The organism is Streptomyces fractus, from assembly GCF_049844455.1.
Taxonomy (GTDB): domain Bacteria; phylum Actinomycetota; class Actinomycetes; order Streptomycetales; family Streptomycetaceae; genus Streptomyces; species Streptomyces fractus.
Genome location: NZ_JBMYHI010000002.1, coordinates 1078807 through 1135069, shown reverse-complemented (window position 1 = coordinate 1135069; position 56263 = coordinate 1078807). Strand labels below are relative to the sequence as shown.

50 protein-coding genes, 1 tRNA gene and 2 pseudogenes (2 of these 53 running past the window's edge) are annotated in these 56263 nt (G+C 71.4%); 35 read left to right on the top strand and 18 right to left on the bottom strand.

Features of this window, described 5'->3' with window-relative positions; translation table 11 throughout:
• The 3 genes from ACP4E5_RS07280 to ACP4E5_RS07270 form a co-directional block, all read right to left on the bottom strand.
• Positions 1-4666, bottom strand: the 5' portion of a protein-coding gene (locus ACP4E5_RS07280; RefSeq protein WP_425826072.1) for a DUF7927 domain-containing protein. Its footprint begins 1028 nt before the window's first position; only the first 4666 of its 5694 coding nucleotides appear in the window; it begins with the start codon at positions 4664-4666; the stop codon falls past the left edge of the window.
• Positions 4667-4838: 172 nt separating this feature from the next.
• Positions 4839-5645, bottom strand: a complete 807-nt coding sequence (locus ACP4E5_RS07275) for a hypothetical protein (RefSeq protein ID WP_425826071.1) — start codon at positions 5643-5645, stop codon at positions 4839-4841.
• A 157-nt stretch (positions 5646-5802) separates the two neighbouring features.
• Positions 5803-6390 carry a TetR/AcrR family transcriptional regulator gene (locus ACP4E5_RS07270; RefSeq protein ID WP_425826069.1) on the bottom strand — a complete coding sequence of 196 codons (588 nt, stop codon included), beginning with the start codon at positions 6388-6390 and terminating at the stop codon, positions 5803-5805.
• 126 nt (positions 6391-6516) lie between these two features.
• Here ACP4E5_RS07270 and ACP4E5_RS07265 point away from each other — a divergent pair, with 126 nt between their 5' ends.
• Positions 6517-7452: an NmrA/HSCARG family protein gene (locus tag ACP4E5_RS07265; RefSeq protein ID WP_425826067.1), complete on the top strand. Its 936-nt coding sequence runs from the start codon at positions 6517-6519 to the stop codon at positions 7450-7452.
• A gap of 187 nt (positions 7453-7639) precedes the next feature.
• Here the strand turns inward: ACP4E5_RS07265 and ACP4E5_RS07260 are convergent.
• Positions 7640-8605: pseudogene (locus ACP4E5_RS07260) on the bottom strand (isopenicillin N synthase family dioxygenase).
• Between the two features lie 198 nt (positions 8606-8803).
• On the opposite strand from ACP4E5_RS07260, the gene ACP4E5_RS07255 reads away from it, so the two are divergent.
• Positions 8804-10048: a PucR family transcriptional regulator gene (locus ACP4E5_RS07255; RefSeq protein WP_425826065.1), complete on the top strand. Its 1245-nt coding sequence runs from the start codon at positions 8804-8806 to the stop codon at positions 10046-10048.
• Between the two features lie 38 nt (positions 10049-10086).
• On the opposite strand, the gene ACP4E5_RS07250 is transcribed toward ACP4E5_RS07255, so the two are convergent.
• On the bottom strand, positions 10087-11469 hold the full coding sequence (locus ACP4E5_RS07250) for a purine-cytosine permease family protein (protein ID WP_425826063.1): 1383 nt from the start codon (positions 11467-11469) through the stop codon (positions 10087-10089).
• Between the two features lie 170 nt (positions 11470-11639).
• Between ACP4E5_RS07250 and ACP4E5_RS07245 the strand changes: the two genes are divergently transcribed.
• Positions 11640-11713 (top strand) — tRNA-Met (locus ACP4E5_RS07245).
• Positions 11714-11818: 105 nt separating this feature from the next.
• On the opposite strand, the gene ACP4E5_RS07240 is transcribed toward ACP4E5_RS07245, so the two are convergent.
• On the bottom strand, positions 11819-12862 hold the full coding sequence (locus ACP4E5_RS07240) for an NAD(P)-dependent alcohol dehydrogenase (protein ID WP_425826061.1): 1044 nt from the start codon (positions 12860-12862) through the stop codon (positions 11819-11821).
• A 94-nt stretch (positions 12863-12956) separates the two neighbouring features.
• Between ACP4E5_RS07240 and ACP4E5_RS07235 the strand changes: the two genes are divergently transcribed.
• The 3 genes from ACP4E5_RS07235 to ACP4E5_RS07225 all read left to right on the top strand — a co-directional run bounded on the left by ACP4E5_RS07235 (position 12957) and on the right by ACP4E5_RS07225 (position 15116).
• Positions 12957-13553 carry a TetR/AcrR family transcriptional regulator gene (locus tag ACP4E5_RS07235; RefSeq protein WP_425826059.1) on the top strand — a complete coding sequence of 199 codons (597 nt, stop codon included), beginning with the start codon at positions 12957-12959 and terminating at the stop codon, positions 13551-13553.
• A gap of 24 nt (positions 13554-13577) precedes the next feature.
• On the top strand, positions 13578-14009 hold the full coding sequence (locus tag ACP4E5_RS07230; protein ID WP_425826057.1) for a winged helix-turn-helix transcriptional regulator: 432 nt from the start codon (positions 13578-13580) through the stop codon (positions 14007-14009).
• 138 nt (positions 14010-14147) lie between these two features.
• Complete coding sequence (locus ACP4E5_RS07225) at positions 14148-15116, top strand: quinone oxidoreductase family protein (RefSeq protein WP_425826055.1); 969 nt, start codon at positions 14148-14150, stop codon at positions 15114-15116.
• 73 nt (positions 15117-15189) lie between these two features.
• Here ACP4E5_RS07225 and ACP4E5_RS07220 read toward each other — a convergent pair whose 3' ends face one another.
• The 4 genes and pseudogenes from ACP4E5_RS07220 to ACP4E5_RS07205 form a co-directional block, all read right to left on the bottom strand.
• Positions 15190-16089, bottom strand: coding sequence for an MFS transporter (locus tag ACP4E5_RS07220; RefSeq protein WP_425826053.1), 900 nt, complete (start codon positions 16087-16089; stop codon positions 15190-15192).
• A 49-nt stretch (positions 16090-16138) separates the two neighbouring features.
• Positions 16139-16483 (bottom strand): annotated as a pseudogene (locus ACP4E5_RS07215) (MFS transporter); the annotation flags it as partial.
• A gap of 94 nt (positions 16484-16577) precedes the next feature.
• Positions 16578-17819: a flavin reductase gene (locus tag ACP4E5_RS07210; RefSeq protein WP_425826051.1), complete on the bottom strand. Its 1242-nt coding sequence runs from the start codon at positions 17817-17819 to the stop codon at positions 16578-16580.
• Positions 17820-17894: 75 nt separating this feature from the next.
• A complete protein-coding gene (locus tag ACP4E5_RS07205) occupies positions 17895-18848 on the bottom strand; it encodes a PDR/VanB family oxidoreductase (protein ID WP_425826049.1) in 954 nt (317 codons plus the stop codon).
• 239 nt (positions 18849-19087) lie between these two features.
• Here ACP4E5_RS07205 and ACP4E5_RS07200 point away from each other — a divergent pair, with 239 nt between their 5' ends.
• Positions 19088-20308: an IS110 family RNA-guided transposase gene (locus ACP4E5_RS07200; RefSeq protein WP_425826047.1), complete on the top strand. Its 1221-nt coding sequence runs from the start codon at positions 19088-19090 to the stop codon at positions 20306-20308.
• A 17-nt stretch (positions 20309-20325) separates the two neighbouring features.
• Here ACP4E5_RS07200 and ACP4E5_RS07195 read toward each other — a convergent pair whose 3' ends face one another.
• The 3 genes from ACP4E5_RS07195 to ACP4E5_RS07185 are packed head-to-tail and all read right to left on the bottom strand — an operon-like array spanning position 20326 to position 23343.
• A complete protein-coding gene (locus ACP4E5_RS07195) occupies positions 20326-20850 on the bottom strand; it encodes an aromatic-ring-hydroxylating dioxygenase subunit beta (RefSeq protein ID WP_425826046.1) in 525 nt (174 codons plus the stop codon).
• Positions 20843-22141, bottom strand: a complete 1299-nt coding sequence (locus ACP4E5_RS07190) for an aromatic ring-hydroxylating oxygenase subunit alpha (protein ID WP_425826044.1) — start codon at positions 22139-22141, stop codon at positions 20843-20845. Before ACP4E5_RS07190 ends, ACP4E5_RS07195 begins: the two co-directional genes overlap by 8 nt.
• The gene (locus tag ACP4E5_RS07185) at positions 22138-23343 is read right to left on the bottom strand and encodes an acyl-CoA dehydrogenase family protein (protein WP_425826042.1); all 1206 of its coding nucleotides are present in this window, start codon (positions 23341-23343) and stop codon (positions 22138-22140) included. Before ACP4E5_RS07185 ends, ACP4E5_RS07190 begins: the two co-directional genes overlap by 4 nt.
• A gap of 194 nt (positions 23344-23537) precedes the next feature.
• Here ACP4E5_RS07185 and ACP4E5_RS07180 point away from each other — a divergent pair, with 194 nt between their 5' ends.
• Together ACP4E5_RS07180 and ACP4E5_RS07175 are read left to right on the top strand one after the other, a co-directional pair.
• Entirely contained in the window at positions 23538-23894 is a 357-nt protein-coding gene (locus ACP4E5_RS07180; protein ID WP_425826040.1) for a hypothetical protein, read from the top strand.
• Complete coding sequence (locus tag ACP4E5_RS07175; RefSeq protein ID WP_425826038.1) at positions 23891-25150, top strand: amidase; 1260 nt, start codon at positions 23891-23893, stop codon at positions 25148-25150. The genes ACP4E5_RS07180 and ACP4E5_RS07175 overlap by 4 nt, the downstream gene beginning before the upstream one ends.
• A gap of 5 nt (positions 25151-25155) precedes the next feature.
• On the opposite strand, the gene ACP4E5_RS07170 is transcribed toward ACP4E5_RS07175, so the two are convergent.
• On the bottom strand, positions 25156-25752 hold the full coding sequence (locus ACP4E5_RS07170; protein WP_425826036.1) for a nuclear transport factor 2 family protein: 597 nt from the start codon (positions 25750-25752) through the stop codon (positions 25156-25158).
• A gap of 174 nt (positions 25753-25926) precedes the next feature.
• Here ACP4E5_RS07170 and ACP4E5_RS07165 point away from each other — a divergent pair, with 174 nt between their 5' ends.
• The 6 genes from ACP4E5_RS07165 to ACP4E5_RS07140 all read left to right on the top strand — a co-directional run bounded on the left by ACP4E5_RS07165 (position 25927) and on the right by ACP4E5_RS07140 (position 31200).
• Positions 25927-26793, top strand: coding sequence for an IclR family transcriptional regulator (locus ACP4E5_RS07165; protein ID WP_425826034.1), 867 nt, complete (start codon positions 25927-25929; stop codon positions 26791-26793).
• A gap of 81 nt (positions 26794-26874) precedes the next feature.
• A complete protein-coding gene (locus ACP4E5_RS07160) occupies positions 26875-27930 on the top strand; it encodes a maleylacetate reductase (RefSeq protein WP_425826032.1) in 1056 nt (351 codons plus the stop codon).
• A complete protein-coding gene (locus ACP4E5_RS07155; protein ID WP_425826030.1) occupies positions 27927-28829 on the top strand; it encodes a dioxygenase family protein in 903 nt (300 codons plus the stop codon). Before ACP4E5_RS07160 ends, ACP4E5_RS07155 begins: the two co-directional genes overlap by 4 nt.
• A 113-nt stretch (positions 28830-28942) precedes the next feature.
• Positions 28943-29539, top strand: coding sequence for a TetR/AcrR family transcriptional regulator (locus tag ACP4E5_RS07150; protein ID WP_425826028.1), 597 nt, complete (start codon positions 28943-28945; stop codon positions 29537-29539).
• Between the two features lie 165 nt (positions 29540-29704).
• On the top strand, positions 29705-30439 hold the full coding sequence (locus ACP4E5_RS07145; RefSeq protein ID WP_425826026.1) for an NADPH-dependent F420 reductase: 735 nt from the start codon (positions 29705-29707) through the stop codon (positions 30437-30439).
• Between the two features lie 62 nt (positions 30440-30501).
• The gene (locus tag ACP4E5_RS07140) at positions 30502-31200 is read left to right on the top strand and encodes a nitroreductase (protein WP_425826024.1); all 699 of its coding nucleotides are present in this window, start codon (positions 30502-30504) and stop codon (positions 31198-31200) included.
• Positions 31201-31554: 354 nt separating this feature from the next.
• On the opposite strand, the gene ACP4E5_RS07135 is transcribed toward ACP4E5_RS07140, so the two are convergent.
• A complete protein-coding gene (locus tag ACP4E5_RS07135) occupies positions 31555-33096 on the bottom strand; it encodes a sigma factor (protein WP_425826022.1) in 1542 nt (513 codons plus the stop codon).
• A gap of 210 nt (positions 33097-33306) precedes the next feature.
• Here ACP4E5_RS07135 and ACP4E5_RS07130 point away from each other — a divergent pair, with 210 nt between their 5' ends.
• The 6 genes from ACP4E5_RS07130 (at position 33307) to ACP4E5_RS07105 (ending at position 40336) form a co-directional block, all read left to right on the top strand.
• The gene (locus tag ACP4E5_RS07130; RefSeq protein ID WP_425826020.1) at positions 33307-33747 is read left to right on the top strand and encodes an SsgA family sporulation/cell division regulator; all 441 of its coding nucleotides are present in this window, start codon (positions 33307-33309) and stop codon (positions 33745-33747) included.
• Positions 33748-33872: 125 nt separating this feature from the next.
• On the top strand, positions 33873-35885 hold the full coding sequence (locus ACP4E5_RS07125) for a serine/threonine-protein kinase (RefSeq protein ID WP_425826018.1): 2013 nt from the start codon (positions 33873-33875) through the stop codon (positions 35883-35885).
• 125 nt (positions 35886-36010) lie between these two features.
• Positions 36011-36748, top strand: coding sequence for a GntR family transcriptional regulator (locus ACP4E5_RS07120; protein WP_425826016.1), 738 nt, complete (start codon positions 36011-36013; stop codon positions 36746-36748).
• A 200-nt stretch (positions 36749-36948) separates the two neighbouring features.
• Complete coding sequence (locus ACP4E5_RS07115; RefSeq protein ID WP_425826014.1) at positions 36949-38250, top strand: MFS transporter; 1302 nt, start codon at positions 36949-36951, stop codon at positions 38248-38250.
• Positions 38247-39191 carry a dihydrodipicolinate synthase family protein gene (locus tag ACP4E5_RS07110; protein ID WP_425826012.1) on the top strand — a complete coding sequence of 315 codons (945 nt, stop codon included), beginning with the start codon at positions 38247-38249 and terminating at the stop codon, positions 39189-39191. Before ACP4E5_RS07115 ends, ACP4E5_RS07110 begins: the two co-directional genes overlap by 4 nt.
• Entirely contained in the window at positions 39188-40336 is a 1149-nt protein-coding gene (locus ACP4E5_RS07105; protein WP_425826010.1) for a mandelate racemase/muconate lactonizing enzyme family protein, read from the top strand. The genes ACP4E5_RS07110 and ACP4E5_RS07105 overlap by 4 nt, the downstream gene beginning before the upstream one ends.
• Positions 40337-40396: 60 nt before the next feature.
• Here the strand turns inward: ACP4E5_RS07105 and ACP4E5_RS07100 are convergent, their stop codons facing one another.
• Positions 40397-40858 carry a MarR family winged helix-turn-helix transcriptional regulator gene (locus ACP4E5_RS07100; RefSeq protein WP_425826008.1) on the bottom strand — a complete coding sequence of 154 codons (462 nt, stop codon included), beginning with the start codon at positions 40856-40858 and terminating at the stop codon, positions 40397-40399.
• 262 nt (positions 40859-41120) lie between these two features.
• Between ACP4E5_RS07100 and ACP4E5_RS07095 the strand changes: the two genes are divergently transcribed.
• Positions 41121-42380 carry a cytochrome P450 gene (locus ACP4E5_RS07095; protein WP_425826006.1) on the top strand — a complete coding sequence of 420 codons (1260 nt, stop codon included), beginning with the start codon at positions 41121-41123 and terminating at the stop codon, positions 42378-42380.
• 43 nt (positions 42381-42423) lie between these two features.
• On the top strand, positions 42424-42627 hold the full coding sequence (locus tag ACP4E5_RS07090; RefSeq protein WP_425826004.1) for a ferredoxin: 204 nt from the start codon (positions 42424-42426) through the stop codon (positions 42625-42627).
• 271 nt (positions 42628-42898) lie between these two features.
• Here the strand turns inward: ACP4E5_RS07090 and ACP4E5_RS07085 are convergent, their stop codons facing one another.
• Positions 42899-43420 (bottom strand): carboxymuconolactone decarboxylase family protein, encoded by a 522-nt coding sequence (locus ACP4E5_RS07085; protein WP_425826003.1) that lies wholly within the window; start codon positions 43418-43420, stop codon positions 42899-42901.
• Between the two features lie 111 nt (positions 43421-43531).
• Between ACP4E5_RS07085 and ACP4E5_RS07080 the strand changes: the two genes are divergently transcribed.
• From ACP4E5_RS07080 to ACP4E5_RS07035, 10 genes are all read left to right on the top strand, one after another.
• Positions 43532-44521: a pirin family protein gene (locus ACP4E5_RS07080; protein WP_425826001.1), complete on the top strand. Its 990-nt coding sequence runs from the start codon at positions 43532-43534 to the stop codon at positions 44519-44521.
• A 40-nt stretch (positions 44522-44561) separates the two neighbouring features.
• Positions 44562-44900 carry a GNAT family N-acetyltransferase gene (locus tag ACP4E5_RS07075; RefSeq protein WP_425825999.1) on the top strand — a complete coding sequence of 113 codons (339 nt, stop codon included), beginning with the start codon at positions 44562-44564 and terminating at the stop codon, positions 44898-44900.
• A 47-nt stretch (positions 44901-44947) separates the two neighbouring features.
• Positions 44948-45979, top strand: a complete 1032-nt coding sequence (locus ACP4E5_RS07070; RefSeq protein WP_425825997.1) for an NADPH:quinone reductase — start codon at positions 44948-44950, stop codon at positions 45977-45979.
• A gap of 313 nt (positions 45980-46292) precedes the next feature.
• The gene (locus ACP4E5_RS07065; RefSeq protein ID WP_425825995.1) at positions 46293-47750 is read left to right on the top strand and encodes an ATP-binding protein; all 1458 of its coding nucleotides are present in this window, start codon (positions 46293-46295) and stop codon (positions 47748-47750) included.
• Positions 47743-48174 carry a roadblock/LC7 domain-containing protein gene (locus tag ACP4E5_RS07060; RefSeq protein ID WP_425825993.1) on the top strand — a complete coding sequence of 144 codons (432 nt, stop codon included), beginning with the start codon at positions 47743-47745 and terminating at the stop codon, positions 48172-48174. Before ACP4E5_RS07065 ends, ACP4E5_RS07060 begins: the two co-directional genes overlap by 8 nt.
• Positions 48171-48530: a DUF742 domain-containing protein gene (locus ACP4E5_RS07055; RefSeq protein WP_425825991.1), complete on the top strand. Its 360-nt coding sequence runs from the start codon at positions 48171-48173 to the stop codon at positions 48528-48530. Before ACP4E5_RS07060 ends, ACP4E5_RS07055 begins: the two co-directional genes overlap by 4 nt.
• Positions 48505-49152, top strand: coding sequence for a GTP-binding protein (locus ACP4E5_RS07050; protein ID WP_425825989.1), 648 nt, complete (start codon positions 48505-48507; stop codon positions 49150-49152). The genes ACP4E5_RS07055 and ACP4E5_RS07050 overlap by 26 nt, the downstream gene beginning before the upstream one ends.
• Entirely contained in the window at positions 49149-50393 is a 1245-nt protein-coding gene (locus ACP4E5_RS07045) for a cytochrome P450 family protein (protein ID WP_425825987.1), read from the top strand. The genes ACP4E5_RS07050 and ACP4E5_RS07045 overlap by 4 nt, the downstream gene beginning before the upstream one ends.
• Positions 50390-51628, top strand: coding sequence for a cytochrome P450 family protein (locus ACP4E5_RS07040; RefSeq protein WP_425825985.1), 1239 nt, complete (start codon positions 50390-50392; stop codon positions 51626-51628). The genes ACP4E5_RS07045 and ACP4E5_RS07040 overlap by 4 nt, the downstream gene beginning before the upstream one ends.
• Positions 51629-51676: 48 nt before the next feature.
• A complete protein-coding gene (locus tag ACP4E5_RS07035) occupies positions 51677-52000 on the top strand; it encodes an NIPSNAP family protein (protein WP_425825983.1) in 324 nt (107 codons plus the stop codon).
• A 67-nt stretch (positions 52001-52067) separates the two neighbouring features.
• On the opposite strand, the gene ACP4E5_RS07030 is transcribed toward ACP4E5_RS07035, so the two are convergent.
• Positions 52068-54578 (bottom strand): ATP-dependent Clp protease ATP-binding subunit, encoded by a 2511-nt coding sequence (locus tag ACP4E5_RS07030; RefSeq protein ID WP_425825981.1) that lies wholly within the window; start codon positions 54576-54578, stop codon positions 52068-52070.
• Positions 54579-54686: 108 nt separating this feature from the next.
• Here ACP4E5_RS07030 and ACP4E5_RS07025 point away from each other — a divergent pair, with 108 nt between their 5' ends.
• Positions 54687-55322 (top strand): DUF1345 domain-containing protein, encoded by a 636-nt coding sequence (locus tag ACP4E5_RS07025; RefSeq protein WP_425825979.1) that lies wholly within the window; start codon positions 54687-54689, stop codon positions 55320-55322.
• 120 nt (positions 55323-55442) lie between these two features.
• Positions 55443-56263: the 5' portion of a prephenate dehydratase gene (locus ACP4E5_RS07020; protein ID WP_425825978.1), read on the top strand. The gene runs 25 nt beyond the window's last position; the window shows 821 of its 846 coding nt (coding positions 1-821); its start codon is at positions 55443-55445; its stop codon lies off the right edge, out of view.

Sequence of the window (56263 nt, the reverse complement as noted above, 5' to 3'; positions counted from 1 at the left end):
CGAGGCGCAGGCCGGGGGTGATGAGGGCGTGCGGGCCGTCGTTGCTCTTCCTGGTGTGGTAGCTGTCGGGCGCGTCGCCGTAGTCCATCTCCGGCTCGGGCAGCGTGACGTTGCAGTCGGGGTCGTCCGAACCCTCCTCGCAGTTGGAGCCGGGCGCGACCACGGTGTTGTCGAGCTTGCCGTCGCCGCTGACCGGTGAGTTGACCTTCACCGAGTACGTGTAGCTGACGGTCTGCCCGGCCGCGATGTCGCCGGTCCAGCTGAGCGTCGGCTCGTCGTAGGAGACGGTCCCGCTGCTCGCGTTCGCGTCACCGTTGTACGTGGCGTCGTCGATGACCTCGGACAGGTCGTCGGTGATCGTGGCGCCCTCGTAGTCGCCCTTGCCGGTGTTCTTCGCGGTGACGGTGTACGTGATCGTCCCGCCAGGTGTGACCTTGCCCTGCGCGTCGGACGTCTTCTTCACCTCCAGGGAGGCGACCGGCGTGGACGTGGAGCAGGTGTCGTCCGGGTCGTCGCCGCAGTTGGATCCGGGCGGCCCGGTGACCGTGTTGGTGAGCTGCTTGTCCCCGGTGACCGGCTTCTTCACCGTGACCGAGTACGTGACGGTCGCGGTGGCCCCCTTGGCGAGATCGCCCTTCCAGGTCAACTTGCCGTCGGCGTAGGCCACTTCACCGCTGCTGGCCTTCGCGTCGTCGTTGAACTCGGCGTCGTCGAGGACCTTGCTCAGGTTGTCGGTGAACGTGGCGCCCTTGTAGGTGCCTTCGCCGGTGTTGGTGACGGTGACGGTGTAGTCGACCTTGTCACCGGACGTCACGGGCTCGGTCGCGTCGACGGCCTTCTTGATGTCGAGCGACGCGACCGGCGTCGAGGTCGAGCAGTCAGGGTCCTTCGAGCCCTCGACGCAGTCGGAGCCGGGCGGGCCGACCACCGTGTTCTCGAGCTTCTTGTCGCCGGCCGCCGGGGTGTTCACCTTCACCGAGTACGTGTACGTGACGGACTCGCCGGCGGGGATGTCACCGGTCCAGGTCAGCCTGCGCTTGCCGTACGCGACCGTTCCGGCGGAGGCCTTCGCGTCCTTGTTGTACGTGGCGTCGTCCAGGACGCCCCGCAGGTCGTCGACGACCTCCGCGCCGTTGTAGTCGCCCTTGCCGGTGTTGGTCATCGTGACCTTGTAGGTCACGGTGTCGCCGGAGGTGACGGACGACGCGGCGTCGGTGGTCTTCTTGATGTCAAGGTCCGGCATGTCCTGCCGCGTCGTGCAGTCCGGGTCCTTCGAGCCCTCGGCGCAGTTGCTCCCGGGGATGTCGGAGGACACCACGTTGGCGAGCTGCTTGTCGCCGGTGGCCGGGTTCTTGAGTGTCACCGAGTACGTGAGGGTGACCGTCTCGCCGACCGGCACGTCGCCGGTCCATGTCAGCTTCGGTGACGTGTAGTCGAAGGAACCGCTCGACCCGTTGTCGGAGGCGTCGTCGTTGAAGTCGGCGTCGTCGAGCACCTTGGTCAGATCGTCGGTGACCTCGCCGCCCTCGACCGCGGCCTGCCCGGTGTTCTTGACCTTGACCGTGTAGGTGACCTTGTCGCCGGGGGCGGCGTCCGTCTTGTCGGCCGTCTTCTTGATCTCGACTGCCTTGACGGGGGTCTCCGTGGAGCACAGCGGATCGGCGGAGCCCGGCGCGCAGTTGGAGGACGGCGGGCCGGTCACGGCGTTCTTCAGCTTGTCGTCGCCGGACCCGGCCGCCTTGACCTTCACCTTGTACGTGATGGTCGCCGAGGCGCCGGGGGCGAGGTCGCCGGTCCAGGTGTACTTGGTGCCGTCCATGGCGACGGTGCCGGTGCTCGCGGTCGGCTTCCCGTCGAGCTCGGCGTCGTCCAGGACGCCCGCGAGGTCGTCGGTGACCTTCACGTCCTTCTCGGTGCCGCTGCCGGTGTTCGTCACCTTGACCGTGTACGAGACCGTCTCGCCGGGCGAAGTCTCCTTCGGCGCAGCGGACTTGGCGATGGCGATCCCGGAGTCGTGGATCGTGAGCTTGTGGTCCTCGACCTCGCCCGCGGTCTCGACGAAACCGGTCGGCTTCGGGTCGGCGACCTCCCCGTCGTAGAGCCGGAAGCGGGCGAAGGTGGCGCCGGCCTCGGCGCCGCTGATCCCGCTCCACTTGAGCTTTGCGCTGGTGGCGCCCGCGGGGACGGAAGCGGTGGCCCGCTCTCCCTCGTCGAACTTCCCGTTGCCGTTGACGTCGATCCACCCGGCGAGCGTGGCGGCGCGGCCGGTGGCGCTGTGCACGGGCACCGTCAGCTCGTAGCCGCTCGACGACGTGGTCAGGGCAGGCAGTCTCTTGAAGGCGTCGTCCTCGTCCCCGGTGCCGTCGAGCGGATCGACGGCGTTCTGCTCGGAGGTGACCGAGCGGCCCAGCGTGAGGTCCTTGTCGGCGATGAACTCCGCGCCGGAGGACTCCTTCTTCGTGCCGTACGAGTCGGGCGCGTCGCCGAAGTCGTAGGGCCGCAGGCAGCCGGCCGCGTCGGCGTTGATGGCCGGGGTGGTGGTGCTCATCCGTTCGCCGTCGCCGATCTTGTCGGCGGTGATCGGCGAATCGGCGGTGGAGGAGCCCAGATCGAGGCGGTAGATGCCACCCGCGCCGTTCTGGTAGAGGTACATCGTGCCCATGCTGTCGATGAACGTCTGGTACGTGACGTCGGAGGGCACGTGAGCCCCCAGGTCCGTCCACTTCCCGGTCTTGGGGTCGAGGCGCCACAGGGTGCCGTCCGACGCGACCGTGTAGAGGAACCCGTCCGGGTGGAAGGCGAAGTCACCGGAACCGTGCACCCCGTCCACCGATACGGTCTCGACCACCGAGGAGTAGGTCGGGCTCTCGGTGTCGATGTCCACCACGTAGATCTTGCTCACGGTGTGGTCGTAGACGTACAGCTTCGACCCGTCCAGCGATGTGGCCGCCATCGCCGCGCCCGCGGTGGGCAGGTCCTTGATGGGCGTGTGCGTGAACTCCCCGGTCTTCGGGTCGATCCGCATCAGGTTCCCACCCGTTGACTGGAAGGCGTAGAGATAGCCGTCCAACTCGCTGTAGCCGATGCTGGGGTTGTACGTGCGGGTCCTGCCGAGGGCGCCGATCCGGGTCTTGGCGCCGGTGACCAGGTCGAGGGAGTAGAGGCTGTACTGGTCGCCGTCCCACTGCTGCAGGTACCCGACATCCGAGCAGTAGCCGCCCCGCTTCGCGGTGACCTTGATCTTGTAGTCCTCGACCTCGCCGGCTCCGTCGTGGTAGCCGGTGGGCTTCGGGTCGGCGACCTCGCCGTCGTAGAGGCGCAGCCGCAGGTACGAGTCGCCGGCCACCCCGGCCGGCAGTCCGGACCACTTCAGTTGGACGGACGTGGCTCCTGCCGGGACGGGCACCGTGGCGCGCTCGCCCTGGTCGAAGGTGCCGTTGCCGTTGACGTCGATCCAGCCGGCCAGCGTCGCGGTGGCGCCGGTGCTGTTCTTCACGGGGACGGTGACCGTGTGTTCACGTGAGTCGGAGGCGATGGGCTCGACGGTCCCGAGGGCGTCGTCGTCGGTGTCGCCCGTGCCGTCCAGGGGCTCGCGAGCGTCGCGCTCCGAGGAGACGGCCGAGCCGAGCTTCAGGTCGTTGTCGGCGATGGCGCGGGCACCGTTCGAGTCGCGCAGTGTGCCGTACGAGTCCGGGGCGTCGCCGAGGTCGTAGGGGCGCAGGCACCCGGCGGCGTCGTTGCCGCCGGTGGGATTGGTCTGGCCGACCTTTCGCGCCGATGGCACGGCCGATCCGGCGACGGGCGCCGCGGGGGAGGATTCGGACAGGTCGATCGCGTAGATCGCGCCGGTGGGGTTGTTGACGGGATAGAAGGTGCCCAGGTCGTCGAAGTAGACGCCGCCGTAGGCCGCTGCAGGAAGCTTCTTCCCCAGGTTGGTGATGCTCCCGGTTGTCGGGTTCAGGCGGCGCAGGCTGCCGTCGTCGCCCAGCACGCCGTACAGATACCCGTCGGCGGGGTTGACCGCCCAGTCGGCGACGTTGCCGTAGTTGCCGCCGCCCCCGTTCGCGTCCGTGGTGCGGGTGGTGGCCACGATCGTGCCGTAGGTGGGGCTGCTGGTGTCGATGTCGATGGTGTAGAGCTTGCCGCTCGTGTAGTCGCGCGCGTAAAGCTTGGAACCGTCCACCGAGTTCGCCGCGCTGTTCAGGCCGCCCCCGGCCCCGGGCCAGTTGCTGACCTGCGTCGTGGTCGTCTCGCCGGTCTGGGGGTCCCACCGGCTGAGCGCGCCGCTCGGGCTGATGCCGTAGACGGCCCCGTCGAGACGGCTGTAGCCGATGGACGGGCCCATCGAGTCGGTCGCGACCTTGTTCTGCGTCCCTTCCGCCAGATCCAGGTCGTACAGATCCGGGTTTCCGTTGACGGACTGGTACAGGTAGGCGACGTCCGAGCAGATCCCGGGGATCGCCGCGCGCTTCCCCCTCGACGCACCGGCGCGCTCGGCCCCGGCCTGCGCGGGCTTCGCGCTCGTCTGGGTGGAAGCGGTCGCCGCGAAGGCGGCGCCGGCGGGGAGCGGGGCGGTGGCGAGTGCGGCGGTGACGAGGGCGGCGGTGCCGTACAGCATGCGGGACTGGCGGAGGGTGCGGCGCCTTTCGGGCCTGGAGAGCGACATGATGTGTGTATAAGTCCGACGGAGACACGGAACACGGACTGACACTCTGCGTAATCGAATATCACCTGTAGGCCCCACGCTTCATCGCGTCTCCGCAGTTCACGCTGCCCCCATTCGGCACAGTGTGTCACTGTGTGTGGCTGGCGGCCGTGTCGCGGGCGTCCCGGGGACGTCAGCACTCGACCTCGAACTCCAGCTCGTCGTAGCGGCGCTCCGCGAGCTGCTCGGGGTGCCCCGCGATGAGGGTGAGGTAGTCGTTCCCGTCGCAGACGGCGCCTTCCGGTATGCGGATGAACAGCACGTGCCCGCGGTCCTCCACCGGGTTCTGCCAGGCGCGGGAGTGGCCGCCGAGTTGGATGTCGTGGGTCCATCGGGCGTCGAGAAACCTGTCGATCTCCCCGATCAGCCTGTCCACGAGCCGCGTCCGCTCGGCGTCCCCTTCGGCGTACTGCGCGGCTTCCGAGACGTGGGACCAGCGGGAGAGGTCGGGCATGGTGGTGCCAGGTACCGCGTAGAGCGCGAACGGCTCGTAGAAATCCGGGCGGACGGTCTCGCTCCTCTCGACGGCCTGCAACTCGCCTACCCGCAAGGGGTGTTCGGCGGATTCGGCCTCGGGCGGCAGATGGATGACGGCGCCTTCCCCCGGGTAGTCGCTGATCTCGGCGAAGATCACCAGCTGTCCGGCTGCGGGAAATTCGATGTCGAGAACGCCGGCGGGTATGGCGGCGCAGTCGATGGTCAGCACGTGCGGCAGGTCCTCGGGAGCTTCCACGTCGTGGGGGAGGCGGGCGGGTCCGGAGGCCCGGCCGACCGCGCGGGCGCCCTGCTTCTGCTCCTCCGGCAGATTGTCGAAGGAGCAGAGGTGGACGCAGGGGCGCAGGAGGCGGATGAACGCCTGCGTCACCGGCTCGGGCACCCCGAGGTCCCGGCCGGCGTCGAGGGCGGCCTGACGTACGGGCTCACGTACGGTCGAGTTCATGGGCGTCACAGTGCCATGCGCCACTGACACCGCACGCGGCGCGTCACGACGACTCCCGCGTTCCACGACCGCGCGGGCCCGACGCGCTTCGGGGTGGTCCGCGTCGACTACCCGACCGGCACGGTCCAGGTCTGCCAGGCGGCGGTCCCGCCCGGGGTCAGGGCCGTTCCGGGCTGATACCGGCCACCGCCAGTCCGAGCAGGGTGGAGGCGCGGGCGGCGGGGTCGGGGTGGTGCTCCGTTGCGAGGGCGAAGCCGACTGCCAGGGTGATCAGGTCCTCGACCGTGACCTTCGGTGCCACCGCGCCCTCCCGCGCGGCGCTCCGCAGTAGCGGCTCTCCGGCATCGATCAGCGCCGCCGCGCAGGAGTTGCCGCCCACCGGGTCGTGCCCCTCGTCGTACGAGAGGGCCGCCGCCAGCCCGCGCGCGGTGACGCAGTAGGCGACCACCTCGCCCAGCCATTCCAGCAGCGCTTCCCGGCCTTCGCCGTCGCGGCGGCCGTCGTCCTTCCCGCCGTAGAGCTCTCGTGCCCGCGCGCACAGCGCCTCGATCCGTTGCTGGGAGACCGCCTCCAACAGCGCCCGCCGGGTCGGGAAGTGTCTGCGTACCGTCGCCGAGCCGACACCGGCGACCCGCGCGATCTGCTCCAGCGAGGCGTCCGAGCCCCGGGCGGCGACCTCCTCCTCGGCCACGGCGAGGATCCGCTCGTAGTTGCGCCGGGCGTCGGCGCGTTGCCGCTCGACCATGTGATCAGCTCCAGGATTGCTAAGTGGCGGGCCCCGCCATATCGTATCTCGGCAGAAGTGGCGGGCCCCGCCACTTCTCGCGGTCGACGCCTGCCGGCGGACGGCCGTACGCGAAGGAGCCCTTTCATGTCCACTCCACCCACCAACCCGTCACCGGCCCACGCCCCCGTACTCGTCACCGGCGCCACCGGCCGCCAGGGCGGAGCCACCACCCGCGCGCTGCTCTCCGCGGGTGTCCCCGTACGCGCCTTGGTCAGGGACCCCGCAACCGAACGGGCCCGCGCGGTCGCCGCGCTCGGCGCCCGGCTCGTCACCGGAGATCTCCTGGACCGCGCCTCCGTCACGCACGCCGCCGAAGGCGCCCGCGCCGTCTTCTCCGTTCAGATGCCCGCGTTCACCGACGAGGGCGCCGACTTCGACAACGAACTGGCGCAGGCCACCAACCTCGTCGAAGGCGCCCGGGCCGCCGGGGTGGAGCAGTTCGTGCACACCTCCGTCGCCGGCGCGGGGCAGCACACCGAGGCCCCCGGCTGGGCCGAAGGCCGCTGGGACTTCATGGCCCCCGCCCTCGACACCAAGGCCGCCATCCAGGACCTGGTCCGCGAGGCCGGCTTCCCGCGCTGGACCCTCCTCAAGCCGGGTTTCTTCATGGAGAACCTGCTTCCCTCCATGGCCTACCTCTTCCCTCGCGGCATCGAGGGCGGCCTGATCACTCTCATCAAGCCCGACACCCGGCTCTCCCTCACCGCGGTCAGCGACATCGGCACCGCGGCCGCCGCCGCCCTCACGGACCCGGACCGTTTCCACGAGGTGGAGCTCGAACTGGCCAGTGAGTACTCGTCGATGGCGGAGATCGCCGGGACGCTCAGCCGCGTGCTGGGCCGGCGGATCACCGCGCCGGACCTGACCCTGGAGCAGGCCCTCGCCGCCGGAATGCCGCCCATGGGTGCCTCCGGCGCCTGGATGAACGCCATGAGCCAGCCGGGACGCCCGGAGTTCGCCCGGGCGCTGGGCCTGCCGCTGACGCGCTTCGAGGACTGGGTGAAGGAGAACCTGCGTTAGCCGGAACCGGTCGCGGCCACATGTACGGCTGGCGCGACACTCCTCGAAGGCCGGCTCGGGGTGGGCGTGGATGTGGTGGGACAGGGTCCCGGGTGCTTCTACCCGGCGACCGTGCTCACCGGAGTCGACGACCCCGACCACGTTCCGGTACGGCTCCGCCCGTGTGCACGCCGGATGGGCCGCTCGTTCAGTCCGCGGTGATCGCGTGCAGCTTCTCCCGCAGATACGCGTGCGATTCGACCGGCGGATAGGTCGTGCGGCCGACCGGCGCCGGGACGGACTCGACGACGCTGCCGGGCGTGCACTCGCCGAAGTACACCAGTGACATCAGCTACTCGGCGGGCGCGTCGGCAGGCGGCGGAAGGACACGGTGGCGGCCCGAGCGCCAGCGGTCGCCGGTCCAACGGGCCATCAGGTCACCGATGTTGACGGTGAAGGCGTCGGGGTCGAACGGCGCGTCCTCCCAGCCCCCGGCGTCCGTCCACACCTGCAGGCCGCCCTTGCCGGCCTGTCGGTCGAGGACGGTGACCGTGCCGAAGTCGGTGTGCGGGCCGATGCGGTACTGGCCTTCCTGCGGGGTGCCGACGATGTCCGTCCCCGGGTACCAGTTGATGTTGAACCCCCAGGTGGGGTGCGCCATATGGCGGGTGAAGAAGTCCGCCTCCAGGCCGAGCGCGACACCGAGCAGGTCGAGGAGTGTGTCGGTGAGACGGGCCATCTCCGCGAGATAGGTGTCGACGAGCGGCTTCAACTCCGGTACCTCGGACGGCAGGACGTTCGGTGCGAACCACTCGGCGTCCACGGCCGGGTCGCCGGTCGGGGTGTCGGCGGCCAGCGAGAGCGACTCCTTCAGGTCGGGCGGGGTCTCGGTGCCCTCCGCGTACCCGTTCGCCTCGGCGCCGGGGCCGAGCCAGCCGCGACCGCCGACCTTGACCTCGTACGCCTGCTTCGCCGACGCCGGCAGCGCGAAGATCGTCCGCGCGGCCGTGCGGATCCCGCTGCGCAGCGCCGGGTCCACGCCGTGCCCGGTGACCAGCAGGAACCCGGCGGTCCGCAGGGCGTCGTCGACGCTGCGCGCGACGGCGGCACGCGTGTCCGGGTCCCCGGAGCGCCAGGGCGACACGTCGATGGTGGGGATGCGCGGGTTGGTCACCGATGTCCTCGATCCACAGAGCCGGAAGGTACGTGCTGTCGTCGTTACGGTCCAGGGCCCCGCCCTCCCGCGGGTCCGCGCCGCGCCGGGCAGCGCCCTGATCCGTCCCCTTAACTCTCCGTTCGCGGAAACACCGGGGCAATGTGCGGAACGTACGCTCCGGGCAGTCGCCAGTCGGACGAACTGTCGGGAGGCACCGTGTCCGTCCTCACGCTCCGCGAGATCCTCCACCACTTCGATGCCGCCGCCCCCGAAGTCCTCGCGGGCGGCGAGTCGTTGGACCACCCGGTCCGCTGGACACACTCCAGCGAGGTGTACGAGGGCGCCAGCTTCCTCGACGGCGGCGAGCTGCTGCTCACCAACGGCTTCGGGCTGCTCGGCGCGAGCGCCGCGGACCGCCGCCGCTACGTCCGCGAGGTCGCCGCGCGCGGTGCGGCCGGTCTTGCCGTCGAGGTGGGGCGGGCGCTCGCCGTCATGCCCGACGAGGTGGTGGACGAGGCCCGCGGGCTCGGACTCCCGCTGATCGCGCTGCGCCGCGTCGTGCCCTTCGTCCGGCTCACCGAAGCCGCGAACCGGGCCATCGTCACCCGCGGCCTCACCGCCCGCACGGTCCCCGCCGGAGACGACCACGCGGCCGGGCTGCTCGCCGACCTCGCCGACGGGCGGCCGGTGCGCCCCTGCGAGGTGACCGCCCGGGCGGCGCTCGCCGGGTTCCGGCCGGGGGAGGCCGACCGGCTCGTGGCCGTCGCCGTGCACGGGCCCGCGGCCGTACTGGACCGGGCGGCGCGCGAGGCGGGCAGCACAGGGGTGTTGCGGGCGGCGTTCCCCGGGGACGCGCTGGGGGTGCTCGCCCTGCGGGGGACGGGTGACCCGGTCGGCCGGGTGCAGGACGCGCTGCGCGAGGCCGGCGGCGCGCAGCCGTTCGTGGCGGCGGTCGGCCCCGCGGTGTCCGCTGTCGGCCACCACTCGCGCTGGGGCGAGACGGTACGGGCGGCGCGCGAGTGCCTCGACCTCGCGCTGACCGTCCCGCCGGCCGAAGTCGCCGACGGCGAAGGCCCGTTGATCACATCGTGCCGCGCCCTGGCCCTGGAGCGCGAGCTCACCCGCGGCGACCTCGAAGCGGGCCGCGAACGTCTGACCCGGCTCGCCGAGGACGCCCTGGGTCCGCTGCTCGCGTGGGAGGCGGCGCACTCCAGCGATCTGGTGCGGACGCTCGAGGTGTACTTGCGCAACGGATGCAGTCCCACGCGGGCCGCCGCCCTGCTGCACATCGGGCGGCAGTCCCTTTACCAGCGCGTCGAACGCATCGAGTCGCTCCTCGGTATCGCGGTGGGCGACCCCGGCCTGCTGGGCGCGCTGCTGACCGCGACATGCGCACACCGCCTGGTCCGCGCTCGGGCGCCGCACACGGCGGAATCCGGCCGCTTCGCCGTCGCTGTGTGAGCCGCTTGGGCGTGCAACGGGCCGCCGAGCGTGCGGAGTTACAGCATGCGGCGTGCTCGCCGGTGCAGTGCCGCGTACACGGCGGCCGCCACCACGAACCCCACTCCGCAGGTCACATCCCCCAGCGACGGCCACGCGTCGGCGACCCACCCCACGTACCTCTCCTGGTTCGAGAACAGGGGTACGGACACCGCGATCCCGGTGAGCAGGGCGGCGGGGCCCGCCCAGTTCGCGTACGCGGGGTTCGTCATGCGGCCGACGAGTTCCGCGTCGGGCGCCTTGCGGTCCAGGAAGCGGGCGGTCAGCACGACGCCCAGCCACGGCCCCACCCAGTACGCGATGACCAGCAGGAACGCTTCGTACGCGCGTCCCGCGTCGGCGAGCGACGCCCAGGCCGCGGCCGTGCCCGCCGCCCCGGCGAGCAGGACCAGCGTGCTGCGTCCGATCCGCAGACCGAGGGAGGTGAGGGACATGGCGGACGAGTACACGTTGAGCGCGTTCGCGCTGATCGCGCCGAGCATGATGGCCAGGAGCGTCAAGTTGCCCAGCCAAGACGGCAGTTGGTCGGTGAACGCGGCCGTCGGGGTGGTGCCCTCGGGGGCGGCGATCGTCGCGGACGCGGCGCCGATGACCGACACCACCGACACCGAAAGGAACATCCCGAGCGCCGGATACACGCCCGTCCTCGTACGGGAGACGGTACGCGGCAGGTACCGCGAGTAGTCCGTCGCGAACGGGTTCCAGCCGGCCGCGTAACCGAAGGCCGCGCTGAACGCGAGCAGGAACCCGCCGACGCCACCGCCGCCGCCCGCCGCCGACAGGTCCGCGTCGCCGAATGTGAAGACCCCGGCGAGCAGGAAGACCACGGCGAGCACCGGCAGCGCGAACCGCTCGAAGGTGTGCACGAAGTTGTGGCCGATGAAGCCGATCAGGATCTCGGCGGCGACCACGAGCAGCAGGGAAGGCAGCGGCGCGAGCCCGGTGAGTGTGTTGAGCGCGAAGGCCGCGCTGACGCTGTTCACGGCAAACCAGCCGACGCCCGCGACCAGCGCGTTCACGGAGGCCGGGAAGCGGTTCCCGCGCCGCCCGAAGGCGAGCCGCCCGACCACCATCTGCGGTACGCCGAAGCGCGGCCCGTCCGTCGACAGGATCCCGTGCGTCACGGCCCCGAGCCCCGTACCGAGCACGAGCGCCGCCGCTGCCTGCCAGAAGCTCAGACCGAAGAACAGCACCGAGATCACGCCGATGTACACCGTCGCGAACTCGATGTTGGGCGAAGCCCACGTCCACAGCAACTGCCGTGGCCTGCCGTGCCGTTCGGCCTCGGGAATCGGCTCGCAGCCCGCCGCCTCCACGGCGATGACCTTGTCGCCGTAGACAGGCGCCGATCCGGTGGCGGGGTGAGCGGGCGTAGTCGTCATCCGCCCAGTCTGGGGACGACCGCGCCCGCTCAGCAGGGGCGCGATGTCCGCACCGGAGCGCGCGGTCCAGGACACCTTGTACGTCCCGCGGATCCTGGAGGCGGCTGAGGTGGATCGGCACTGCTGTGGTCTTGAGGTGTGTGCTGATGGCGTAGGCTTGTGTTCACCGACGCGGGGTGGAGCAGCTCGGTAGCTCGCTGGGCTCATAACCCAGAGGTCGCAGGTTCAAATCCTGTCCCCGCTACTCGTCGAGCAGGGCCCCGATCATGGATCGGGGCCCTGTTTCATGTTGCGGGCCCGGCGGGGCACACCGCCCGCGCGCGATGCGGACGCACGACGACGTACGCGGTCAGTCCAGGTCGGACATGTCGAGCACGAACCGGTAGCGGACGTCGTTGCGCTCCAGGCGTTCGAGAGCCGTGTTCACCTGGGCCGACGGCAGCAGTTCGATGTCGGCGGTGATGCCGTGTTCCGCGCAGAAGCGCAGCATGGCGGCGGTGGACGGGCGGCCGCCGCTGCCGGCGGAGCTGAGCTTCTTGCGGCCGATGAGCAGATCCATGGTGTCCACGGTGACCGGTCCGAGGTGGCCGAGTTGGCTCAGGGTGCCGTCCATGGCGGTCACGCGCAGGTACGGAGCCAGGTCGTGCGGGGCCGAGATGGTGTCGATGACCACGTCGAACCGGTCGCGGACCGCTTCCATCTGCTTCGGGTCGCCGGACACCACGAAGCCCCGTGCCCCCAGGTCGTGCGCCTCGTCGGCCTTGTCCGGGGTCCGGCTGATGACGGAGGTCTCCGCGCCGAGCCCGGCCGCCATCTTGACCGCGAGGTGCCCCAGGCCGCCGAGCCCCGCCACGGCGACGGTGCTGCCCGGGCCCACGCCGAGCGCCCGCAGCGGTTCCCACACGGTGACACCGGCGCACAGCAGAGGGGCGGTGGCGGCCGCGTCGAGGCCCGCGGGGAGTCGGTAGGCGAACCGGCTGCTCACGACGTACTCGCAGGAGTACCCGCCCAGCGTGGTCGACCCGTCCTGCCGGTCGGCTCCGCCGTAGGTCAATGTCGGGAACTCGCGGCAGAAGTTCTCCTGCCCCGCCCGGCACATGCGGCACGTGCCGCACGAGTCGACGATGTTGCCGACGGCCACGGGGTCGCCGGGGGAGAAGTCGCCGGCCGCGCCGCCGACCTCGGTCACCACGCCCGTGAACTCGTGCCCGGGTACGAGCACGCCGTTCGCGTCGCTCCCGTGCGCCCGCAGCGCGTGGAGGTCCGTGTGGCAGACACCGCAGTACTCGACGCGTACCGCGAGGTCGTCCGGGCGCAGATCCCGGCGCTCCAGCGCCGCACGGCGCAGGGTCCCCGTCGCGCCGTCCGCCTGCCATCCGGTCGTGGAACGCATCGCAACTCCTAAGACAGACTGTTCGGTCTGTTTGACGGTAGGCGCACGCGCCCCGAGAAGCAAACAGACGAGTCGGTCTGTTACGGTGCTGTGCATGCCCGACCAGCCATCCAGCAGCCGCGGGGCCGCGACGTATCGGCGCATCGTCGACGCCGCCACCCAGGAGTTCGCCCAGTACGGCATCGCCGGCGCGCGCGTCGAGCGGATCATCGCCGCCGCACGCACCAACAAGGCGCAGCTCTATGGCTACTTCGGCAACAAGGAGCAGCTCTTCGACGCGATCTTCTTCGCCTCGCTGGAGCGGATCACCAACGTCGTCGCCATCGACGCCGCGGACCTCGCCGACTGGGCGGTGCGCCTCTACGACGAGTACCTCGACCGCCCCGACCTGATCCGGCTCGCGACCTGGGCACGCCTGGAGCGGAGACCGACCGGGCACCTCGTGGCGGACCCCGACCGCTACGACGACCACAAGCTCAGCGCCATCGCCGAGGCCCAGACCGCCGGGCGCATCCGCCAGGGAGACCCCTTCGACGTGATGGCCATGGTCATCGCCATGTCCATGGCCTGGTCCCCGGTCAGCAACGTCTACGCCGCCTCCGCCGACGAGCCCGAGAGCGTGCACGACCAGCGGCGTACGCTGCTCAGGGACTGTGTGAGTAGGGCGGTCGCCCCGGAGCGGGCCGTCTGAGCACACCGGAAAGGCAGGCACACGATGACTCCCCACGCCCCGGCCGAGCAGCCGCGGGACCGGACGGGGCCGTGCGCCCGCTGGCCCGCCGAGCAGGGCGAGACGATCCGGCAGATCGTGGAGCGGGCGGGCGACAAGTGGGGCGTGCTCGTGATCGGCACGCTGGAGAACGGCCCCCTGCGCTACACCGATCTGCAACGCGCGATCCCCGGAGTCTCCCAGCGCATGCTCACCCACACCCTGCGCCAGCTGCGCCGCGACGGCCTGGTCACCCGCACCTCCTACCCCGAGGTGCCGCCACGCGTCGAGTACGCGCTGACCGACCTGGGCGCGACACTGCTCGTCGCGGTCACCGCCCTGATCGACTGGGCCGGCACACACCACGACGAGATCACCCGCAACCGCGCCCGCTTCGACAGCGAGGCCACCGGCAGCCGTACCCCGTCGGACCGCTGAGCGGACCGCGCCCCTCATGACGCTCCTCGACGCGCGATAGCGTGCGCCGGCGCCCCCGACCGCGGGGCACGTAGGGGGCGAGGTGTGAGGGGTGGGGACGAGACGGACAACGGGGAACATGAACGGAGAACACAGCACGTGAGCAGTACCGCAACCACCACCCGAGCCCTGATCCTGGAAGAGTTCGGCACCCTGCCGCGCCTCGGGGAGCGGGCCGTGCCCGAGCGGCGCCCCGGGCACACCCTCGTACGGGTGGCGGCGGCCACCGTCGCCCACCTCGACCTGAACATCCTCGACGGGCAGTTCGGCATCCTGCCCGAGCTGCCGTTCATCCCCGGCACCCAGGGCAGCGGCTTCGTCCTCGCCTCGGACACCCACCCCGAGGGCGCCCTGGTGCGACTGCGCGGCGAGGGCCTCGGGCTCAGCCGCGACGGCGCCTGGGCCGAGCACGTGCTCGTGCCGGACGCCGCCGTGGAGGTCATGCCCGAGGGCACCGACCCCGCGCTCGCCTGCATCTACTTCTCGCCCGTCGGAACCGCCTGGGCGACCGTCCACGACATCGCCCAGGTCGAGCCGGGCGAGCGGGTCCTGGTCACGGGCGCGTCCGGTGCGGTCGGCGCCATGGCCGTACAGCTCGCGGCGCGGGCCGGCGCGGAGGTGGTCGGCGCGGTCGGCCGCCCGACGAAGCTGGAGCACGTTCCCGCCGTCGCCAAGGCGCTGCTCGCCAAGGACCTCTCCGAGGAGGCGATCGGCGGCAAGGTCGACGTACTCATCGACACCGTCGGCGGCCGGATCCTGCGCGACGCCCTCACCCTGGTCCGCCCGCGCGGCCGGGCCGCGCTCCTCGGCTACACCGCGGGCCGCGAACTCACCCTGGACCTCGCGGACTTCTTCCTCGCGGAGGTGTCCCTGCTGCCGGTCAGCATGATCAGCCGCGGCGAGGAGGTCGCCCCCGAGGTGCTGCGCCTGCTGCCGGACCTGTCGTCGGGCGCGCTGTCTCTGCCGTACGAGCGCCACGGGATGGACGCACTCGGCACGGCGGTGGAGCGGTTGCGCACGGGCGCGACGGTCGGCAAGGTCGTCCTCGACATGGACGGCGGCAAGTAGCAGCGGATTCCCGCCCCGCGCTGCACAAGCGGGGCGGGAATCAGTGGCGGTACGCGGACGGCCGACACTCCGCCTACCGGACGTCCGCCGCCGGCGCGCCCGCGGTCTGCTTCAGGTGCAGACGGCGCAGCGCCCTCGGTGCCGTCTCCGGGAGGGCCAGCAGGCATGCCAGGGACAGCACGCAGGTGCCCGCGAGGTAGTAGCCGACGTTGGCGGCGTCCTCGGTGGCGGCGACGATGCGGTTCGCGATCAGTGGGGAGATGCCGCCGCCGAGGACCGCGCCGAGGTGGAAGGCGATGCCCATGCCGGACTGGCGCTGGTCGCGGGGGAAGAGCTCGGTGAAGAAGGTGTACATCGGGCCGAAGAGCAGCCCGGTGGTCGCGAAGCCGAGCATCAGTGCGGCGGTGAGCGCGCCGATGGTGCCCGTCCCGGCGAGCGGGAAGACGACCAGCATCGCGGCCAGCGACGCGAGCGCCCCGGTGAGCATCACCGGGCGCCGGCCGAAGCGGTCCGAGGCCCAGGCCCCCAGGACGTTGGAGGCCGCGTGGACCAGCAGGCCGAGGGTGCTGGCGTTGACCACCGCCTGCCGGGGCAGCCCGAGACCGTCGGGCGCCGCGGACGTCGCGTAGGACACCATGAAGGTGACCAGCGCGAACGTGCAGGAGTTCAGGCCGATGTTGACGCCCGCGGCCAGCAGCACGCGCCGCCAGTTGGAGCGGAAGACGTCGGCCACCGGACGCCGGTTCTTGAGGGTCTCGCCCTCCTCGCGCACCATCTGCTGGAAGACGGGGCTCTCCGCCACGCCCCGGCGGATCCAGATGCCGATGACGATGGCTATGCCACCGGCGAGGAAGGGCAGCCGCCAGCCCCAGGACTCGATGCTGGAGTCCGGCAGGAAGAGCACGGCGGCGAACGCAAGATTGGCGAGGATCGTCCCGACCGGCGAGCCGAGCGCGACGAACACGCTTCTCATCAGGGGCGTGCTCGATGGCCAGGGCCGCCGCGCCGCCGGTCTCCCCGCCGCGGAACAGGCCGTGCGTCATCCGCAGGACGACCAGGAGCAGTGGCGCCGCGACACCGATCTGGGCGTAGGTCGGCAGCAGTCCCATCACGACGGTCGCCGTACCCATGCCGACGAAGGTGAGCAGCAGCGCGAAGCGCCGCCCGTAACGGTCGCCGAGCCAGCCGAACCCGGCGGCGCCGAGCGGCGCCATCAGGAAGCCGATGGCGAAGGTCGCCAGGCCGAGGAACGTGCCGAACCAGGCGTCGCCGGTCCGGAAGAAGGTGTCGGTGAGGACGAGCGTGGTCGCCGTCCCGTAGATGGCGAAGTCGTAGAACTCCAGGGAGGTGCCCACGCCACTGGCCATGGCGATGCGGACGATGCCGCTGCGGGGCGGCGGTGGCGAAGTCGCTGTGTCCGCCGCCGATATCTGCTCGGTCATGTGTCTACCTCAGGACCTGTCAGGGGAGTTGCGGCACGTAGCCGGCGGGTGGTGTGCCGCCGGTCAGTTCGGTGATCTGTGCGGCACGGTCGAGGGCGGCCGACAGGATCGACCGGAAGCGTTCGACTCCGGCTCCGGGCCCGAAGCCGCCCACCACGAGCTCGAAGGCGACGTGCCGGTCGGGGCCGAAGACCGGCACCTGGAGGGTGTGGGCGTGCGCCTGCGGACGCGGGTCGCGGCAGTACGCGGCGTATCCGCTCGCCATCCGCTCCCAGAGCCGGGCGAGGGCGCTGCGCCCGGCCGCGGCGTCGCGCCCGCCCCGTGCCTCGTCGGCAAGACCGCCGAAGTGCTCGGACATGGTGTGTCCGAAGGAGATGGCGTACCCCTGCTCGCGCACCAGGGCGATGGTGTCCTCCAGGAGGTGGACGTCCACCGGGCCCGTGAGACGCCGGGCGTCCTCCACCCAGGTGCGGTGCAGTTCCGGCTCGCACCAGGCGGCGAAGCCGGGGTCCATCGGCGCCGCGAAGGGGAAGCAGGTCCCCACGTACGGGAGCCGGTTGTCGGCCGCGGTGAGGACGACCACCTGGTCGCGCACCACCGTCGACAGGGCGCACTCGACGTCCAGGTCCCGGGCGAGACCCTGGACGATGTCGCCGACGCCCGCGGCGAGGCGGAGCCGGGCGCCGAGCTCGGCGAGGTCGACGCCGGTGACCGGGGGAGCGAACGAGCCGTAGCCGCCGTTGAGGAACACGAGCGGGGCCTCGTCGGTGCGGGGCCCGAGCCCCAGGTCGTCCACCGCGCCCAGCACCATCACGTGGTCCCCGGCCGGAAGCACATCGTGCACCGTGGCGTCGAACCAGGCCACTGCGGACCGGAGTCGGGGCACACCGTGCGCGTCGAACTCCCAGGCGTCGCCGGCGAACCGGTCCTCGGGAGCGGCCGCGAAGAAGTCCCGGCACAGGCTCTCGTGTTCGGCGCCCAGGACGGAGGCGCGGAACCGGCCTGCGCGGCGGATGCCCGCGTACGTCCGGGACGTCGTCTTGGGCAGGAACCCGACCAGCGGCGGGTCCTCGGACACCGAGGTGAACGTGCCGACGACCATGCCGATCGGGCGGCCCGACCCGTCGACGGACGTGATGATGGTGATGCCGGTCGGGTACCGCCCGAGGACCGTGCGCCATCGCGACTTGTGCGGGGCCGGTGGCCGTGGGGCCGCCCGGTGTCCGCCGGGTGCGGTCTGCTGATTCGTCTGGCTGGCCATCATCTTCCTTGTCATGACGGTGACGTGGGTGAGGATGCGGGGCCGGTGTCGTCGAGAACCCGGGCCGACGGTCGGTCAGTACAGCTCGATGCGGAGCCGGTCGGAGCGTGCCCGCGAGACGCAGAGCGCGATCTCCGTGCCGGCCGCGTGCTCGGCGGCGGACAGGCAGTGGTCGCGGTGGTCGGCGGTTCCCTCGAGCAGTCCGGAGACGCACGAGCCGCAGATGCCCTCCTCGCAGGACTTGCCGACCGGGATGCCCGCCTCCTCAAGCACGGAGAGGATCGACCGGTCCGCGGGGACCTCGAACTCCTCGCCGGTGTCGAGCTCCACCGTGAACGATGTGTTGTCCGAGGCGTCGACCGGCTCCGCGGAGAAGTGCTCGACATGCACCTGCGATTCGCCCACGACCGGGGCGAAGACGGCGGTTACCTGGTCCATGAAGCCGACTGGGCCGCAGGTGTACACATGGCTTTCGGGCGTCAGCGTGGCCGCCGACGGACGCAGGATGTCCGGATGTTCGGTCCGCGGTTGCCCGATGTGCAGGGTCACCCGGTCGCGGAACTCGGCGCGGCGCTCCAGCAGGTCCCCGAAGGCGAGGTCGTCCCGCGAGCGTACGAAGTAGTGCAGCGCGAAGTCGGCGCCGCGGCGGTGGAGTTCGTACGCCATGCTCAGCAGCGGGGTGACGCCGATGCCGCCCGCCACCAGCAGATGCCGGTCGGCGCCCTCGGCGATGCCCAGCAGGTTGCGCGGCTGACCGATCGTCAACTCGTCGCCGACCGCGGTGCGGTGGAGCGCGGCCGAGCCGCCCCGCGACTCCGCCTCCCGCTTGACCGCGATGAGCACGGACGAGCGGTCGGCCGGGTCGCCCGCCAGCGAGTACTGGCGCAGGACCCCGGTCGGCCCGGTCACATCGACGTGCGCGCCCGCGGCGAAGGGGCCGAACGCGGCGCCGTCGGCCCTGCGCAGCCGCAGGGAGCGGACCGCCGCGCTCTCCTCCACGATCTCGGCCACCTCGACGGCGACGCTCATTAGAGGACCATCCCTTCTGCAGCCCTCACGAGTAGGGTTGTGACCTCTCGGTCCCGGTGGGTGCATGGCTTGTGTCGCGAGCTGCTCGACGGCCACTGTGAGTTATGCCAGCCCCGCCGGGCCGAGGCCGTCTGATCGGCTTCAGGGACACGCCCCGCAGAGGGCCGATTAATGAGCTCCCGGCAGACGTCCTCACCACCGGGCAGGTCCTTGGCGCACGACACAGAGGTGCTTCTTTCGTGTACATCGGCTGGGACTGGGCGACCGAGACCCACGACGTGACGGTCATGGACAACTCTGGTGCGAGGGTTGACCGTTGGGAGTTCTCGCACACCGAGGACGGCATCGCCAGGACGCTGGCCAAGCTGGCGAAGTGCGGTGCCCCGGCGGACCTTCCGGTGGCCATCGAGACTACCCGCGGCCTGGCCGTGGACAGGCTGCTGGCCGCCGGGCACCCCGTGGTGCCGGTGCATCCCAACGCCTTCCACGCGATGCGCCCGCGATGGGGCGCATCCAAGGCCAAGACGGACGCCGGCGACAGCCTCAAGCTCGCCGACTACCTGCGCACCGACGGCCACTTCCTGCCCCGCCTGGAGCCCACCGAGCAGGCCACCATGGACCTGCAGGCCCTCACTCGGCAGCGGGCCGATCACGTCGAGGCCCGCATCGCGGCTGTCAACCAGCTCGCGGCCCTCCTGGACGCACACTGGCCCGGCGGCAAGGCCGTCTTCTCCAGCCTCGACAGCGATATCGCGCTGACCTTCCTGGAGCGATACCCCACCCCGTCCGCGGCCGCCGAGCTCACCGCCGGACGACTGGAAGCCTGGTGCAAACGGCAGGGATACTCGGGAAAGCGCCCCGGCAGCGTCCTGATCGGGCGCCTGCGCTCCGCTCCCACCGCGGCCTCCCGCCTCAGCAAGAACGTCGTCGGACAGCTGGTACGCACCCAGGTCCAGCTCGTGCGGGGCATCCGCGCGACCATCCAGGCCCTGGACAAGTCCATCGCGGACGCGGTAGCCACCCACCCCTACGCGCCACTCCTCGCGACCATGCCCCGCATCGGCACGGTCAATCTCGGCCAGATCATCGGTGAGCTCGGCCCGATCCTCGAACGCTCCCGCACCAGCGAGCAGTTCATCGCCGAGACCGGCGTCGTCCCGGTGACCCGGGCATCCGGAAAGTCCCGCGTGGTGACCTTCCGCTACGCGACCAACAGACGTGCCCGGCAGGCCATCGTCACCTACGCCGACAACAGCCGACACGGCAGTGACTGGGCCGCAAAGATCTACAACGACGCCCGGACCGCCAAGAAACGCCACCCGCACTCGGCCCGCATCCTCGCCCGCTCGTGGCTCCGTGTGATCTGGGCCTGCTGGCGCACCGGCACCTGCTACGACCCCGAGATCCATCAAGCCAACAACAAGATCAAACCGGCGCTCGACATGCCCAAAACCGCCTAGAGGTTGACTCAGGGAACTCACAGCAGGAACCCCGCGGCGGGCACGGCGTCCTCGGCGTCCACGAGGCGGATCACCTTGCGGACGATGCGGTCCGCGGACCGGTCCGCGCCGAGCCGGACCGTGAACTCGACGTCCGCCGCCCACAGTTGGTGGTTGCCGCGCTTGTATGCGACGAGGACCTGGGTGGCGCGCAGCGACACCGAGTCGTCGGCGACCTCCACGGGCACGAAGCGGGACACGGTGCGCGCGGTCCTGGCCGCGTCGACCGCCGCGATGGCGTACCCCTCGGTGAGGCGCGCCACGCGCATGGCCCGCATCCGGGCGTCGTCGTAGACCATGTTCAGCTCGTTGTCGAAGTCCTCGGTGGTGGCGTCGAGCGGGACGACGTAGATGCCGTCCTCGGCGTACAGCTCGTTCCAGGCCAGGTACTCCTTGCGGTCGAGCAAGTCGGCCTCGCGCCACAGGAGTTCGATGGACCGCACGACGCGCGGGTCGTCGAGGGGGACGGCGGGGGTAACGGTGGCGGTGGTGGTGTCAGCCATTGCTCATCATCTTCTTCCACTTGCGGTACGCGGCCCGCATACCGGTCTCGTCGGTGCTGTGCGAGGTGGCCCAGCCCTCGGGGGCCTCGGCCTCGCGCTTCAGGCCGCGGTTCACCATGATCGGCATCTCCGGGCAGGCGCGGGCGCCGCGCTGCACGCGGTCCCAGCCCTCGGCGTCGTCGGGGGTGCCGAAGCCGAAGGGGCCCTGGAAGTGCTCGTGGATGCGCAGGCGTTCGCGGCGGATCGGCCCCGCGATCTCCTCCGGGGCGTCGATGCCGAGCGCGATGTGCTCGACGATCGTCTCGTCGACGCTGACCGGGCGCAGCACCCGGAAGAACGCCGAGGACAGGCCGACGTTGGGGAACAGGTTGAGGTTCGAGCCGGTGCCGTGCATCGCGCGGACCAGCTTGCGGACCTGCGCGTCATCGGCGCCGCCCTGCTTCAACTCCTCGACCAGGCCGTCGAATCGGGGCTGCAGGGGCTCGTTGCCGTCATCGGCGTCGAGGTCCATGTGCGCCGGCACCATGTGCATCACGCTGTGCCCGTTGCCGAGGTCGTGGCAGGTGGACGCCGGGTCGGTCATGAAGCTCAGCATGTCGGCCGTCTCGCCGTCCACCGAACTCATCCAGGAGCGGTGCACGATCGGGAAGTGGTAGCCGTCGGTGGTGTTCTCCAGCTGGATCTTCCAGTTGCCCCGGAACCTGAAGCGGTGGGTGCCGAGCACCTTGAGCGGATAGCCGCCGCCCTGCTTCATGAACCGGTCCGCCCACCCGCGCACATCGCCGAGGAACTCCTCCAGCGGCTCCGCGTCGTGGTCGAAGGTGGCGAAGATCAGGCCGCGGTAGCTCTCGGTGCGCAGCTTGTGCAGCCCCATCTCGTCCTTGCTCATCACCCCCTCGTAGCCGTCGGGGTAGGGAATGCCGCGCAGCCGCCCGTCCAGGCCGTAGGACCAGGCGTGGTACGGGCAGGTGAAGCCGTTGGCCTCGCCGCGCGGCTTCTCGCACAGGCTGGCGCCGCGGTGCCGGCAGCGGTTGACGAGGGTGTGGACGACGCCCTTGCGGTCCCGGGTGACGATCACCGGATTGCGGCCCACGGACGTCGACTTGAAGCTGCCCGGCTTGGGGAGCTCGCTCTCGTGCGCCACCCAGATCCAGGTCTTCTCGAAGATCTGGGTCATCTCGCGTTCGAAGATCTCCGGGTCGGTGTAGACGCGCGCGGCGACGCGGTCCTCCTGCACCAGGTCGGCCGGCTCCAGTTGATGGATGGTGTCCGCGGTGAATTCGATGGTCATGCGCTCTTCTTCTCCTCGGTGTTGCTGCTCCCGGACCGGTCCGGGCCCGTACGGGGGCCGGCGGGGCCCAGGAAGCCGGGGGTGGTCGGGTCGAGGCCCAGCAGGACGGCCCCGGCGTCGTCGTAGAGGTGCTGGCTCAGCGAGGCGTGCAGCTGGGGGACCTGGGCGTCGAGCCGGATCGTGTTCAGCGGGTGCGAGTTCTGGATGATCGCCGCCCCGGACACCTTGGACAGGTCGTGGACGACCTGCGCGGCGGTGTCGGAGACGTGCACGGCGCTGAGCCGGATGCGGGCCATCTGGTCCCGGGTCGCCGTTTCCCCCGCGCTGACGGTCTCCCACACCTCCTCGGCCACGTCCAGGAAATAGCGGCGCGCCGACTGGAGCGCGACGTATGCCCGCGCGAACTCCGTGCGGTAGTAGGCCCGTTCACCGACCGGCGGTGCGCCCGTGATGCCCCGGTAGGAGCCGGACCGCTGCGCGTGGTCGAGGGCGCCGAGCGCCACGCCGAGCCCGATGGCCGCATGGCACTGCGCCTGATACCCGATCAGGGGGTAGCGGAAGAGGGGCTCGTCGATCTGCGAGGCGCCACCGCGGACGTAGGTCCACTCCAGCGGGATCTCGACGTCGTCGAGCACCGTGTCGAAGGAGCCCGAGGCGCGCATCCCGCTCACGTCCCAGTCCTGCACGATGGTGACCTGATCGGCCGGGAGCAGGGCCGCTCGGGGCTGCCCGCCCGCGGACTCGTCGACCAGGCCCACGTTGATGTAGTCGGCGGCCATGCAGCCGCTGGCGAACTTCCACCGGCCGCTCACCCGGAAACCGCCCGCGGTCCGCTCCGCCCGCTGCATCGGGAAGAGGCCGCCGGCCACGACGACATCCGGGCCCTTGCGGTAGATCTCCTCCTGGGTGCCGACGGGGAGCGCGCCGAGGTAGGTGTTGGCGGAGGCGAAGCCGACCACCCAGGCTGTCGACCCGTCCACGCGTCCGACCTCCTCGACGAGCCTGAGGAACTGGTGGGGCGGCAGCACACACCCGCCGAAGCGGATCGGGGTGGCGTGCCGGTAGACACCGAACGGCATGAGCTTCTCGATGAAGTCACGCGGGACGTACCCCTGGGCGTTGAACTCCGCACGCCGCTCCGTCAGTTCCGCAAGCACCGCCTGCCACTTCTCGCCGGCCATTGGCTCGGGGACATCACCCATGCTCGCTCCTTCGTGCTGGTAACAGGCCCAGTCGGATGCTCAGCCATCGGTTGTGCCGATGCGACGGGTCGGACCGGTCAGTGGACCGACGGACCGAGAACGGCGGGGCGATGTGGTCGTATCCAGTGGCGGAACGGACGCGCGGTCACGGCCGCCGACCCCGCCCACCCGAAGACCTGGAGGAGCAGCGGAGCATGGACGAGAGAGAGCCGGAGGACCGCGCCCCGCGGATGACCCTCACCTGTTACAACGACAACCACGGCTACGGCTGGAAGCACGTGGACCTGTTCGTGCACGACGCGGACGGGCGCGAACTGGGGTGGGTGCACTGGGGTGTTCCCGAGGACGGCCCGGACGCGGCGGACGATGAGACCGCGCGGGTCGAACCGGCCCTGCGGCGCACCTCCGACTGGCGCCATGGTGTGAGCGCCGGCGGCGTCGACTTCTGGGAGGCGGACGCACAGTGGGGGACCGACGCACAGTGGGGGACCGACACACAGAGGGGGACCGACACACGATGGGGGACCGACGCGCAGAGGGGGACCGAGTGAGCGACTCCGTCTGGGAGCCCTGGTCCCTGACCGGGCTCGTCGAAGACCTGCGATCGGGGCGGTCCACGCCCGAAGAGGCCCTGCGACGCAGCCGAGACCGCATCGCACGGACCGAGGAGCAGGTACGTGCCTGGGTGGCCTTCGAGGACACACCCGGAGCCGTCGGCCATGGCCCCCTGGGCGGCGTCCCGATGGGCGTCAAGGACATCATCGACCTGGCCGGGCTGCCCACCCGGTGCGGCTCGGTGCTGCGCGCCGACGCCCGCCCCGCCGAACGGGACGCCCCCGTCGTCGATGCCTGGCGGGCGGCCGGGGCGATCCCCGTCGGCAAGACCGTGACCACGGAGTTCGCCTTCTTCGCGCCCGGCCCCACCCGCAACCCCGCCGACCTGCGGCACACGCCCGGCGGTTCCTCCAGCGGCTCGGCCGCGGCGGTCGCCGCGGGACAGGTCCCGCTGGCCATCGGCTCCCAGACCGCCGGTTCGGTGACCCGGCCGGCCGCGTACTGCGGGGTCGCCTCGCTCGTGCTGCGCCACGGTCACCTGTCCACCGACGGCGTCGCCGGCCTCAGCCCGAGCCTCGACGCGCACGGCGTGTACGCGGCGACCACCGCCGACGTGTCCCTCGCCTGGGCGGCGCTCACCGGCGAACCGGACCCGGCCCGCGACGCGCAGGGCACCCAGCGCGCCCCGCGCATCGCGCTCTGGAACGCCGCCCCGCTGGAGGCCGTGTCCGACGAGATGGGCTCGGCGCTCACCTCGGCCGAGGGACGGCTCAGCGACCTCGGCGCACGGGTCCACGCCTTCCCGCTGGAGAGGCTGATCGCCGAAGTGGCCGCGGCACACCCGGTGGTGATGGCCTACGAGGCCGCGCGCGAACGCTCCGCCGAACTGGAGCGGGCCGACCGCCTCAGCGAGCCGCTCGCCGGACTGCTCCGAACCGGCGCGGCCACCCCGGAGGCCGACTACCTCGCCGCGCGCCGCCTGGTCTCCGCCGCACGCACCGAACTCGGCGCGCTCCTGTCCCAGTACGACGCGGTACTCGGCCCGGCCGCACCCGGAGCGGCACCGCGGGGGCTCGACGCCACCGGCGATCCCGTGCTCAGCCGCCCGTGGCAGGCCCTCGGCCTGCCCACGGTGGCCGTGCCCGGGCTGCGAAACGCGGCAGGGCTGCCGCTCGGACTCCAGGTGATCGCGGAATCCGAAGCGGCAGCCCTGCGCGCCGCGGTGTGGGTGGAGCGACACCTCACCAGGTGACGGTCTCAGGCGCCGGCGGCGTGCTCGTTGGTGTGGTTCGTACCCGGCGCCTTGAGCAGGACGGAGTCCTTCGGGTAGCTGCTGGCGAAGAAGTCCGGCAGGTCGGCGATGGCGACGTTCTCGGTCCGGGTCCGCGTGACCTTCCACTCGCCGTCGACCTTGCGGAAGGCGTTGTTGAGCCGGCTGGCGCGGATCAGGGACTTGCCGTCCTCGAAGAGCCACGGCTGGAAGTGGATCCACTGGCCGTCGGCCTCGTCCCCGTACACGTGGATCTGCTCCGAGGTGAGCCAGTGGGCGTTCAGGAGCAGCTTCGGGTTCTGGTCCTTCGGCCAGAAGCGGTTGAAGTGCGCGCGGATCGCCTCCTTGCCCTCGGCCCGGCCGAACTGGTTGTCGTAGTACTCGCCGACGCCCTCCCAGATGGCGTCGTCCGTGTACAGGTCGAGGATCAGCTCGATGCGCTGCTCGTCGTTCTCCACCCCGTACTCCGGGCACGGTGTGTCGCACAGGAACATGTAACGGGCCTGAATGCGGCGGATGTCGGCCTCGGCCTCGAGGACCTCGATGCGCTTGACCAGGGTGTCGATGGTGTCTTGGCTACTCATGTCGGCAGCCTCTCCGCCGTGCGCCACGGAAGGAACCGATTGGTCCGCTGGGCGGATCGGCGTCGCTCTCCGGGGCCGTCGTTCCTGGCCTGCCCGGGTGGGTGGGGGTTGCCATTCGGTTGGCCGAGCTTGAAAAATCACTGGTGTTCACTGGAATCGGCGAGGGGAAGCGGTATGCGAGCGAGCGCCCGGGCAGAACTCGACACCGTGGAGCAGGCCGCCCCGGAGGCCCGGCCCGCGGCCCCCGAACCGCACATGAGCTCCGTGCTCGGCAAAGCACACCTGGTGCTCGGAGCCTTCTCCTCCGGCTCGACCTGCCTCGGTCTGAGCGAGCTCAGCCGCCGCTCAGGAGTGCCCAAGGCGACCGTGCACCGGCTCGGGACCGAGCTCGTCCAGCTCGGCTATCTCAGCCGCACCGCGCGGGGCTACCAGCTCGGCTGGCGCATCTTCGAGCTGGGCCGACTCGTCCCGGGACCGGCCCACCTGCGGGCCGTCGCGCGTCCGGCGATGCTCGACCTGCGGGCCGCGACCCAGGCCGTGGTCCACCTGGCCGTGCCGCACGGCACCGAGTGCTGCTACCTGGAGCGGCTGGGCGGCCGCCGGGAGGCCGCCGTCGTCGCGGCCGTCGGATCGAACGTGTCCCGGCTGCTCACCGTCTCCGGCCGGGTCCTGCTGGCGTACAGCGACGACCAGGAGGACGTCATCGCGGACCTGGAGGCGCAGCGCGCCGACGGCGCCCCGACGGGCGACCGGCTCGACCCGGCCGCGCTGCGCGCCGAACTGGCCCAGATCCGCGAGCGCCGGTGGGCCCAGGAACGGGAGTCGTGCATGCACGGGTACAAGAGCTTCGCCGTGCCGATCGTGTACTTCGGGGACGACCGTGTCATCGCCACGATCTCCGCGACGGTCCCGGCCGACCGCCGCGACGACCAGCAGCTCATCCACGCGCTCCTCGCGACGGCGGCCGACATCGGCCGCGGCCTGCAACGGCAGGGCTCCTCCCGTACGGATCCCCGGCAGCGCGTCGGCATGGCCGGCTGACCGCCGTCCGGCGCGGCCCGTCGGTCCGGCCAGCGGACTGACCGGCTGCCCCGCGCCCTCGGGCAGGGCAGCATGTGCGGAATGAAGTTCGTACACGAGACCCCCGCGCAGCGCGTCGTGTTCGCGCCGGGCGAGGCCGTCCGCGCCGTCGTCGACGAAGTGGCCCGGCTCGGATCGAAACGGGTCCTGATCGTCGCCGGCCCGTCCGCCGCGCCGCTGACCACGGCCCTCACCGAGCGGCTGACGGGGGCGCGGGTCCACGACGAGGTGGTCGAGCACGTCCCGGTCGAGACGGCCGAACGCGCCCGTACGGTCGCACAGGAGCACGCCGCCGACGCCCTGGTGTGTGTCGGAGGCGGCTCGGCGACCGGCCTCGCCAAGGCCGTCGCCCTGACCACCGGGCTGCCCATCATCGCCGTGCCCACCACCTACGCGGGCTCGGAGGGGACCAACGTCTGGGGGCTGACCCGGGACGGCGTCAAGACGACCGGCGTGGACGCCGCGGTGCTCCCCGCCACCGTCGTCTACGACGCGTCGCTCCTTCTCACCCTCCCCGGCGAACTCGCGGTCGCCAGCGGCCTCAACGCCCTGGCGCACTGCGTCGACGCGATGTGGGGGCCGCGCGCCGACCCCATCGACCGCGCCCTGGCCGAAGAGGCGGCCCGCGCGCTGAGCGGCGGACTGCCCGAAGTCGCCGCGCATCCCGACCAGTTGGCGGGCCACGAGCAGATGCTCTACGGCGCCTACCTCGCCGCGATCGTCTTCGCCTCCGCCGGATCCGGCCTGCACCACAAGATCTGCCATGTGCTGGGCGGCCGCTTCGACCTCCCGCACGCGCAGACCCATGCCGCCGTCCTGCCGCACGTCCTCGCGCTGAACGCACCCCACGCCCCCGAGGCCGAACGCAGGATCGCCGCCGCGCTCGGCGCGCCCACCGCGACCGGGGGCCTGGCCGCCCTCTACGCCCGGCTGGCCCCTCCGACAGCGCTCAAGGATCTCGGCATGCCCCGCAGCGGCATCGCCGAAGCCGTGGACCCCGTCCTCGCCGCCGTGCCGGAAGGCAACCCCGCCCCCGTGACCCGGGACCGGCTCAGCGCGCTGCTGCGAGCGGCCTGGGAAGGAGACCTCCCCCGATGACCACCCACCCGCCCCGGACGGCGCCCGGCCCCGAGCAGCAGCTCCGCGAGGCAGAACTGGTCGACCGCGTCACGGCCTCCTTCGACGACTGCCCCGACCCCCGGCTGCGGCAGCTGCTCAGCAGCCTCGTGCGCCATCTGCACGCCTGCATCCGGGAGGTCCGGCTCACGGAGGAGGAGTGGAACCGGGCCATCGAGTTCCTCACCCGCTGCGGTGACATCACCGACGACCGCCGCCAGGAGTTCATCCTCCTGTCCGACGTCCTCGGCGCGTCCATGCAGACCGTGACCGTCAACAACGAGGCGTACGGCGACGCCACCGAGGCCACCGTCTTCGGCCCCTTCTTCGTGGAGGACTCTCCCGCCGTGCCGCTCGGCGGTGACATCTCCGCCGGGGCGCCCGGAGAACCCTGCTGGGTCGAGGGGACGGTCACCGACACGTCCGGCACACCCCTGGCCGGGGCCCGGATCGAGGTGTGGGAGGCGGACGAGACCGGCCACTACGACGTCCAGTACGACGACCGGCGGACCGCAGCGCGCGGCCACCTGGTCAGCGACTCCCAGGGACGGTTCCGCTTCTGGGCGGTCACCCCGACTCCGTACCCGATTCCGCACGACGGACCGGTGGGGGAGCTGCTGGAGACGGTGGGCCGCTCCCCGATGCGGGCCTCGCACCTGCACTTCAAGGTCTCCCACGAGGGCTGCCGCACACTGGTGACACACATCTTCGTGCGGGGCGACGAACTCCTCGACTCCGACGCGGTGTTCGGCGTCAGGGAGTCCCTGGTGACGGACTTCGAGCGGCAGCCCGCCGGCACACCCGCGCCGGACGGCCGGACCGTCCGGGACACCTGGTCCCGTGCGCGCTTCGACATCGTCCTCGCGCCCGAGCGGGCCTGAGGGCCAGCGGCTCGCCGGCTTGACCGGAGACTGCCTCCGTTTTACTCTCGAATGAGTACGGAGGCAGTCTCCGTTTTTGTGATTCCGCAGGGTCGGACGGCGTAGGAGGGCGCATGGATGCCAAGGGGCAGCAGGGACGCAAACCCCGCGCCGACGTTCAGCGCAACCGCGTGGCCCTCCTGGAGGCGGCCCAGCGTCACTTCCTGACGTACGGGGTCGGGACGTCCCTGGAGGCGGTGGCCAAGGAGGCGGGCGTGGGGCCCGGCACCCTGTACCGGCACTTCCCCACCCGGGAGGCGCTGCTGGCGAACGTACTGCAAGCGCGTTCCGAGGAGCTGGTCGCCCGCCAGGCGGACATCGCGCAACTCGGGGACGCCGCCCAGGCGTTGGAGCAGTGGCTGCGGGCGCTGGAGGAGTATTTCAGCGCCTTCAGCGGGCTGCCGGAGCCGCTCATGGCCGCGGCCAGGGCGCAGGACCCGGACAACCCGCTCACGCTCCCGTGCGACACCGTCATCACCGCCACCGAGGAGTACGTGCGCGCCGCCCAACAGGCGGGACACGTACGCGAGTCGGTGCGCGGGTACGACCTGTTCCTCGCGGCGATCTCGGTCGCCTGGCTCAAGGGCGCGGGCGCCACCGACGAGGAGTCGCTCGACCGCGTCCGCGCGATCATCGCCGACGGCTACCGCGCGCAGGGCACCCAGATGTAGTCCACGGGTCACCCCTCCGCGCTCCCTGTGACCCTCTGACCCTCTGACCGAACGCCGGAACTCCCGGCGCCCCGACGGGACTTGGGCTGCCCTCAACGGCCCCACCCCACTCCCACCCTCACCTCGCGCTGCCTTGGGGCAGTGCGCCCTTTGGAAGGACAAATCATGCGAATAGGCGTTATCGGAGCCGGTGCGATCGGCGGCAATCTGGCCCGCAAACTCAGTGGAGCCGGGCACGACGTCGAGGTCGCGGGCGCCCGCGGTCCCGAGGGCGTCGAGCCCGCCGTGCTGGAGAACGGGGCGCGCGCCGTGACACTCCAGGAAGCCGTCCAGGGCAAGGACGCCGTCGTCCTGGCGGTCCCCTTCGGGGTGGCGGGACAGCTGGCCGAACTGTTCGCCTCCGTTCCCGCCGAGACGGTGGTCATCGACACGTCCAACTACTACCCGCACCTCGGTGGGCGCATCGAGGCCGTCGAGAACGGCGCCGTCGAGAGCGTGCACACCGCCGAGCTCCTGGGCCGCCCCGTGATCAAGGCATGGAACGCCGCCCTCGCCGAGACCCAGCGCACCAGGGGCCTGCCGGCCGGTGCCGCGGGCCGCATCGCCATCCCGGTCGCCGGCGATTCCGCGGAGGCCAAGCAGGTGGCCATGCGCCTGGTGGACGACACCGGATTCGACCCGTACGACGCCGGGGCACTGGCCGACTCCTGGCGCCAGCAGCCGATGGGCCCCGCCTACTGCACCGAGCTCACCCTGGACGAGCTTCCGGCCGCCCTGGCCGCCGCCGACCGCGACAAGGACGCGGCCGTCCGCGCCGGAATGCTGGAGCGCTTCGCCGCCCTGGGACCCGCCCCCACCCTGGACGACATCGTCGAGATGAACCGCGCCGCCCACCGCTGACACCGACGCCGAGGCGCGGCGCCCACGCCCCCGCGTGCCTCAACGATCCGAAAGGAAACGCCTTGCACACCGCCACCCCGTCCCTCACCGATCTCATACGCGCCCGGCACTCTCCGCGGCAGTTCCTGCCCACCCCGCTGCCCGCGGCGGAGATCCGCGGCGTACTGGAGGACGCGCAGACCGCGCCCTCGAACAGCAACACTCAGCCGTGGCACGTCCACATCGCCTCGGGCGCGGCACGCGACGCCCTGAGCGAGGCACTCCTGAAGGCGTACGAAGAGGACCGCACCTCTCCCGACTTCAGCACCGACTACGGCGACGGCATCTACCAGCAGCGCTCACACGCGCACGCGGCCGTCGTCTACGGAACCCGCGGCGTCCAGCGCTCGGACCGGGAGGGCCGCAAGGAGGTCGTACGGGAGAACCTGAGGTTCTACGGAGCACCCCACGTCGCCCTCCTCTTCATGCCCGTACTGGGCGACGGGGTGCGCGCGGCCGGCGACATCGGCATGTACGCCCAGAACTTCCTGCTCTCGCTGACCGCACGCGGCTACCGCGGCATCCCACAGGCCGTCCTCGGCGTCTACGCCGACACAGTCCGCCGCACCCTCGACATCCCCGAGGACCTCAAGCTGCTGTTCGGCATCGCCTTCGGCGCCGGCGACGAGACATCACCGATGCACACCATCGACGTGGGCCGCGTCCCGCTGCGCCAGAGCGTGGCCCTGCACGACACCCCCGGCGTTCTCGACGAGCGGTAGTCCCCTCCCCGGAGCCGGATCGTCGGGCTCACCTCCTCGCCTACGCGGCCATCAAGTGAGGGTGAACGGCGCCTAGGTGGCCAGCCGGAAGCCGGAACCCTCCCGGCGCAGCTCGAAGGCGCCGTGGCCGGGCAGGTGGGCCGGGAGCACCAGGGCGTTGGTGTCGGCGGCGTGCGCGAACATGCGCGCACGGCTGGCGCGGGCGCCGTCCTCGTCCTCCTCGAATCACACCTGTACCGGGCCTTTCCCGAACTCGGCATCACCGCGCGCGCCCAACTCAGGGACGTGGTCGACACGGTGGGGGGAGCACGCGGGGTCAGGGTCCTTCTGACGGGTGACCCGCGTGCCATGGCGTCAGCCGGCGCGGCAGATGTAGATCGGGCCGAGCCACGGGGTGCAGGTGGGAGCGGGGGTGCTGGGCTCCGGTTCGGTGGGGGTGGGCGTGGGCGTGGGGGCGGGATTCGACGGGGTGGACGGCTTGGCTGTTTGAGTCGGCGTCGGTGTCGGTGATGTCGGCGTCGGCGATGTCGGGGTGGGTGTCGGTGTAGGCGGTGCCGTAGAGGGGGTGGGTGCTTCGGTCGGGGTGTCGGTGGACGGCGGCTCGTCCGCCGTGGGCTTTTCCGGTGCGGGTCGCTCGGCCGCGGGTGGGTCCGGGGGAGTGGTCGGGCTCGCGGGGTCCGGCGACGCGGCCGGTGGCTTCGTGGCCGCGGAGCCGCCCGGCGCCGCCTGGGAGTCGGGGCCGGCTGAGGGCCGGTCCTGCGGAGCAACGGGCTTGCGTGAAGCCGAGGTTGAGGGATGCGACGACGGGGGCGGCGGGGAACTGTCACGCCCGGCGGAGCTCTCGCTCCGCACCACCGCGGACCTCTGCGGCGGCACCGTGTCGTCGTGCCCGCTGAGCATGAGCCCGCCCGCGATGGCGGCCCCCGCCACCGACACCCCGAGCACCCCGGCCACGGCACCCTGCGCCTTCGCCCCGCCGGTCAGCGCGTGTCGTACGCCATGCAGCAGCCCGGAACCGGCCCCGTGGCCGCCCGCCGCGGCTCCGGTGGCCCCCGCCCCGGCCGCGAGCGGCACCAGGAACTTCCCGGCCCCGCCGAGCACGAAGATCAGGAGCGCCGGACCCACCAGGGCCGGCAGCCGGTCGTTGGCGCGCAGCAGGACTGCGAGCCGCGCCCGGCAGTCGTCGCAGCCGTCGACGTGCGCGAGGAGCTTCTCCGACTGGCGCGCGGACGCGCTGCCACGCACGTGCGCGGGCATCCGGTCCCAGTGGCTCTCGCACGCCGGATCGTCCGGGGTCCCGGGATGCGCCCGCAGGAACCCCTGCCGCATGCCCTCCCGCGCGCGGTGCAGCAGCACGGCCGTCGCCCCACGGCCCGCGCCGATGCCGCGGCCCACCGCCTCCAGCGGCTGGCCCTCCGCCTCGGAGAGCCACAGCGCCTTCACCCACCGTTTCGGCAGCTGTCCGAGTACCTGGGACAGCAGGTCCACGGCGGAGGCGCGGACGGCCGGGTCCTGGTCGCCGTAGGACCCGGAACCGTATGAACCGTACGAGCCGTATGAACCGTTCGACACCTGCACCGGCTCGATGCCGGCGTGCGGGTCGAGGGGTGTCTCGCGGGCCGCCCCGCGCCCGGCGGACGCGGCCAGATTCCGCACGGTCGTCGTCAGGTACGCCGCCACGTTGTCGATGTCATGCCCGGCGGCGAGGCGCCGCCAGACCCGGAAGTGCGCCTCGGCGACAAGATCGTCGGCGAGCCAGGGGCTGCCGGTCAGTGAGCGCGCGTACGCGACGAGGCGGGGCTGCTCCGCCTCGTAGATCCGCGCGTACGCGGCGGGGCTGAGGCCGTCTTCCGTGGCGGCGGCGGGTATCGGCGCGGCGGCAGGGCCGTCGGTCATGGCAGGAGTCTTCCGTTCCGTCCGACGTCGGCAGTGCTCCGCCCGACTGCGGATCGGGCGGGGAGTTTGAAACCGTAATTCACAAATGTCGGATTATGGAGGGGTGAGTGGTACAGGTCACAACGGGCTTTTCCGGAAACGCCGTAATGCCGCGCCCCGCTGCCGCGTCGAACTGGCATCTGGAACCCGCAGCGCAGAAAGGGACCTGCCATGCCGACCACGCTGCCCGTCACGCTCGAACAGCCCGCCCGCGCCCGCCTCATCACGGCCGAGGGGCAGGGACCCGAGCGCAGTGTCAATGTCACCCTCCGTTACAAGTCGGCCGATCCGCTCGCCCTCGTGCTGGCGTTCCCCGCCGAGGCCACGCTCGACGGGGTCGAAGTGACGTGGGCCTTCGCCCGCACCCTCCTCGACGACGGCCTGCGTGTGCCGACGGGGACCGGGGACGTCCACGTGTGGCCGTGCGGCCGCGCCCGCACCGTCGTCGAGCTGCACGCGCCGCAGGGGATGGCCGTCGTCCAGTTCGACACCTCGGCCCTCCGCCGTTTCCTGCTGCGTACGTACGTGCTCGTGCCGCCGGGCGAGGAGGACGTGGAGTCCGTCGTCGACCGCGCGCTCGACAACCTCTTCGGGCCCGATGCCGAACGGTGACGGCCCCCGGCATGCGTAACAAGCGGCGATCGGGGCGCGATTGGCCCCGTGCGACGCCCATAGGATGAACGCCGTACGGTCAACGTGATGTGACGGTGCCGGACGGACAGGACGACGGGGGAACGATGACCAGCCCGACCCAGGCCCGGGAGCGGGCCCAGGCCGCCCATGAGCCCCACCCGTACATAGGGGGACGCAACGCCGCGCTGCGAGCGCTCGCCGCGTGGCGGATGGAGTGGCCGGGCGCACCCCGGGTCGTCATCCTCACCGGGAGCCCGGGCACCGGGTGTTCGCGACTGCTCACCGGATTCTTGATGTTCTGCGACCCGGAGTACCGCAAGGGGCTCCAGCTGGACGCGTTCGACCCGGCGACCGTGCCGCCGGACCTGCCCGCGCCCGCGGTGCCGAGCACCGCCGGGCTGACGGCCGCGCAGACCTTGTGGCTGCTCGCCGACCACTACGAGTTGTCCGCGACCCGCACCGCCGACATCGTCCCCGAACTCGGCCAACTCGCCGCGTCCGGGCGGCCGGTGACGATCGTGGTGCCGGACGTGGACCTCGCCGGACCGGTGCGGGCGGCGGGGGAGCCCGCGCGCGTGGTGCGCGAGGTGCTGAAGCCCCTCGCCGCCGTCGCATCCCTGCGCCTTCTCGCCGAGGTACCACGGGAGTTCGCCGCCGAACTCGCCGATGGCCTGCCGACTGGTGTGGCCCGGATCATCGACCTCGACGCACCCGAGTGGGCCGACCCCGAAGGACTCGTGCTCCAGGCCGAGGCGCAACTCAACCCCCAATTCGGCGCCCCTGAACTGCCGTTCACGACCGACCCCGGCGCCCGTCGCGCGCTCGCCCAGGCGATCGCCCGGCGCGCGAGCGACGGCGCGGGCAGCCGGCTGACCGTGCACCTCGCCGTCCAGTCGATCCTGACGCACCCGGAGGGGTTCGACCCAGCGGCCGATGCCGGCCAACTGCCGGGCAGCGTAGGCGAAGTGCTCGACCTGCACGCCCAGCGGCTCGGCGCCCACCCCCGCACCCTGCGGCAGATCCTCGCGCCCCTCGCCCTCGCCGAGGGCGACGGCCTGCCCGTGCGTCTGCTGACCCCGCTGGCCTCCGCCGTTGCCGAGCGCGATATGAGCGAGGACATGGCGCGGGGCATGCTGCTCGCCGCCCCCTTCATCCGCCCCGTCCAGAGGGCAGGCGAAGACATCCCCGAGGACGAGCGGACACTCGTCGCGTTGCAACACCCCGGCATCGGTGCGGCAGTTCGGGCGGGCATCGCGGATCTGCCGGGCGCTCAGGCGCGGATCGCCATGCGTTTGCTGGAGGCCGTGCCCGACCAGGACTGGTCGAAGGCCGCGGAGTACGTGCGCGACCGCATCGCGGGACACACCCTGGAGGCCGGACTGCTGCCCCGGCTCCTCACCGACCCCAACCTGTTCGCCCACGCCGATCCGGTGCTGCTGCGCGCCGCGGTGGAGGCCCTGCCCTCCGCGCAGTTGGACGCGCCGGCGCGCACCTATCTGCGTACGGCGCCGCTGCTCACCCGCACCCAGGCGCCCGCCGTCCTTCGGGCCGCGCTCCTGGAGACCGCGTTCGTCGAGGACGGGCTGCCGGAGTACGCGGCGGTGTTGCGCCGGGCGCTGCCCGACCTTCCCTGGCACACCTTGTGGAGCGTGCCGGTCACCGGGGTCGACGGAGTGACCGTCGGCACACTGCTCCCGCCCAGGGACGGGACGGACGGCGCCGAGGAGGCTCCGCTCGCGGTCGCCGTCAGCGTGGTACCTCAACGCACGCCTGGTGCACGCTCGTTGAAGGCCGGAGATCCCGAATCCCCCGCCGTGCTGGTGCACGATCTCGCCACCGGATCCGTCATCGACGCCGACCCGGCCCGGATCCGGCGCCCCTCGGGGGACGAGCGCGCGGCGGGGCCGCTCGGGTTCAGCCGCGGCGCCGACTACGTCCGCGTCTGGCGGCGCGGCGAGCGGAAGGGCGACGCGGAGCTCGTCACGGCCCTGATCTCCGCCCAACCGATCACGGGAGCCGACCTCTCCGCCGAAGGCGTCCTCCTCGTCGCCACGGGAAGCGGCGTGAAGGCGCTGCGGATCCGCCCGGCGCGGCCCGACGCCCACCCGACCGCCTGACACGTACCCCGCACAGGCCGTCAGCGGTACAGGCTCGCAAGTGACCCGAGCCGCGGGCCGGGTCGTGGAACCTTGCCGCACACTCATTGCCCTTGCCGTCCGAGGCAGTTACCGTCCAGTCGTATATGACATATGAGATTCCATTTGGGGGTGCGACCTTGCCTGCTTTCACTCCGGTTGCTCTGCCGTCGCGGACCGCGCACGTGCTCGAGGCCATCAAGGCGGCGATCCTCAATGGGGAGTTCAAGCCGGGAACCGCGCTGGTGGAGAACGTGCTCGCGGGGGAGTTCGGTGTGTCGAAGACGCCCGTGCGTGAGGCGTTGAAGGCGTTGGAGGGGTCGGGCCTCGTCGTCATCCGGCCGTTCGCCGGCACCACGGTGCGGGAGTTGAGCGAGCAGGACGCGCTGGCGATCTACGACATGCGCCTGCTCCTGGAGCCGGAAGCGGTACGGCGAAGTGTCATCGCCGGCAGTGACTTCGCCGACGCGGCACAGGCGTTGGAGCGTGCGGCGCTGGCCGAGGACGCCTCGACCCGCTCGACCGCCAACAGGGACTTCCACCGCGGTCTCTACGCCGGGTGCGGCAATCCGCTCCTGGTCCGCTCGCTCGACGGGCTCCGGGACCAGACGGCGCTGGTCTCCGCGTCCTCCTGGGCCCGGTCGCCGTCGTGGCAGGAGGAGTCGCGGGAACACGCGGCCGTGCTCGAATGCGTGCGGTCAGGGAACGCCGACGCCGCCGCCACGCTCGTGCGCCGCCACATCGAAGGATTCGTGACCCGGCATCTTCAGCAGCCCGGGAGCCCTCAGGGCCTTCAGGGTCTTCAAGGTCTTCACGGTCTTCAGGAGGAGGCACTCACTCACTGAAACGACCGACCGACGTAACCCACTGACGTACCCGAATGAGACGAGGTGCGGCCCGTTCACCGCCAAGATCCCGGGCCGCACCTCTGAGATCCACGCTCCGCGAGGAGCGTCGCCGTTACCCACTAGGAGCAACGATGCCCCAGTCTAACGTGCGCACGTCCGCCCCAGCAGGGAGAAGTCCCGTTCGCGAGCGCAGCCGTATGCGCTGGACGATCGTCGGATTCTCGGCCCTCGGGCTGACCATCGCCTATCTCGACCGCGCCGCCATCAGCGTCGCGATGCCGTTCATGTCCAAGGAGTTCCACATCAGTTCGGCGGTGCAGGGGGTCCTCCTCTCCGCCTTCTTCTGGACGTACGCCCTCTTCCAGCTCCCGTCCGGCTGGCTGCTCGACCGCTTCGGGCCCAAGGTCATCTACCCGATCGCGGTCGGCTGGTGGTCGGTGTGGACCGCCCTGACTGCCTTCTCCCAGGGCGTCGGCTCGGTCATCGTGTTCCGGCTCGGCCTGGGCATCGGCGAGGCGCCGGTGCAGCCGGCCAACGTCAAGGTCGTCTCGCAGTGGTTCCCCCGCAGGGAACGCGCCTTCGCGTCGAGCCTGTTCGACATGGGCCAGCAGATCGGTACGGCGCTCTCCGTCCCGATCGTGACCGCGCTGATCACGTTCAGCGGCTGGCGCATGTCCTTCGTCGTGATTGGCGTCGCGGGCCTGCTCTGGATCATCGGCTGGAAGCTGGTCTACCGCGAGCCCGAGAAGCACCCGCGCGTCTCGGCGGCCGAGCTGGCGCACATCCAGTCCGACCAGGGCGAGATGGTGGCCGCGCAGGACGCGGACACCGCCCACGAGGCATCGTGGCGGGTGCTGCTGCGCAACAATCAGGTGTGGGCGCTGATGACGGGATACGTCTTCCGCTCGCTCGCCGGCGCGTTCTTCCTCACCTGGTACCCGAGCTACCTTCTCGACGACCGCGGCTTCACCGAGGCCGAGTTCGGGATGGTCGGCGCCATCCCGCCCCTCATCGCCATCGGTTCCACGGTCCTCGGCGGCATCGTCTCCGACCGCATGCTGGCGTCGGGGATGTCCACGAACCTGGCGCGCAAGATACCGATCGTCTCCGGGCTCGCGCTCAGCGCCTGCATCGGATTCTCCCCCTTCATCGAGAGTAACGTCCTGGTGATGACCGTGCTGACCATCAGTAACGCGGCGCACTCCTTCGCCGGGGCCGCGATCCTGAGCCTGCCGGCGGAGGTCGCCTCCTCGCCTGCGACCGTCGGCTCGGTCGCGGGCTTCCAGAACTTCGGTTCCCAGCTCGGCAACCTGACCAGCCCGATCGCCATCGGGCTCTTCCTGACCTTCGGCGGCGGGTCCTATCTCGGCCCGCTGCTCGGCTCCGCCGCCTGCTGCCTGATCAGTGCGGCCATCTACCTGTTCTGGGTCCGGATCAAGCCCGTCACACCCGTGAGCGCCCTTGCGGCGGCCACCGACTCCAAGGGGGCCACTTCGTGAGCTCGACCCTGAACACCGCAGACCTCATCGGGCGGTTGAGCACCGTCATCGCGATTCCGGTGGTGCCCTACGCCGAGGACGGCGAGATCGATCACGACCGCGCCCGCGCCCTGTCCGCCCGGCTCGTCGCGGGCGGCATCTCGGCCCTGACGCCGAACGGGAACACCGGAGAGTTCTACGCCCTCGCGCCGGCCGAACGGCGGGCGGTCCTGACCAGTGTCGCCTCGGTGTGCCCGCCCTCCACGACGCTCGTCGCCGGCGTCGGGTTCGACGTGCGGACGGCGAGCGAGGACGCCCGTTTCGCCCGGGACGCCGGCGCGCACGCCATCATGATCCACCAGCCGGTGCTGCCCTACCTGTCACCGGAGGGATGGATCGAGTACAACGCGGCGATCGCGGGCGCCGTCCCGGAGCTCGGCGTCCTGCCCTACCTCAGCAACCCGGCCGTCTCCGGCGCCCACATCGCGGCCCTCGTGAAGCGCGCCCCCAACGTCCTCGGCCTCAAGTACTCGGTGCCGGACCCGGTGGTGTTCGCCACCCACCGCGAGCAGGCCGGGGGCGATCTGCTGTGGATCGCCGGCCTGGCGGAGTCCTACGCGTCCGCCTACTGGCAGGCCGGCGCCCGCGCGTTCACCTCGGGCCTGGCCAACGTCGCACCGGCCGTGCCCCTTCAGCTGCTCGCGTCCCTGCGGGCGGGCCGCTACGACGAGGCCGCGGCCCTCTGGCGCAGGATCCGCCCCTTCGAGGAGATGCGGGCCCGCGACCACTCCGCCGACAACGTGTCCGTCGTGAAGGAGGCCATGCACCAACTCGGCCTGTGCGGGCGCGAGGTGCGTCCGCCGAGCCACGTACTGTCCCCGGCCCGGTCGGCCGAGGTGACCGAAGCCGTCCGGCCCTGGCGGGAGCTGGTGCCCGCCCTCGACAAGGAGCTCGTGGCATGAAGATCGAATCCCTGGAGACCTTCCGCCAACGGGTCGGCGACCGGCCCCGCGTCCTGGTGAAGATCACGACCGACAGCGGTGTGGCCGGCTGGTCCGAGGTCTACAACCACGGCCCGGACCTCGCCTACCTTCCGCTGCTCGACCACCTCTTCGACCAGATCAAGGGCATGGACCCGCTGCGGCCCACCGCGGTCAACCAGTTCCTGCACCAGTCGGCCCGCTTCCCGCAGGGCGCCCTGGGCACCGCCGCCATCGCCGCGATCGACCACGCCCTGTGGGACATCGCCGGTAAGGCCCTCGGCGTACCGGTGTACCAACTCCTCGGAGGTGCGGTCCGGGACCGGGTACGGGTCTACGCCGGTCTCTACAACGCCCCGGACGTGCCGCAACTGCGTGACAGGACAGCCGAGTTGCACGACCGGTTCGGCTTCACTGCGTTCAAGCTCAGCCCCTACCGCCGCGACCTGCACACCAGCCGGTACGGCCTCGTCGTCCGCGAACTGGGCGACTACTTCGGGGAGGTCCGCCAACGCCACCCCGAACAATGGGAGTTCGCCTTCGACGCCCACGCCTGCCTCTGGGAGCCGCACCAGGCGGTCGAGTTGGGCGCCGCGCTCGCCCCCAACCAGCCGCTGTTCCTGGAGGAGCCCATCCGCCCCGAGCACATCCCTTCGTGGGGCCGCCTCCACTCGGAGCTACGGGTGCCACTGGCCACCGGCGAATCCCTCTACACCACACAGGAGTTCCTCGCGCTGCTCAACGCAGGCGGGGCCGACATCGTGCAACCCGACATCTGCGTGGTGGGCGGCATGACCCAGATGGTGAAGATCGCCGCGATCGCCGAGGCGCACTACGTCCCCGTGTCCCCGCACAACCCGATGGGCCCGCTGGCCACCGCGGCCAACGTGCACTTCGCCGCGGCCACGACGAACTTCGGCATCCTCGAATACGGAACGGGCTACCAGGTCGACGAGATCTCCTGGTGCCCGGATCCCTACCTCCCGGTGGACGGCCACCTGGAGCTGCGACCCGACCGCCCCGGCTGGGGCGTAGAGATCGACGAGGACGCTCTCGCGGCCGACGACTGGGTCTCGTGGGGCCGCAGGGTGCCCGTCCGTCCCGACGGGTCCACCGCCTGGATGTAGGCGGAACGGGGCGGTCGGCAGGCCGGGCGCGGCTCCGTCAGCAGGCCGCCGGCAGCCGGGTCAACGCGGCCACGGCCGCCCCGTACGCCGCTCGATGTCGGTGTTGAACCGTTCGAGGTCCTCGATGAACCGCCGCAGCCGGTCCTCGGGCCAGTCGCCGAGGACGTCGGTGAGCCCGGTGGTGATGGCGTCCCGGTCGGTGTGCAGCCTCTTGCGGCCCTCGTCGGTGACCCGGAACTGCCGGGCGATGCTGCCGCCGGGGTCGAGGGTCCGTTCCACGAGGCCGTCGCGGAGCAGCGCCGTGGTCTGCCGGGTGAGGGTGGAGGGGGTCAGTCCGAAGGCGTCGACGAGGTCGGGGACGGACATCGGGCCCTGCGCCTCCAGGCGGCTGAGCAGGACGTAGGCGCTGCGGTCGAGGGCGTTGTTGTCGAGGCGGACCCGGCGCGGAGAGGTCATCTCCAGGTGCCGGTTCAGGATCAGCAGCTCGCGCTCGATGCGGCCGCCCGCCTGCCGTGCGTCCATGCTGTCCTCCCAGGGAAGCGAAAGCTGTGACCTCAACCTGCGCACGCGCCCGGATCGCCGCTGCCCGCCCGCCCGTTCACGCGTCTGTGCACCCGTCGTACCCGGTACGCGATTGAAGCACCCCGCACGGTTGTGCGCCATACACGGAAAGTGCATCATGCACAGAAGGTGCATGATGCACTTTCGTTGAACGGTGCATCTCGTCTGCCCCTTCGCCGACGGGGACACCTGCCGCCGCCTCCACCCCACGAGGAGACGCACGATGACCGACCAGGTCGAACACGCCTACGTTCAGCCACCCGTCCGTCTGCCGCTGTCCGGCGAGACCCCCCTCGACCCGCCCGCCGTATGGGAAGAGTTGCGCGCGCGGTGCCCCGTCGCCCATGCCACGCTGCCCAGCGGTGACACGGCCGTCTATCTGACCCGGTACGACGACGTCCGGGGCCTGCTCGCCGACCCCCGGTTCGTCCGCCCCACCGAGCAGGACAACGCCGCCCGGATGGCACCCGAAGGCGCCGGGGGAGCCGCCGCCACCGGAAGCTCCGCCATCGCGACCCCCAACCGCGGTGAACCGCACCAGCGTTGGCGGCGCCAGGTGGGCCGGTACTTCACCGCCAAGCGGATGACCGCCCTGCGCCCCGCCATGGCCCGCCTCGCCGAGGACCTCGTCGACGCCATGCTCGCCGACGGCGCCCCCGCCGACCTGCGGGCGAGCCTCGGATTCCCGTTCCCCGTCTACGTCATCTGCGACCTGCTCGGGGTTCCCGCCGAGGACCGCGACCGGTTCTCCGGCTGGTCCGACAGCTTCCTCAGCGTCACCCGCTACACCGCCGACGAAGTCCGTACCGCCCAGGCGGAGTTCGTCGACTACATGTCCGCGCACATCGCCACCAAGCGCGCCGCACCCGCCGACGACCTCCTCAGCGTCCTCATTACCCAGAGCGAGGAAGCGGGCGGCGAGGGGAGCGAGAGCGAAGGCGGCGGACTGAGCGACGCCGAACTGGTCTCCACTGGCATGGGCCTGCTCGTCGCCGGCCACGAGACCACCGCCAACTCGATCGGCAAGATGGTGTCCCTGCTGCTCGCCGACCGTGGCCGCTGGGAGCAGTTGCTCGCCGATCCGTCGCTGGTGCGCACCGCAGTCGAGGAGTCGCTGCGCTTCGACAGCAACCTCGGCTTCGGGCTGCGCCGTTACCTCGGCGAGGACGCCGAGGTCGGCGGACAGGTCGTCCCGGCGGGCAGCACGGTCGTGTGCAGCATGCCGGCCGCCAACCGCGACGAACGCGCCTTCGCCGGCGCCGACACCATGGACCTCACCCGCGCCCCCAACCCCCACCTCACCTTCGGTGTGGGACCGCACTCCTGCCTCGGCCAGGCGCTGGCCCGCACCGAACTCCAGGTCGTCCTGGAGACCCTGCTCACCCGCGTGCCCACCTTGCGCCTCGCCGTCCCCGCCGCCGAACTGCGCAAGACGGAGGGCCTCCTCGTGGGCGGCCTGCGCGAAGTCCCCGTCACCTGGTGACCCGTAGACCTGTAGCCCCATGGCCCCGTAGAGGAGACGGACCGTGAAACTCACCGTCGACCAGGACAAGTGCTGCGGCTCCGGCGCCTGCGTCCTGTCCGCACCAGAGGTTTTCGACCAGCGGGACGAGGACGGCGTCGTGACCCTCCTGACCCCGCAACCCACCCCCGAACACCACACCGCCGTGCGCGAGGCGGCGGCGATGTGCCCGACGGCGGCGATCGGCGTGAGCGACGACTCCGGCTGACTGTCACGAGGTGGAGGAGGCTCCTGAGGAACTTCAGGGCGGCATGCCAGAGGGCCAGACGGCCGATCGGTGGGGAGGCGGCCGGCGAGGAACGTGAGGGTGTGTGCCAGTTCGCCGCGGTGGCCGGCGGCAGGAGTGGCTTCAAGGACGCGACCGGGCAGGAGGCGATACTGCCGACCGGGAACCGGGCACGAACACCGTCGCCTTCAACTCACGCGCACGCACCACCGCCCCACCCCCTCCCGGGCAGGGTGCGGATGGGGCGGTGGTGTCAGTGGCTCGCCTGTCGCGGCGCGGCGGCCTGGCGTACGGGGTGTTTGCTGAGGATGGAGACGCGGTTGAAGGCGTTGATGGTGATCGACGCCCAGATCGCGGCGGAGATCTCGGCATCGTCGAAGACCTCACGCGCCGCGGCGTAGGCCGAATCCTGTGCGGCGGCGTCGTCCGGGTGTGTCACCGTCTCGGCCAGGCCGAGTGCCGCCCGCTCCCGGTCGGTGAACACCTCCGTGTCCCGCCACCCCGGCAGGACGCCCAGACGCTGCGGGGACTCCCCGGCTTGCAGGGCGGCGAGGGTGTGTCTGTTGAGGCAGAAGGCGCACCCGTTGATCTGCGACACACGGACGTTGATCAACTCCACCAGTGCGGGCTCCAGTCCGGCGGCGGCGGCTTCGGCGCGGACGGTCTCCGAGGCGTGCCGGAAGGCCCGGTACGTCTCCGGGGACTGCTTGTCGATGAAGACCCGGCCTCGGCGCCGGTCGTGCGTGCCCGTGGTGGTCGCTGCTGCGCTGCTCACTGTGGAGCCCTCCCTCGCTCGTGGCCGCCTGCGGAGTGGCGACCCATGCCAATATAGTTTATCGTTCAAGCAACTTGCCACGGGGAAGATCCATAAAGGGGGCAGAGCACCATGGCCGCAGACGAGCAGGCGCCGGCCGAGACGCGCCGGATGACCGTGACACCACATCAGAACATCATGGGTGACAAGCGGGTGGAGGTGCTGTCGGCCCGTGAGGTACCTCTCGGTGGGCCGCGGGCGATGACCGTGCGGCGCACGCTTCCGCAGCGGGAGCGGAGCCTCATCGGCGCGTGGTGCTTCGTCGACCACTACGGGCCCGACGCCGTCGCCGCCTCCGGCGGGATGGACGTCGCGCCGCACCCGCACACCGGTCTCCAGACGGCGAGTTGGCTGTTCGACGGGGAGATCGAGCACCGCGACAGCCTGGGCACCCACGCCATGGTGCGGCCCGGGGAGCTGAACCTGATGACCTCCGGGCGAGGCATCAGCCACTCCGAGGTCTCCACGCCGGACACCACGGTCCTGCGCGGCATCCAGCTGTGGATCGCGCTCCCGGACGAGCACCGCGACGTCGCTCCGGCGTTCCGGCACCACGCCCCGGACACCGTCCCCCTGGACGGAGCCGAGGTCCGCGTCTTCCTCGGCACACTCGCGGGAGCCGCCTCCCCGGTCCCCACCTACAGCCCGCTGCTCGGCGCCGAGATCGTGCTCGAACCGGGCGCGGACACCACCCTCGCGGTGGACCCGGCCTTCGAACACGGCGTCCTGGTCGACGAAGGAGCTGTACTGGTCGACGGGACTCCTGTGCCGCACGGAGAGTTGGGCTACCTGGACCCGGGCGGTGACACCATCACCCTCACGAACGACGCGAGCGGGCCCGCGCGGCTCCTGCTGCTCGGCGGTACACCGTTCGGCGAGGAGATCGTGATGTGGTGGAACTTCATCGGCCGCAGCCACGAGGACATCGTCGCCGCCCGCGCGGAATGGGAAGCCGCCGCCGAACGCTTCGGCACCGTCACCGGCTACCCCGGCGACCGGCTGCCCGCCCCCGAACTGCCCAATACGACCCTCAAGGCACGCGGCAACCGCACGCCCCGCTGACCCGCCAGCGAACACACCAACGCACAAGGAGAGAAGCGCCATGACATCTGCCACCACTCCGCTCGTGGAACACCGTCCCGACGAGCAGCGCTACGTCATCACCGTCGACGGGGAAGCGGCCGGTCTCACCGAGTACCGCGACCGCGGCGACCAGCGGGTCTTCTTCCACACCGAGGTCGATGACCGCTTCGCCGGGCAGGGCCTTGCCTCGACCCTGGTCGCCGAGGCGCTCGCCGACGTCCGCGCAGGCGGCAAGCGGGTCGTCCCCGTCTGCCCCTACTGGGCCAAGTACCTCAAGAAGCGCGAGCAGGAGACGGCCGACGTCGTCGACCCGGTGACCCCGGAGATCAGGGACTGGCTGCGGGGCCGGCTGGGCTGAACAGGGCCCCTGGGAATACGGCGAGCTCAGTCGTGATTGGCCATGGCATGAAGGCCATCGTGTACAGCAGCAACGGCGACTCCGAGGTACTGAGGCTGGAGGAGCGCCCCGTCCCTGATCCGGGTCCCGGCGAAGTCCGGGTCGAGGTACATGTCTCCGGGGTCAACCCCACCGACTGGAAGGTCCGGGCAGGGGTCTCGGGTCACCTCGGGGACGGCGAGAGTCAGGTGCCCAACCAGGACGGTGCGGGCCGGATCGACGCGGTCGGCGAGGGAGTCGACCCCGCCCGGACCGGCGAGCGGGTGTGGCTCTATCTGTCCGCGTCCGGGCGCCCGGACGGCGGCACGGCCCAGGAGTACCTGACGATCCCGGCCGACCGCGCCGTGCCGCTCCCGGAGGACGCCGGCTACGACCTGGGCGCGGCGCTGGGCGTGCCGGCGCTCACCGCCCACCGTGCGCTCACGCTCGCGGCCGACGGGCCGAACCGGCTGTCACCCGGCGCACTCGCCGGGTGGACCGTGCTGATCGCCGGGGGCGCGGGCGCGGTCGGCAATGCGGCGATCCAACTGGCCCGCTGGGCCGGGGCGACGGTCATCACGACCGTCAGCTCCCCGGAGAAGGCCGACCTGGCGAAGGCGGCCGGCGCCCATCACATCGTCAACTACCGTACGCAGGACGCCGCCAAGGCCATCCTCGAGCTGGCGCCCGACGGCGTGGACCTCGTCGCCGAGGTCGCCCCCGCGGTCAACGCCGAGCTGAACCTGGCGGTCACCAGGAACAACGCCACGATCGCCTTCTACGCCAACAACGGCGGCGACGAACTGCGGCTGCCGCTCCGCGCGACCTTCGGCCGGAACCTGGACTGGCACGGCCTGTCCCTCTACACCGTGCCGGCCGAATCGATGCGCGAGGGCGTGCGCGCCGTCTCCGAGGCCGTCGCGGCCGGCGCGCTGCGAGCGGGCGCGGACGCCGGTCTGCCGTTGGCCCGCTTCCCGTTGGACCAGACGGCGAAGGCACACGAGGCCGTCGAGGGCGGCGCCGTGGGGAAGGTCCTCATCGACGTCAGGGCGAGCGAGTAGGAGCGGCGTCCGCGGCCCGTCGGGGCGACGTGCGGTCAGAGCGGGGCGCGTATCATCTGTGCCCCAGGCGCACCCGAGTTGGTTGTCAAGCCCTCGGCGCCGATGTCCCGCCGAGGGCTGACGCGCCGCCAAGTGGCCCGCAGGGCGAAGCGATTCAAGATCCTGGACGGCTTCACTCGAACGTGTGGTGGGAGGTAAGGTCGCAAGCGGCAGGCGGGCTTCCGTGCCTTCCCTCCTTGCCCCAGCCGTCCCTTCTCTCGTCCCTCCTCGCAGCCGGCCCCCCCACGCCCTGTTCCCCTCGAGGTCCGCATCCATGATTGAGATACCCGAGCTGGCCGCAGGAGTCCTGGCCGCCGGGACCGTGTCGGCGTTCGTGCTCGGCGGCGGGCTGCTGACGGCCCGTCAACGAAGCGTCAGGCAGCGCGAAGAGACCGATTCGCTCCGCTCCCGGCTCGAAGCCGCGCGTGAGGAGCTGGAGGCCGCCCGCGAGGAACTCGACGACCTCACCGCGGCGTTCACCACCGAGGTCACTCACCTGTCCGGCAAGCGCATGCCGGCCGCGGCCACCCACGCCGCCCACCCGCACTACCAGGTGCCCGGCCCCCTCCAGCCCGAACTCGGCGGCAAGGACCTGGCCGAGGGGCTCGACGCCGTACTCGACGCACTGCGCACCGCCATCGGCCAGGAGTGCAAGCGGGTCGACGCCGCCGCCCGCGCCGGGATGCGCGGCGCGACACGCGAGATCCAGGCGGGCCTGTACCGGCTCCAGGACGTCCTACGCGGACTCCAGGAGCGCTACGACGACCCGGAGTTGGCGCAGACGCTGTTCGCGCTCGACCACGAGAACGAGCAGTCGCTGCGCCGCGCGCAAGTCGCCGCCGTGGTCTGCGGGGCCTGGGTCGGGCTCGCCCGCGGCGAGTCGCACCTGGTGGAGGCCGTCACCGGCGGCCAGTCACGGCTCGCCGGATACGAGCGGGTGGAGGTCCACAACCACCTCGAGGACGGCACAGGGCTCATCTCGCACGCCGTCGAGCCGGTCGCCATCATCGTGGCCGAACTGCTCGACAACGCCCTGCGCCACTCCTCGCCCGACACCTCCGTGGACGTCCACCTCGAACGCGTCCACCACGGCGTCAGCGTGACGATCGACGACGCCGGTGTCGGGATGAGCTCCGACGAACGGGCCCATGCCCAGCGGATGGTGGCGGGGGAGGAGCCCATCCTCCTGTCGGAGCTGGGCGACCCGCCGCGCATGGGACTCGCAGCCATCGGCCAGCTGACCCGGCAGTTCGACCTGTCCGTCGACCTGTCGTCGCCCTCCCCGTACGGCGGCGTCCGCGCGGTCCTGCTCGTCCGGGACCACCTCCTGTGCAGGATCGCCCCCGAGGAGCGCAGGCCCGCCGCCGCGGCCCCCCGGTCCACGCGTGACACCACCCGCGACACCACCCACACCCTCGCGGCGGACGAGGCCCCCGTGGTGACACCCACCCGGCCCGACACCCCGCTCACCGAAGGCGACGAACTGCCCCGGCGCCGCCGCCGGGTCCGCGGCGACGCACGGTCCGAAGCACAGGCCGACACGCAGTCCGACGCGCGCCCGGCGCCGCGGTCCGCCGCGCACCGCACCCCCGAGGAGCAGGCCGCCGCGCTCGGCGCCCTCCAGGCGGCCACCGCCGCGGCGCGCGGCACCGCACAGCAACCGCACGACACCGCGGGCGACCGCCCCGGCACCAGTGCCGACACCAGTGAAGGGAACACCCCCGATGAGTAGCCGCGACCTCGGCGACAGCGCTTGGGTCCTCGATCCGATCCTGGAGATCCCGCACGTCCAGGCTGCCGTCCTGCTCACCCGGGACGGCCTGGTCTCCGGATACACCGAGGCGTTGACGCAGGCGTCCGCGGAGCGCGTCGCTGCCATCACCAGCACGGTGCAGGGCGCCTGCCGCACCGCGGCGGCCGCCTTCGCCGACCAGGAGTCCGCGGACGTACGCCAGGTGGTCATCGAGTCCGACCACGGCTACATCCTCGTCGCGCCCACCGCGCACGGCACGTGTGTGGCCGCCTTCGGCGACCCCGAGGTCCGGCTCGACCTGCTCGGCCACCGCGTCCACTCGCAGGTGGCCAGGCTCGGCGAGAAGGCCATGGCGGCCGCGCCCCGCGGAGCCGACGGCGGCGCCGAGGCCGCTGAGGCATGACGGGCCGCCGGAGCGGCCGGCCGCTGGTCCCCGCGTACCTCGCCACCGGCGGGGTCGCGCGGCCCAGCCGCAACAGCCTGGAGCGCCTCTCCGTGCTGACCGGCGTCGGCGCGCCCTGGCCCGCCGGGCTGCCCGCCGCGCAGCACGCCCTGCTGCGCACCCTGGACGGCGGCTCGCTCACGGTGGTCGAGTCCGCCGCCTTGCTCGAACTTCCGGTCTCCGCCGTCCGGGTGCTCGCCGCCGCACTGATCGACCAGGGGCTCGTGGGTGCCCGCCCGCCGGTCCCGCCCGCCGCGCAGCCCGATCCCGATCTGTTGAAGAGAGTCGCCGATGGCCTCCGCGCCCTCAAGCGCTAAGTCCGCGCCGTCACCCGCCACCACCGCGCCCGCGGACGGCAAGAGATCCGTTCATCTCCCGGACACCGCACGGGAGTTGGTGAAGATCCTGGTGACAGGGCCCTTCGGGGTGGGCAAGACCACCCTGATCGACTCCGTCTCCGAGATCCGCCCGCTGCACACCGAGGAACAGCTCACGGAGGCGTCCGTGGCGGTCGACGACCTCGCGGGCGTGCGGGAGAAGAAGACCACGACCGTCGCCATCGACTTCGGGCGGATCAGCCTCAAGGGCCGGGCTGTGCTCTACCTGTTCGGCACCCCGGGGCAGGAGCGCTTCCGCGCGCTGTGGGACGACATCGCGTACGGCGCCCTCGGCGCGCTCGTCCTGGTCGACACCCGCAGGATCGACGACTCCTTCGACGCCCTCGGCCTCGTCGAGGAGTCGGGGCTGCCCTACGCCGTCGCCCTCAACACCTTCCCGGACTCCCGCAGTTACACCGAGGAGCAGCTGCGGCGCTCCCTCGACCTGGACCCGGACACCCCGATGGTGATCTGCGACGCCCGCGACACCCACTCCTCCGTCGACGCGCTGCTCGCCCTCGTGCAGCACTTGATCGACCGCACCGTCCCGGAGCCCCGATGACGTATCCCGCACAGGCCGAGGACTTCCACCTGTCCGCGCCGGTCCGCCTGTGGGAGGACGGCTTCGCCGCCGACCCGCACAGCTACTACGCGGCCCTGCGCGCCCAGGGCCCGGTCGGCCACGCCGAACTCGCCCCCGGCGTACCCGCGTACGTCGTCACCGACCGGCGCGCCGCCCTCGACCTGCTCCACGACGCCGAGGCATGGTCGCACGACCCGCGGCCGTGGGAGGAGAGCGTCGACGGGGACGCGCCGATCCTCGGCATGATGCGGTGGCGGCCCAACGCCCTTTTCAACGACGGTGAGTTGCACGTGCGCTACCGGCGCGCACTCTCCGACGCCTTCGACCTCGTGGAGCCGCACGACCTGCGCGAGCGGGTGCACCACGCCGTGGACGTACTGGCCGCCCGGATGGCGTCCCGGGGGCGGGCCGACCTGGTGAGCGAGTTCGCCCGCCCGCTGATGTCACTGGTCTTCAACAACCTCTTCGGACTGCCGGACAGTGAGAGCGACCGGCTCCAGGACGCGATCGCGCGCGTCATGGACGGCGGCGACCAAGCGGCGCGCGGCGAGGAGGAGTTCGGCCGCTACATCCTGGACCTCGTCGCCGCCAAGAGCGCGGAGCGCGGCCACGACCTCACCAGCTGGCTGCTCGACCACCCCCTCGACCTCACCCCCGAAGAGGTCACCTGGCAGGTCTTCCTCATGCTCGGCGCGGGCCACGAACCCACCGCCAACCTCGTCTCCAACGCCCTGTCGCGGATCCTCGGCAACCCGGCGTACTACTCGACGCTGACCAGCGGCTCCCGGCCGGTCACGGACGCCGTCGTCGAGGTCCTGCGGCACGAGACCCCGCTCGCCAACTACGGCATCCACTTCGCCCGCGAGCCCCGCACGTTCCACGGTGTGTGGGTGCGCGCCGCCGTCCCCGTCGTCATCTCCTACGGCGCCCTCGGACTCACCGCGGAGGACGTGGCCACGCGGTCCACGGCCTCCCGCCACCCGCAGGACGCCTCGCACCTGTCCTGGTCGGCCGGAGAGCACGCGTGCCCCGTCAAACAGCACACCCTGCTCATCGCCACCGAGGCCATCGAACGCCTCACCCAGTGGCTCCCCGACCTGGAACCGCTCACCCCGCGCGAGCAACTGGCCTGGCGCACCGGGCCGTTCCACCGCTCCCTGACGGAACTTCCCGTCCGCTTCGTGCCCCGTACCGCATCCCAGTCAGGAGCAGCCGAGTGACCGAGACCGCGTCTTCGTCCCGTATCGCCATCGACCCGTTCGGCGCCGATCTGCCGGCCGAGGCCGCCAGACTGCGCGAGGCGGGATCCGTGGTCCCCGTCGAACTGCCCGGCGGCATCCCGGCCTGGGCGCCGACCCGCTACGACACCCTCAAGTCGCTGATCCTCGACCCGCAGGTGAGCAAGGACCCGCGCAAGCACTGGTCGCTGTGGCCCGAGGTCGGCGAACACCCCGAGTGGGGCTGGGTGCTCGGCTGGGTCGGCGTGGTCAACATGCTCTCCACCTACGGCCCTGACCACACGCGGCTCCGCAAGCTCGTCGCGCCCAGCTTCACCGCCCGCCGCACCGAGCTGATGCGCCCCCGCGTCGAGCACATCACCGAGGAACTCCTCAAGGCCCTCGACGCGGCGGCGCCCGACGAGGTCGTCGACCTGCGCCCCCTGTACGCCAACCAGCTGCCGATGCAGCTGATCTGTGAACTCTTCGGCGTCCCCGACCACTTGCTCGGCCCGGTCGAGCGACTCGTCGCGGCCATCATGGACACCTCCGACCCGAGCCCCGAGCACGGCGCGTTCGTGCAGGAGCAGATCGCCGCCGTACTGCCGGCGATCATCGCGTACCGCACCGAGCACCCCGGCGACGACATGACGACCGAGCTGCTGCGGGTCCGCGCGGAGGACGGCGACCGACTCAGCGACGAGGAGCTGCTCTACACGCTGCTCCTGGTCATCGGCGCCGGCTTCGAGACGACCGTCAACCTGATCGGCAACGCGGTCGTCGCCCTGCTCACCCACCCCGAACAGCTCGCCGCCGTCCGCTCGGGCGAGATCGCCTGGGACGCCGTCATCGACGAGACACTACGCGTGCACCCCTCCATCGCCAGCCTGCCGCTGCGCTTTGCGGTCACCGACGTGACCGTCGACGGGGTGACGATCCCGGCGGGCGACGCCATCCTCACCACGTACGCCGCCTCGGGCTACGACCCCGAGCACTACGGGCCCACGGCCTCGGAGTTCGACGCGACCCACGCCGCCGACGACCACATGTCCTTCGGCATCGGCGTCCACCGCTGTATCGGCGCCCCGCTCGCCCGCCTGGAGGCGCGCACCGCGCTGCCCGCCCTCTTCGACCGCTACCCGGACCTGCGCCTCGCCGTCGGACCCGAGGAACTGCGCCAGGTCCCGTCATTCATCGCGTACGGCTGGCAGCGGATCCCGGTGCGACTCCACGACTGAGCCGCACCGCTCCCGGCGCGGGCCGCCCGCGCCGGTTAGCCTGCCCCGATGATTACCTGTGTGGTGGAGTACGTCATCGATCCCGCGGAGACCGAGGCGTTCGAGCGGTTCGGGCGACGCTGGATGGAACTGGTCGATCAGCACGGAGGCACGCACCACGGATACTTCCTGCCGGCGGAGGGCGCCAGCGACAAGGCGCTCGCCCTGTTCAGCTTTCCCAGCCTCGCCGCGTACGAGGAGTACCGGTCCCTGTTCGGCCGGGACCCGGAGTTCGTCGAGGCGGACCGCATCAGGGACGAGAGCGGCTGCGTGCTCCGCTACGACCGCACGTTCATGAGGCCCCTCCTGCCGAAGGTGTCACCGTCACCTTGAGGTGTTTCATGATGGGCTGGTCGCTCTGCGTGCTGTGGTCGCAGGACGGCCCGCTCCTGGGAAGCGTTCACTGGTCTGATCCCTCGTCGGAGGAGTCCGTCCGGATCGTGCAGTGCAGGGTGTCGTTCCGCACGTCGGCGACGATCGTGTCACCCGGATCGGCCTCGCCGCCGAGCAGCAGCGACGCGATGCGGTTGTCCAGCTCGGTCTGGATCGTGCGGCGCAGCGGCCGCGCACCGAACTCCGGCTGGTGGCCGTGCGCGATGAGCAGCTTCTTGGCCGCCTCGGTGACCTCCAGCTGGAGCCCCTGCGCACGCACCCGGCGCTCGCTCTGCTCCAGCAGGTGGTCGACGATCCGTCCGAGGTCGTTCTCGGTGAGGCTGTGGAAGACGATGATGTCGTCAATGCGGTTGAGGAACTCCGGCAGGAACCGGCCCCGCAGCTCCTGCATCAGCTCGTCCTTGAGCTCGGCGGCGTCGCCCTGGTGGGCGAGGATGCGGTGGGCGCCGATGTTGGACGTCATGATGACCACGCAGTGCCGGAAGTCGACGGTGCGGCCCTGCGAGTCGGTGAGTCGGCCGTCGTCGAGGATCTGAAGCAGCGTGTTGAAGATGTCGGGGTGCGCCTTCTCGACCTCGTCGAACAGGACGACGCTGTAGGGCTGGCGGCGGACCTTCTCGGTGAGCTGCCCGGCCTCGTCGTAGCCGACGTAACCGGGAGGCGCGCCGACCAGGCGGGCGACGGTGTGCTTCTCCTGGAACTCGCTCATGTCGAAGCGGACCATGCGGCTCTCGGCGCCGAACAGCAACTCCGCGAGCGTCTTGGCGAGTTCGGTCTTGCCGACGCCGGTCGGGCCGAGGAAGAGGAAGGAGCCGACGGGCCGGTTCGGGTCACCCATGCCCGCGCGGTTGCGGCGCACGGCCTCGGAGACCGCGGTCACCGCCTCGTCCTGCCCGACGATGCGGGCGTGCATCTCCTCCTCGAGCCTCAGCAGGCGCTCCTTCTCGCCGGCCGTCAGCTGGGCGACCGGGATGCCGGTGCGGCGGGAGACGATGTCGGCGATGTCGCCCGCCGTCACGGACACCACGCCCTCACGGCGCTCCTCGATCCCGCCCAGCTCCCCTTCGACCTCGGCGATCCGCTTCTTCAGCTCGGACGCCTTGTCGAAGTCCTCACCGGACACCGCCTCGTCGAGCTCGCGGCGCAGTTTCGTGATGCGGTCCTCGCGCTCGACGACCTCGGTGGAGCGGCTCGCGGTGCGCAGCCGGACCCGCGCCCCGGCCTGGTCCATGAGGTCGATGGCCTTGTCGGGCAGGAACCGGTCGCTGATGTAGCGGTCCGACAACTCAGCGGCGGCGGTCAACGCGCCGTCGGCGAACCGTACTTGATGGTGCGCCTCGTACGCGTCCCGCAGCCCCTCCAGGATCTGCACGGTCTCCTCGACCGTCGGCTCCGGGATCAGTACGGGCTGGAAGCGGCGCTCCAGCGCGGCGTCCTTCTCGATGTGCTTGCGGTACTCGTCGATCGTGGTGGCGCCGACGACGTGCAACTCGCCGCGCGCCAGGGCCGGTTTGAGCATGTTGCCGGCGTCCATGGAGCCCTCGCCGGTGGCGCCCGCGCCGACGACGGTGTGCAGCTCGTCGATGAACAAGATGATGTCGCCGCCCGCGTTCTGGACGTCCTCGATGACCTTCTTGAGACGTTCCTCGAACTGGCCGCGGTACTGCGCCCCCGCGACCATGGCGGACAGGTCGAGGGCGACGACCCGCTTGTCCTTGAGCGTGTCGGGGACCTCGCCCGCGACGATGCGCTGCGCGAGGCCCTCGACGATGGCGGTCTTGCCCACGCCGGGCTCGCCGATCAGCACGGGATTGTTCTTGGAGCGCCGGGAGAGGATCTCGACGGTCTGCTCGATCTCCTCGGCGCGGCCGACGACCGGGTCGAGCCTGCCCGCCTTCGCCTCCTCGGTGAGGTCGCGGCCGAACTCGTCGAGGGTCGTCGACGGCCCTGCCGTTCCGCTGCCGCCGCTGCCGCCGCTGTCCGCCCGGGAGGCCTGCTCCGCGGCGTTCGTCAGCCGGCTCGGATCGAGCCCGCTCGCGCTCAGCAGGCGCGCGGCGCCCGTCGACGGGTCGGAGACCAGGGCGCCGAGAATGTGCTCGGGCCCGATGTAGGAGACACCTGTCGCCTGGGACTGCGCGTGGGCGGCAGCCAGCGAGCGCTTGGCCGCCGGTGTGAGCCCCGGCTCGGCGGAGGGCTGCCCGGCCTCCCGCGGCAGAATCCTGGCGATCTCCTCGGCGAGCCGGTCGGGATCGACACCTGCCTGCGCCAGCACCCGGCGGGACGGCTCGACCTGCGTCGCCGCCCACAGCAGATGGTCGGTGTCCAGGTCGGAGGTGCCGTCTTCATGGGCCTTCCGCGCGGCCAGATTGAGCAGTTCCTGCGACGACTCGGTGAGCAGCCGGCCGATGGGCACGCGCTGCACGGCCGGTGGCGAGGTGGCGGGCGACGTGCCGAAGAACCGATTGAACATTTCACTGAAAGGGTCCGAGGGACCGAACCCGAACGGCGACATCGACATGGTGACTCCAGGTGCGCGATGGGCTCGAACAAGCCAACCGCTGCTGTTGGCGCGTCGCAACCCGACCCCATGAGCGACGCGGCACCGGGCGGACTAGTGTGACGAGCCATGAGCGCCTGGTTGCCGTCGTCCGCGGTTCCTCGCCTGGCCGTCTCCCTGGGGGTGGGGCTGGTGGCCGCCGTGGCCGTCGGCATCCCGGCCGGTGTGCCCCTGGGCATCCTCACGGGCATCGCCGCCACGGAACTCGTCTTCGTCGTCACGGGCTGGTCTGTGCTGTGGCCGATGGACGCGGCCGACACCCGCCGCGAGGCACGCCGCGAGGACTTCGCCCCCGTCACGGAGGAGTTCGCGGTGGTCGGCACGGCCCTGTGCGGGCTGGGAGCCATCGTCGTGCTTCTGCTCCTCGACGGCTCCGGGGCCCGGCACGCCGGGGCGGCGATCGCACTGGGCGGCGTGTTCATGGCGTGGGCGGCCCTGCACCTGATGTACGCCGCGCGCTACGCCTACCTCTACTACCAGGACTCCGCGGGCGGAATCGACTTCAACTCCGACGACCCACCGGCGTACCGGGACTTCTTCTACTTCAGCTACAACCTCGGCATGACGTACCAGGTCTCCGACACCAACGTCTCCAGCTCCCTGATCCGCTCGGTCGTGCTGCGCCACTCACTCCTCTCCTACCTCTTCGGCACGAGCCTCCTGGCGACGGTCATCAACCTGGTCGCGGGCATGGTCACGGGCTGAATTCGCCAGAAGGCCGCCGCGGAACAGGAGGAGGGCAGTGTGCGATGGACCGCCGGCGGCGGATATCGTCCTGAATCTCCGCCGCACCGGCGACGGTCTCCGCACTGAAGGTGAAATCCTGTGACCCGCATCGCGTACCAAGGCGAGCACGCCTCCAACTCGGCAACTGTCGCCCAGAGGTTGTTCCCGGGGTGCACGGAGCTTCCCTGCGTCGGTTTCGAGCAGGCGTTGGACGCGGTGACGTTGGGTACCGCGGACCTGGCGGTGATTCCGGTGGACAATTCCACGGCGGGCCGCGTCGCCGATGTGCACCATCTGCTTCCGGAATCGGGCCTGTTCGTGGTCGGCGAGTACTTCCTCGCCATCCGCTTCGACCTCATGGGCGTGCCGGGGGCGTCGCTCGGTCAGGTGGAGTGCGTCCGCAGCCATGTGCACGCCCTGGGGCAGTGCCGGAAGGTCCTGCGTGCGGGCGGCTGGCGCACGCGGGTCAGTGACGACACCGCCGGGGCCGCCCGTGAGGTGGCGGAACTGGGTGACCCTCGGCACGCGGCGCTCGCTCCACCGGCCGCCGCCGGGCACTATGGTCTGGAGGTCCTCCAGGCGGGCGTCGAGGACGACCCGGACAACACCACGCGGTTCGTCGTCCTGTCCCGCGACGCCGATTTCGCGCCGGTGTCCGGCGGCCCGACCATGACGAGCCTGTTCTTCGCCGTACGGAACATCCCGAGCGCCCTGTACAAGGCGCTCGGCGGGTTCGCCAGCAGCGCGGTGAACCTCACCAAGATCGAGAGCTACCAGATGGGCGCGGGCCTCAACCCGAGCTGCTTCTACGTCGAGATCGAGGGCCACCCCGACGAACCACGTGTCGCACTCGCCCTCCAGGAGCTGCGCTTCTTCTCTTCCGAGGTCCGCGTACTCGGCGTCTACCCGGCCCATCCGCA

Coding starts and splice junctions, on each gene's coding strand:
- ACP4E5_RS07265 (WP_425826067.1), top strand. CDS start 6,517: ATGTCCACTCCACCCACCAACCCGTCACCGGCCCACGCCCCCGTACTC.
- ACP4E5_RS07150 (WP_425826028.1), top strand. CDS start 28,943: ATGGATGCCAAGGGGCAGCAGGGACGCAAACCCCGCGCCGACGTTCAG.
- ACP4E5_RS07180 (WP_425826040.1), top strand. CDS start 23,538: ATGGACGAGAGAGAGCCGGAGGACCGCGCCCCGCGGATGACCCTCACC.
- ACP4E5_RS07120 (WP_425826016.1), top strand. CDS start 36,011: ATGACATATGAGATTCCATTTGGGGGTGCGACCTTGCCTGCTTTCACT.
- ACP4E5_RS07135 (WP_425826022.1), bottom strand. CDS start 33,096: ATGACCGACGGCCCTGCCGCCGCGCCGATACCCGCCGCCGCCACGGAA.
- ACP4E5_RS07185 (WP_425826042.1), bottom strand. CDS start 23,343: ATGGGTGATGTCCCCGAGCCAATGGCCGGCGAGAAGTGGCAGGCGGTG.
- ACP4E5_RS07130 (WP_425826020.1), top strand. CDS start 33,307: ATGCCGACCACGCTGCCCGTCACGCTCGAACAGCCCGCCCGCGCCCGC.
- ACP4E5_RS07275 (WP_425826071.1), bottom strand. CDS start 5,645: ATGAACTCGACCGTACGTGAGCCCGTACGTCAGGCCGCCCTCGACGCC.
- ACP4E5_RS07115 (WP_425826014.1), top strand. CDS start 36,949: ATGCGCTGGACGATCGTCGGATTCTCGGCCCTCGGGCTGACCATCGCC.
- ACP4E5_RS07095 (WP_425826006.1), top strand. CDS start 41,121: ATGACCGACCAGGTCGAACACGCCTACGTTCAGCCACCCGTCCGTCTG.
- ACP4E5_RS07170 (WP_425826036.1), bottom strand. CDS start 25,752: ATGAGTAGCCAAGACACCATCGACACCCTGGTCAAGCGCATCGAGGTC.
- ACP4E5_RS07155 (WP_425826030.1), top strand. CDS start 27,927: ATGACCACCCACCCGCCCCGGACGGCGCCCGGCCCCGAGCAGCAGCTC.
- ACP4E5_RS07270 (WP_425826069.1), bottom strand. CDS start 6,390: ATGGTCGAGCGGCAACGCGCCGACGCCCGGCGCAACTACGAGCGGATC.
- ACP4E5_RS07220 (WP_425826053.1), bottom strand. CDS start 16,089: ATGAGAAGCGTGTTCGTCGCGCTCGGCTCGCCGGTCGGGACGATCCTC.
- ACP4E5_RS07060 (WP_425825993.1), top strand. CDS start 47,743: ATGAGTAGCCGCGACCTCGGCGACAGCGCTTGGGTCCTCGATCCGATC.
- ACP4E5_RS07070 (WP_425825997.1), top strand. CDS start 44,948: ATGAAGGCCATCGTGTACAGCAGCAACGGCGACTCCGAGGTACTGAGG.
- ACP4E5_RS07050 (WP_425825989.1), top strand. CDS start 48,505: ATGGCCTCCGCGCCCTCAAGCGCTAAGTCCGCGCCGTCACCCGCCACC.
- ACP4E5_RS07210 (WP_425826051.1), bottom strand. CDS start 17,819: ATGGCCAGCCAGACGAATCAGCAGACCGCACCCGGCGGACACCGGGCG.
- ACP4E5_RS07105 (WP_425826010.1), top strand. CDS start 39,188: ATGAAGATCGAATCCCTGGAGACCTTCCGCCAACGGGTCGGCGACCGG.
- ACP4E5_RS07125 (WP_425826018.1), top strand. CDS start 33,873: ATGACCAGCCCGACCCAGGCCCGGGAGCGGGCCCAGGCCGCCCATGAG.
- ACP4E5_RS07195 (WP_425826046.1), bottom strand. CDS start 20,850: ATGGCTGACACCACCACCGCCACCGTTACCCCCGCCGTCCCCCTCGAC.
- ACP4E5_RS07165 (WP_425826034.1), top strand. CDS start 25,927: ATGCGAGCGAGCGCCCGGGCAGAACTCGACACCGTGGAGCAGGCCGCC.
- ACP4E5_RS07080 (WP_425826001.1), top strand. CDS start 43,532: ATGGCCGCAGACGAGCAGGCGCCGGCCGAGACGCGCCGGATGACCGTG.
- ACP4E5_RS07240 (WP_425826061.1), bottom strand. CDS start 12,862: ATGCGTTCCACGACCGGATGGCAGGCGGACGGCGCGACGGGGACCCTG.
- ACP4E5_RS07030 (WP_425825981.1), bottom strand. CDS start 54,578: ATGTCGATGTCGCCGTTCGGGTTCGGTCCCTCGGACCCTTTCAGTGAA.
- ACP4E5_RS07190 (WP_425826044.1), bottom strand. CDS start 22,141: ATGACCATCGAATTCACCGCGGACACCATCCATCAACTGGAGCCGGCC.
- ACP4E5_RS07035 (WP_425825983.1), top strand. CDS start 51,677: ATGATTACCTGTGTGGTGGAGTACGTCATCGATCCCGCGGAGACCGAG.
- ACP4E5_RS07065 (WP_425825995.1), top strand. CDS start 46,293: ATGATTGAGATACCCGAGCTGGCCGCAGGAGTCCTGGCCGCCGGGACC.
- ACP4E5_RS07160 (WP_425826032.1), top strand. CDS start 26,875: ATGAAGTTCGTACACGAGACCCCCGCGCAGCGCGTCGTGTTCGCGCCG.
- ACP4E5_RS07100 (WP_425826008.1), bottom strand. CDS start 40,858: ATGGACGCACGGCAGGCGGGCGGCCGCATCGAGCGCGAGCTGCTGATC.
- ACP4E5_RS07055 (WP_425825991.1), top strand. CDS start 48,171: ATGACGGGCCGCCGGAGCGGCCGGCCGCTGGTCCCCGCGTACCTCGCC.
- ACP4E5_RS07025 (WP_425825979.1), top strand. CDS start 54,687: ATGAGCGCCTGGTTGCCGTCGTCCGCGGTTCCTCGCCTGGCCGTCTCC.
- ACP4E5_RS07250 (WP_425826063.1), bottom strand. CDS start 11,469: ATGACGACTACGCCCGCTCACCCCGCCACCGGATCGGCGCCTGTCTAC.
- ACP4E5_RS07205 (WP_425826049.1), bottom strand. CDS start 18,848: ATGAGCGTCGCCGTCGAGGTGGCCGAGATCGTGGAGGAGAGCGCGGCG.
- ACP4E5_RS07075 (WP_425825999.1), top strand. CDS start 44,562: ATGACATCTGCCACCACTCCGCTCGTGGAACACCGTCCCGACGAGCAG.
- ACP4E5_RS07230 (WP_425826057.1), top strand. CDS start 13,578: ATGACTCCCCACGCCCCGGCCGAGCAGCCGCGGGACCGGACGGGGCCG.
- ACP4E5_RS07145 (WP_425826026.1), top strand. CDS start 29,705: ATGCGAATAGGCGTTATCGGAGCCGGTGCGATCGGCGGCAATCTGGCC.
- ACP4E5_RS07235 (WP_425826059.1), top strand. CDS start 12,957: ATGCCCGACCAGCCATCCAGCAGCCGCGGGGCCGCGACGTATCGGCGC.
- ACP4E5_RS07045 (WP_425825987.1), top strand. CDS start 49,149: ATGACGTATCCCGCACAGGCCGAGGACTTCCACCTGTCCGCGCCGGTC.